This window comes from Nonomuraea sp. NPDC050153, from assembly GCF_044460125.1.
Classification (GTDB): domain Bacteria; phylum Actinomycetota; class Actinomycetes; order Streptosporangiales; family Streptosporangiaceae; genus Nonomuraea.
Map to the genome: position 1 here is coordinate 1 of NZ_JBITJQ010000048.1, position 57,671 is coordinate 57,671.

Sequence of the window (57,671 nt, forward strand, 5' to 3'; positions counted from 1 at the left end):
ATGACGGGCCGGGGCCTGCTACCGGGCGCTCCGATGCTTACCCGGACGGGACTTTCACCCGCAGGCCTGGACCAGCTTCCAGGACGCAACATGCCCACCAGCCTAGCTCCAAGCTTGGAGTTCTCACAACTTCAGATCACTTTTAGCTTGGAGTAATGTTTGTGCTAGCTTCACTCCAAGGTTGGAGTTAACTCTGGGCCGGGAGCAGGCTGTGAACGTGGCGTTGTGGGCTATCGCGGGCGCGCTCGCCGCGGTGTTCCTCCTGGCAGGAGGCATGAAACTCCTCCAGCCGAAGGAGACCACCATCGAATTGATCCGGCCGGCGCCGGCCGGGATCGCGCCGGTGCCGGTGCTGCTGATGACCGGCGCGGTGATCAGCCACGCCGCCGCAAGGAGGCGCAGATGATCCGGGTCAACGTGGTTCTCTGGGGCCGGTTCGGCCCGTACGCGTTCCCCGCGTAGACGCCTCCATGCCCACGACGGCCCGTGCCCGAGCAGGACGTACAGGTTCACGGAAGGAAGTGCGATGAGCAGGTCACAGACCAGGCTTCAGGTGGTGTTCGGCGATCTCCGTCACGCCGTTGACGACGTCATCCTCAAACATCAGGTCACCATCGAGGAGCTGTTCACGGTGATCGGGTGGTTCGAGCAGATCGTCGATGCCGATGAGCTGAGGCCGGCGGGCATCTTGTTCTTCAAGACGGTGCTGAAGGCCACCGAGGGCGCCGCCTACGCCCATCCGGAAAAAGACGGCGCGAGCCATTGGGAGATGGAGGGACCGGCGTACATCGCCGGCGCCCCGCTGCTGGAAAGCCCCGCTGTGCTGCCCATGCGCCCGGATGAGCCGGGTGAGCCGCTGATCGTCTCGGGAACGGTGCGATCCACCTCGGGTGAGGTGCTGCCCGGCGCCGTCCTCGACGTGTGGCAGATCGACGCGAACTGCATCTATTCCGGCATGATGACCGGAGACTTCGGGCCGCTCGACATCCCCAACGACTCCACCGGCATCCCGACGTTCAACCTGCGCGGGCGGGTCATCGCCGACCATGAGGGACACTACGAGTTCCGGACCGTGATGCCCGGCCTGGAGACGCTCGGCTTCAAGCAGGACCACAGCCCGCTGACCGCGCTGACCCAGGCGCTGGAGCTGCCCGGCATGCGCCCCCTGCACATTCACGCCATCGTCTCGGCCGACGGTTTCCTGCCACTGACCACCCAGATCTACTTCGACGGCGACCCGCTGGTCAGTGGCACCATCGAAGGCCCGGTCCCCGCAGCCGCGGTCAAGACCACCGAGCTGCACGATGCCCCGGCCGACTACCAGGCCCGCGGCCTCAGCGGCCCGTACCGCACCCTCACCTACGACTACGTCCTACGGCCGGTGATCTCTCCGGCACCCGCACGCACGGCGGCCTGAAGGCCGTGGCATCCATTCTCATCAGCGGCGGCAACGGCGGTATCGGCCTGCAGATGGCGCGAGACCTCGTGGCCCGAGGTCACCGGGTCGTCCTGCTCGGCCGCGATCCCCGTAAAGGGCAGCAGGCGCTCGCCTCGTTCGGATATGCGGGCGGGAGCGCCTCGTTCATCCCCGTGGACCTGTCCGCCCACGCCGGCCTCCGCCAGGCCGCCCAACGCGTCCTCGCGGAGAACGAATACCTCGACGCGCTCCTGCACACCGCCGAAGTGATGACCCTCAATGAGACATCTTCCGCGCGCAGCCCTGGTACGTCCGCGCGCTGGCGGCGGCGAGATCCTGGCCGGCGTGCCCAGGCTGCCGGCGGTGACCGTGGCCACCGAGTCGTGGCCGCCCACCCTGGCTCGCCAGGGCCGCCGGCCGTTCGGTTGCCGGTCTCACCGCCCCGTGGCGGAGTTCGTACAGCGGGCGTTATCTGCCGGAAGGAACCGCGGTGGTGCCGTGCTCCCCCGCGAAGCCGTGGCGAGCTGCTGGTGATCTCGCGTTTGGCAGTCAGGATGGCTGGACTTGGTCGAAGAGGGCGAGGGCTTCTGTGGGGTCCGGGCTCACGAGGCGTTCCAGACCGGCCGTCGTGATCTGCGCCCACTTGCCGGCCCGTGCCCACATCTGTTCCTCGAAGACGCGGACGGCATCGTCCAGATCGTCAGAGCCGGGGGCGGCGGCGATGGACTCGGCGAGTTCGGCGCCTTCCAGCATCGCGAGGTTCGCGCCCGCCCCCAATGGGGGCATCAGGTGGGCGGCGTCGCCCAGTAGCGTCACCCTGGGGACGTGGGTCCAGGTGTGGGAAACGGGCAGGACGTAGAGGGGGCGGTGGACGAAAGCGGTGCCGCGGCGGAAGAGGTCGAGGACGGGAGCGGCCCAGCCGTCGAACAGAGCCGGCAGGCTCGATCGCACGGCCTCGGCGTCGGCCAGGTCCAGGTTCGTGTGCCAGTCCAGCGGCGCGCGGAAGCGGGCGTACACCTTGACGTGGCCGCCGCTGTTGCGCTGGGCGACCAGAGCGCGGTTCGCGCCGTACACAGCCACGGAACCGTCGCCGATCAGCCGGGCGAGGTCGGGATGGCGGGTGTCGACGTCGTCCAGGGAGGTCTCGACCGAGGTGACGCCGGTGTAGTGCGGCGTCACCGACGAGACTGCCGGGCGGACCCGGGACCAGGCGCCGTCCGCGCCGACTACAAGGTCGAACGTCTCCTGTCGCCCGTCCGCGAAATGGACCAGCACGCCATCCCGGGCCTCCGGCACTACCTCCTTCACGCCCCGCCCCCACTGAACGTCCAGGGGGCCGAGCAGCAGGTCACGAAGTTGCCTCCGATCGATCTCGGGATTGGCCCGGTCATCTGGACGGGGTCGCCAGTCGCGCAGGACGGTCCCGTCCGCGTCCAGGATGCGCATGGCCTGCCCCTCGGGACGGGACAGCGCCTGGAACTCCGCCAGCAGCCCCGCCTTGTCCAGCGCGAGCTGGCCCAACCCTTCGTGCAGGTCCAGCGTCCCGCCCGGCGGGCGGGCGTCGGGGGCGGGATCGCGTTCGAGGACAGCGACGGGGTAGCCATGGCGGTGCAGGACACGGGCGAAGGTAAGGCCGCCAGGGCCGCTCCCGACCACGGCGATACGATGTCTCATGTCGATACACTGTATTTCACCATTACGGTGCATTGCAACAGTACGGTGTAACCATGACTGTGTGGTGGGACCGGCCGGAGCCGCCGACTCGGCCCAGAGCTCCTATAGCTGCGGCGAGCCGCCACTGGGGTAGGGGGCGGAGCCATCCTCTGCGTGGCGCACGCCGGCGAACGGGTCGTCATCGGTAGGCGGCGGCAGCTCACCACCTTTGGTGAACTCGCGGATCATCTCCAGTGCCTCGCGCATCCCCGCGACCGACTCGACCAGGTCGCGCTGCAGGGCTCGGTCCGAGGCCAGCTTGGTGTGCCGGAATGCCGCCTCGACGGCCTTGTCGTATTGGCGCCTGGCCTGGCCTGGCCTGCCTTGGGGTCGTGGTGGTGTTCCAGCGTTCCGCACACCGCGGCCCGCAGCGCCATCCGCCTGATGAACCACTGGACGTCGATCGGACTTGGATCGATGAGCTTCAGTCGCACAAGAACGCGGGTGAGCTTGCTCATGTGCCCTGCCTTTCGACCGCGGCCATGGTCACCACGTCGACCGACTGCCTCACCGCCGCCAGCGCGTCGGCCAGGTGCTCACGTTCGTTGGGCTCGAGCGCGGCTTCGCCGAGCTGGTGCGCCAGCAGGTCCAGGTGCGTAGCGAGGCGCCAGCAGGCGTCGGCCGCGATGTCGGCCGGGCTACGGGCCGGGGCAGCAGCAGCGGAGGTCGTCACGGGCGTGACGGTAGGCCGAGCCCGGTGTGTGCGCAGTGTCAATAGCGAAACGGCCTGGCCATCGGCCGTCGCCGAGACTGTGACCTGCGGTGGCAGGCAACACCGTGGCGGCCGCGGAGGCCTCGCCGGCAGCGAGTTCGGCGCCAACGCCATGCCGTTGAGCTGCGGTATCGCTTATTGACACGGCACCGGCCCGTTTTCGGGACGGTGCTCAAGGCGCGGGCCCGACGCCTATGTCTTGTAGACGATCATTCCGTCGTCGCCGGTCTGGAAGCATGCCGCCTGGACCCGGAGCAGGTGTTCGGGATGGAGTTCCTCATACCGCGCTTTCTGATAGCGGCGTGCCCGAAAGGCCTTGACCGCCACCTCGTCCTCATCCAGCCCGCACTCCAGTGCCAGCTCGGCGCCGGCCTTCAACGCTGCCTTCTGCGAGGCGTAGAGCCAGATGTCGAGCCGTCCGCCTCCGGAGTACCCCTTATGAGCCAGCGTCCAGACGGCGGGCGCCTCCACAACCGTGTGCGTGCCGTCAGGATGCCAGGTTTCCGAGGCGATGACGCGCGCCACGTAGGAGTCCGGGTCCCTGCCAAGGAGGTCCACGGGTCTCACGCTACCGAGCGATCTCATGAGGTGACTGGCCTCGCCGTACAGAAGTCGCAGTGCGCTCCGGGCCTGGAATCTGCGCACGGAAAGAGGTCGTTGGCCGCTGCCTGGCGGGCGGCGGCCGGGACCGGCCGAAGAGCCGCACGCCCGGCCGTCGATCCGCCAGGCAGCGCCCCGGCGCGCACCGCGCCGGGGAGTCGTTCACGCCGCGAACCATCCCGGATCCGGGCGTTAACGTCGCGCGACCTCTCCCCCGGCTGGTACTCCGGACGTACGCTGCCAACATGAGTCGCGAACGCGTGCAGGGCAGAGGGCCCTGAATCTTGGTTTCACCCTTGCTGCGATAGTCCTAGCTCTGCCAATCCTGCTGCGCTTGCTGCTCGCGGCGTGGGCTTTCCGCATCGCCTTGCGGAACTGCCGCTCGCAAGAGCAACGCCGAGCCATAGCTCAGTCAGCGATCCTCATCTTTCTGAACAGGAGAGATGAGAACTCGTCCCCTTCTGCGGGCGAGTTGCCCTCTGGTGACACAGAGGGCGAGGCAGAGACCTAGATCGTGGCGCGGGCGGATGAGCCCGGCAGGACTATGCCCAAAATCTGCTCACACCCGCCCCTCAAACACCCTGCGACGCAAGAACCTCACGCGGCTATCGTTCCCGGCCATGGCAACCCGCATCAACCGCGGCCTCTCCAAGAAGGTGGCCGCCATGGTGGCCCGCCGCGTCGACCAGGTGGCTGACGACGTCGCCCAGGGCGCCCGCGACAACGTTCCCGCCGCGAAGACGTTTGGGGAAGCCAACGCACTATCTTGCTCCGTCGACCCCGCTGGGTTCAGTACCAGTGAAGGTCTCTACGAGGGAACCCACCGGTCTTCGGCAACTCCTGATCGGTATCGCGTTCGGTTCGCCCCAACCGCTGCTCTCGGCGATCTGAAGGGGCTGCTATCGGTTGCAGTTGTACCTGTCGGTGTTCGGGTTGAGTTGTCTCTCGGGTCGAGGCCGGGTCCATCGCTGTGGGCGGCAGGCTGTGTCGCTGCTCGCCCACGGTTTCCGTTCGAGATTGGATCCGGGCAGGATGGGCGGCATGCATGACTGGATGCTTGATTTCGCCGGGTACCTCCGAGAGCTGTTACCTGAGGAACTCGCCGAGCCGTTCATTGCCCTGGCTCGTCCGGCCATCCGGTTGTCGATGGCCGAGGAGGGCGAGACCGTTGTCGGCCGGCTGGGCGGCCTGCCCCGGCTGCCTGAGGGGGTGCCGTGGCCGGGCACGGATGGTGGTTCGGCGATGCAGTTTCTCGCCGAACTGGACTGCGAGGCGCTCGCGGCGTACAAGTCGGACATCGGCCTGCCCGCCGAGGGCACGCTGTTGTTCTTCACCACCTGGGACAATGCGGCCGCACAGGTGATCCTGCTGCCTCCCGGCGCCATACGTGTACCCGAGCGCGAAGTGCCCGGCAGCGGAGAAGCGCGGGTGTTCCCCGAGGCCCCGCTCGCCGCCGAGACCGTGGCCACCTGGCCGACCCGTGGCCATGACGAACTGGTCAAGCTGGGCGATGAGTTCTGGGACCGTCTCGTGGGGGAGGAACCTTGGGAGGTGTTCGGCGACATGCTCGCGGATTTCGCTGACGCGGAGGGTGGCCGTGATCACCAGGTCGGTGGCTACTCCGACGCCCTACAGTCACCGATCGAAGTCGCGGCCGCGTACGAGGCTGGGCTGACCCCGAAGGATCCCGGCTTTGCGGCGGAGGCTTCCCAGTGGGTCACCCTGCTCCAGCTCGACGAGAACAACGGGATGCTCTTCGGAGACGGAGGTAGGTTGATCTTCGGCATCCGCCGGGACCGGCTTGCCGCCCGCGACTTCAGCCAGGTCTTTCCCTACGTCCAAGGGCACTGACATCTATCACCCGCTGCGGGCCTCGCCGTCCCGGCGGACCGGGGCGCCGGACGCGCCGCCGCTGGGACGCTGACCGCCCCGAGCTTCGCCGACGCACCGGGACTAGCCGGTACAGCGTGAATGTAGGTCTTCACGGCGGAACCCGTCTGTAAGTTCCGGCGATAAATGGCCGAGAAACCCACGGAGTTATCTGGCCGGATGGTGGCCGCCTTGATCAGCCCGGAACGTCAGACTGAACTCTCAGAGTCCAGCAGGCAGGCGTCAAGCAACTCGGGTACGGACCCTATTTGACGCTGTTCGCGGCGGCTGCGGGTGTGGTGTTGGGATCTACCCCAACTGGACGGTCCGGCCAGATAGCGCCGAAGATCCCGGCCATCCATCAAGCGCCGAACGTCACAGTCTTCGCGGTAGTCCTCGCCTCGGGCCGTGACCGCCCAGGCGATGCGGATCAGGGAGTGGGCGACGGCGACGGCGGCCTTTCTTGGCGTGCTGCCTGCCGAAGCGGCGGACCAGGCGGCGTAGCCGGGCGCCGATCCTGGACCAGGTCCGGCCGGTGCTCCAGGCCGCCTCGACCATCGCGGCCTTGAGGTGCTCGTTGCCCTTGCGTTTACCGGCGCGCCGGCGTTTGCCGGCCGATTCGCGGTTGCCCGGGGCCAGCCCGGCCCAGGCGGTCAGTCGCTCGGGGGTGGGAAAGCGGGCTATGTCCCCGCCCGTCTCGGCGACGATCACCTCGGCGGTGCGCCGGATCGATATCGGCCGTGTGGAGGAACGGAAACGTACGCAAAGCCCGTTCGCCCAGCTCACCGTCGGTGTGTGATCGCAATTCAGTCAAGGTGCCTGACGTACGTTTCCGTGTGCTCGGCGCGGTGTCCACCGGTTTCACCCGGCTGCCGGCGCCCCAGGACGGCTGGGGCGCCGGCCCGCCTACGACGGCATCCTGCGTTGGAGCTTCGCGGACTCTGTCATCTCCGGCTGCTGCCAGATGTTGGTGGGAACGAGGTACCACTCGTACAGGTCACCGCGGTCCGCGGGGAAGGTGTCGAGCGGGGCGATCGTGCGGGGTGGGCCGAAGTTCCAGTCCCATGGCCAGTGCCTGCGCTGGTTCTCCGTCACGTTGTACTCGTAGATCTTGTATCCGACGTCGAGCCCGACATGGTCCCAGTTGAGCTCCGTCCAGCCCCACACGCCGGGGAGCACCGTTCCGGTGAATCCGGTGGGCGCGGGGATGTAGGGGCAGCCCTCGTGCTTGTTGTCCTTGTCGACCTGGCGGTGGTAGGCCCAGGAGTTGTAGTAGCTCCGGTCCTCGGCCAACCGGGGCTCTACGGTGGCCGCTGCCCTGGCCGCCGACAGCGGCGGCATGATGATGCCGCGCCCTGCCCTGCCGTCGGCGCCGAGGACGGCGGAGGCCGGCGTCGCGGCCCTGGTCACGGCGGGAGTCGTCGCGGCGCTCTCGTCGAACGTGACCGCGGGAATGGTGACGAAACGCGCCCGGTAGATCTGCGGCTCATAGTCGTTCACGCCGCGGCAGCCGAGCGTCACGCCGGTGGTGTTGACGTTGTACGAGATGACCACCGCGCTGGCGTCGGCCGACAACCGGTCCTGCAGGTGCAGGTCGTAGACAAGTTTGAAGTCCGGGCTCTTCTGGATTGCCTCCGGCACGGTGTAGAGGGACACCCGCCTCGTGGTGAATGCGTAGCGGGTCGTCGACGGGTAGGCCACCACCTCGTGCGTCGCCGGGTCGAGGGTGACCAGCCAGTGATGGCCGTTCAGGGTGACGACGCTGAACATCGGGTCGGTGAACGCGGTCCCGAGAGGCCGTGCCTCCTGCTGTCCGGTTCCCCCGCCGGAGGAGGACCAGGCGCCGCCGCCCTTGTAGAAGCGCCAGGCGTCGAAGTCCGCCAGGTCGGCCGGCGGGACCCGGGCGAGGAACGGCTGCTTGTTGTGATACTTGTCCACCACTCCCCATCCGTAGACGTAGGTGTATCCGTCGGGGTCGTCCACGATGCTCGAACCCCACACGAGGGGGGTGTCGAAGCCGCCGTAGTGGTACGCGGGCAGATCGGTCGGGGTCGCGTGCAACGTGCTGGACGTTTCCAGGGTGCTCACGGGCATGACCGCGATGCTGGTGTTCTTGAAGGCGAGCCCTGAGCCCTTCAGATAGAAGTAGACGACGTTCCCGCCCACGACCTTTCCGGTGCCGCTCCAGTGATACTCGCCGCCGATGTCCGCGCCCGTGCTGTTGGTCCGCACCGGTGACCACGCGTACCGGTCGGCGAGCGGGATGGACGTGTCGCGCTCGCGGCAGGTGTTGCCGCCGGTGACCGTTCGCAGCGTGGCGGTCGACAGGTCGGTCCCCTCCTGCACGACGATGGAATTGCGCAGCATGCTCTTGTCGAACGTCGGCCGCAGCGCCGTGTCGCCCAGATAGGTGTCGGAGAAGAACCAGGCCCGCCGCCCGCTGGGCAGCACCACCGACTGGGTGCCGTCGCCGCCGCTCCAGTTGCCGCACATCGCGGCGTAGCCGGTGCGGTCGGCGCTGCGCTGCCAGAAGGAGTTGAGCGCGGTGTGCGGTTGCGCGCTCAACGCGACGGTGGCGGTGGGGCTGAGGTAGGGGCCGGTGGCGGGCGGACTCGTCTGGCGGCCCGCGACCTGCACGGTCACGTTCCCCCGGCCCTCGGTGATCTGGCTCCAGACGTTCGCGGCAGGGGTGTAGGACTGCGCGGAGCCCACCGGGACGGCTCGGATGAGGGCGCCCGTGGCCGACTCCACGAACTGCACCTCGAAGTCGTTGTTGCGGTGCGTAGAGGATCCGCCAGGCCGGCCTCCGGCCGCGTACCCCCAGTCGATCGTGGGCGGCGAGCTGCCGGTCACCGTGATCTTGGGACCTATGACGTGGGCTGCGAGGATCTTCTGGCCCTCCTTGCGCTCGGCCCAGCTCCGGCCCGTGCTCAGGGCCTGGTACGCGGCCGACAGCGACGAGGGGCGGGCGCTGACCATCGTGCTGATCACGTCGGTCGTCGTGCCCCACTGTGCCTTCTCCCCGGAGTCGGCGTCGGCGGCGGAGTCGTACAGGTCCCACAGCACCCGCTGGACCTCCATCTCGCTGTCCTCGCCCTCCGGCGCGCAGGTGAGGGAGCCTGGACCGGTGGCTGCGCTCGCCGTTTCGATGTCGTAGAAGAACCGGTCCGTGGACGCGTTCGGGGGCGTGAACGGGCCGTCGAAGTATCTCGTCGGATCGTAGTTCGGGATCCCCGCCGGCACTCCTTCCTCGAGAAGCGCCCGCTGCCCGTAGAAGGTGGCCCAGCCTTCGCTGAACGCCAGCCCCAGGCTGTCCTGTTTCGACCTGCTGCTGTCCCAGGCACCGTCGCATACGCCGTGCGGGCCGCCGGGACTCGCGGCGAAGCCCCCCTCCGAGGCGACCACGTGCCCTGCCTCGTGCGCGAGCACGGTCCAGTCGAAGGCGTCCTCGTTGCAGTACGTCGGACCCGGCTCGCAGATCACAGAGCTGCCGCGCATCTCGATCAGCCCGAGGCCCGACTGCGACTTGGCTCCCGGGTAGGCCACGGCCAGCCGGGTCTTCCAGCCCGATCGCCGGATCCCCTGGTAGTGGTTGCCGACCGTGCGCAGGGCATCCAGTAGCGCGAACGCCCGTCCGGTGTCGGTCGTGCGCGTGGCGATGTCGTAGTTGACGTTCGCGTAGGAGTTGCCCGGCGTCCACGTGTACGGTCCCGAGGCCACGTAGTAGGGAGTGAGATCTCCCGGGTGCACGAGGCCGACGGCGTTGTCCGCGACGATCTTCAGCAGGTGACTGCCCGCGGTGAAGCCGCTGATGGTGCCGCTGAAATTGCCGGCGTCGGAGGTCCGGCCGAGCTCGTACTCCACTGTGCCGTCGGTCCTGATGACCTTCAGCAGCGCGTTGCGGACAGGGCGCTGGGTGTTCGACAGGTCCCGATAGGTGATCCGGCCGCTGATCGTCACGTCCGCCGCCGCGGTCCGCAGCCTCTCCCCGGTGAACGGCGTCACCGTGACGGCGGAGGGGTCGGCGCCGGGCACCGCGTGCAGGGCGAGCTGCCGCGTGCGGAACTCCTGCTCCGGCAGGCGGCCCAGGTCCCGGCCGCGCCGCAGTTCGGCCTCGGGCAGCGCCTCGAAGCTCCGCGCCGCCACGACGCCGTACGGACCGCGGCGCACCGCCAGGAACCCCGGGTCGGCCTGCCGCGAACCGGCGTGGAGCCGGACCAGGATCGCGCTGTCCCCCTCGGGTACGGACGGCAGCCTCACTGACCGCCGAACGGACTGCCCGGCGGCGAGCCGCCCGAGGGATAACGTGCCCAAAGTGTCGGCGCGGCCGTCACGATAGGCCTGCACCCGGACCGACGCGTCGGGTATCGCGCCCAGGGGGGTGACGCCTACCGTCACCGCACGCCCTTCCTCACTCAGCTCGAGCGTCAGGTCGGCGAGATGCGGCTCCCCGGGCGGCACCCGCCCGGAATCAGACGCCCGCCCCGGGCCGGACACCCGCGCGGCACGCGCCGCCAGCGCGGCCGAGCCCCCATTGTCGCGTTGCGTCACCGGCTGGGCCGTGACCGGCGCCGCGCCGGCGACTCCCAGGACGGGAAGCTGCAGACCGCAGGCGCTCAGCGCCACCGCCACCAGAACCGCCGTTCGTTTCCACTGTCGTGCCATCGCCGCTCCCATGGTGATCAATCACGTACGTGCCAGCTTCGGGGTGCTCGGCAGCGGCTACAAGAAGTGCGCTCCGTCCCGGACACGGGGGAGCCGAGCCGCTGGTCGAAGGCTTGTCCGGGAAGAGGTCTACCGGCCCGGACAGGACGCCGGGCGGGTGGTTGACGCCGATGGGCGCACCCAAGATCATGATGGGAATGACCGCGGCAACCGATGACCCGCGCCGGGCGCGCGACGTGGCCGATTTCGTCGCCTTGCTGCGCCGGCTCAAGCAACGATCCGGGTGCACGTACCGAGAGCTGGAGGAGCGGGCGGCGAGCCGGGGCGAGGTGCTGGCCCGCAGCACCATCGCCGATACGCTGCGCCGGCAGGCACTTCCCCGGGCGGAGACTCTCGTCGCGTTCCTGCGCGCCTGCGCGCCGGAACAGGACGTGGAGGCGTGGACCGAGGCCCGAGATCGGCTCGCGAGGCAGGCCGCCGCGGCTCGGCGCCGAACGGCCGACACACCTCCGGCCGCCGCGGCCGGCGACGCGTCCGCGACGCCGCAGGTGATTCCCCGCCAGCTTCCCGCTCCGCCTGCGCTGTTCGCCGGACGCGCCGACGAGCTGGCCCGTCTGGACGCCGCCGCACGGGACGCGGATTCGCCGGGTACCACCATGGTGATCTCGGCCATCGGTGGTGCCGGCGGCATCGGAAAGACGGCGCTGACCCTGCGATGGGCCCACACGCGTCTCGACCGTTTTCCCGGCGGGCAACTGTATGCCGACCTTCGCGGTTTCGGCCCGGATCCGGCCCCGGTACGGCCTGAGGCGCCGTTACGCGCTTTCCTTCAGGCCCTGGGTGTCCCGCTGGCGTCCATGCCGCGCGAGGTCGAGGCGCAGGCGGCGCTCTACCGCAGCCTCGTCGCCGGCCGGCGGATGCTGGTTGTGCTGGACAACGCTCGCGACGCCGCCCAAATCGTTCCGCTCCTGCCTGGCAGCCCAAGTTGTACGGTGATGGTGACCAGCCGCCACCAGCTGCGTGGGCTCAGCGCCACGCACGGCGCTCACCTGATGGCGCTGGATCTCCTTTCGGACGCCGAGGCGCGGGAACTGCTGATCGGGCGTCTGGGCGGGCGACGCGTGGCCGACCAGCAGGAGGCGCTCGACGCGCTGATCCGGCACTGCGGCGGCCTGCCCCTGGCTTTGGCCATCGTCGCCGCCCGCGCCGCGGCCCATCCCCACCATCCACTCGACGCCCTGGCCCAGGAGTTGCAGGACGCCTCGGCGCGGCTCAACGCGTTGAACGCCGGAGAGAGCAGAACCGACCTCCGCGCGGTGTTCTCCTGGTCCTACCGAGCCTTGCCGGCACCGGCCGGCACGGTCTTCGACCTGCTCGGCCTGGCCCCCACCGTGGATCTCGGACTGCCCGCCATAGCCAGCCTGACCGCGATCCCCGTGGCCAGGTGCCGGGAACTGCTCCAGCAACTGCAGGACACGTCGTTGCTGCAGCAACCGGTGCCAGGCCGGTACCGTATGCATGACCTGGTCCACCTGTACAGCACGGAGAAGACGAACCCACGGCCGGCACGATCGCAGCGCACGAGCCATGTCGCGGCTCTGCGCCGCCTCGTCGACTTCTACCTGCACACCGCCTACGCCGCCGACCGGCTGCTGGATCCCCGCCGCCCCCCGGTCGCCCTGGAGGAACCCGCGCCAGGATGTGTCATTCACCCGTTGAGCCAGGCCACCGAGGCGATGACCTGGTTCGACCTCGAACACGACCGGCTTATCGAGATGCAGCAGGTCGCCATGCGACGACGGTGGTATCCGCAGGTCTGGCAGCTGGCCCGGGCCCTGATCACCTTCCACGCCCGTCGCAGGCGAAGCCGGGATCAGCTGACGGTCTGGTATGCAGCCCTTGCCGCGGCACGCCAGTCACAAGACCTGGCGGCGCAGGCGCTCGGGCACCGCTATCTCGGTCAGGCCTACACCGCGGAAGGCCAGGACAATGATGCCTTCGACCACCTGCATCAGGCCCTGTCATGCGCTCAGCGAGGCAAAGAGATCGGCGAGGAAGCGCGCACCCGATACGCCTTGGCTGTGGGCTGGGACCGGCACGGCGACCCCGGCCAGGCGCTCGTCCACGCGCACGAGGCACTGACCCTCTTCCGGGACCTCGCCAGCCCGGTGGAGGAGGCCCGCGCGTTGAACGCGATCGGCTGGCTCTACGCCAAGCTGCACCGTTACGACGAAGCGGAGTTGAGCTGCCAACGCGCTCTCGGCTTGTTCCGACAGCACGGGCACCCGGACGGTGAAGCCGACACATTGCACAGCCTCGGTCTCGTGGCACACGACAACGAGAAGTACACCGAGGCGTTGACGCATTACCAGCAGGCATTGGCGGTCTACCGCGAAGTCGGCAACACCAGAGGAGAGGCGGAATCCCTGGACAGCCTGGGTCAGGTGTACCTTGCGCTCGGCCGCTCCGCCGACGCCTACGAGGCCTGGCAGCGGACGCTGGACCTGCTGAACGCTCAACGCCGCGCCAAGGAGGCTCATCTCCTCACAGAGCGCATGATGACGATGTGACCGGGATGAGAGCCATCCGAACGAGACCTCGGGCTGTGCGCGAGGGTGCCTGTGGATCTTCACGGCTGCGCGATCACGGTATCGACTGGGGTCCTGCGAGGACGGTACCCCACCTAAGCGAAGCAGCCGACGCGCTGGCCACCCACCACGGCGTCCGCACATCAGGCAGTCGCCTCCGTCAGCACGGCCCCAGCGTTTGGGGTTGCGACGGTCCGAACGGCGTCTCCGTTGGGGCGGTGATCGGCTCACCTGTGGCAACGCAAATAACGAACCGGGCATCAGCCCGCAAAACGCCCTCTGACGCCGGGAAACGGGTGGCAGGAAGGAAACGTCACCTCGTCGTGGACACGTTCGGCCTGCTCATGGCGGTGATGGTCACGCCGGCTGGACAGCCCGACCGCGACGCCGCCCGGGAACTGCTGGCCCGGCTTCGGATGCTGCACCCGCAGCTCACCCTCATCTGGGGAGACAGCGCCTACGCCGGGACGCTGGTGGAGTGGGCCCGCCGCTTCCTGCGGCTGACCTTAAAGATCGTGACGAAACGGCCTGGTCAGACCGGGTTCAAGGTGTTCGCGCGACGGTGGATCGTCGAGAGATCCTTGGCTTGGCTGATGAATGCCCGCCGCAACGTGGTCGACTTCGAACGCAAGCCAGCGCACAGCGAGGCTCATCTGACCGTGGCCGCGATCACGCTCATGACCAGGCGGCTGACCAGGAAAAGGCCGCCCGCATGGACGCGAAAGCCAACCTCCGCGCCGCAGGGCCGCCTGATCAAAGCTCCGACGGCACAAGGTTGCGTCAAAGCATCACCTGGCAATCCAGATACTGCTTATGCTTGAACGCCTATGGGCAGGAAGACGCAGCCTTGAACGACCTCGGAAGACGTCAGGCCCAGTTGCCTGAGCTGTTAAGCAGTCCCTCACTGCATTAACAGCGCGATGACGCCCCGCCCGCGGTCGCTGGCCTCGGTCAGCCATCGCTTCTGGCACATCATCGCGATTTCGAACGTCTCGTACTCATCGAGGTCATCACCGTCAGCGGTCTTTTCCGCACTGTCGCGAAGGGCGGCCCAGTCGACGTCCGCTTCATGTCGAACGGCTTGACGTACGGTGGCCGGGCGAAGCCCGTAGACCACTGGGCTTGTCAACGGCATCGAAGTATCCACACTGAAATCATCGCCCCCCGCAGGCGCTCCGACGGATTCTGGATACAACAGCGCCACGAGCGCGTCGATCGGCTGCCGCATCGCATCCGGCAGGCCGTCGCGGAAGCGCCGGTAGAACCACCCCGCTTCAACGAGCGGCATCCCTGGCCCGGGCATGCGACGAATGTCCACACATGGAATACCTGCGAGCTTGAGATCGCTCGACCCACCGGACTTTCGCGGCTTGGCCCAGATCTCGCCCCGCTCGTCGTACTGCAGAACGCGTCGGTTTCGTGCCCGCACCCACAACACGCCACCTTCGTCCCAATAGAAGGCGCAGGTCGTGCCAGCGAACGTCGCGTCAATCAGCCTTCGTATCCGCCACGGCTGAACGTCGAGGTTGTTGCTGCCTAGATTCCGGTAGCCGAACCGCATGCTCCCTGCGGAGGCACAAGCAGCTACAACCGGCTCCCAGTCCACGATCAGCCCAACCGCATCCGCTCCCACGGCCGAGATTGTAGGCGTGGTATATCGCGCTCGCTGCACAATCTCCGCTCCGTTCGCCTGGAGGGGAGGGGGTTCGTTGACGCCCCACTTACCCAAGATCGCTAAAGCGATACCGAGGTGTTCAAAGACACCTTCTTAGCGGCCAGGAACGGCAGCGCCGTTGGCAGAATGTCGGTCGATCTGTCCCAGCAGCCCTTGTGATCTGCGTCGGAGATGGACAAGAAGTGGACGCCTGAGCGCTCAGCGAAGGCCTGCATCGGCTCGTGCCAAGGGTCGGCCGTGCCCGCGTACAGCAGCATCGGCACGCCGGAGTCGGCGAGTTCCCGATGGAGTCCAGGCTCGCGAGAGAACGCCTCATAATTGGCGCGGAAACCGGCAGGATCACCTGCCTCGATCAGGGCGGCCTGATAGGGATCGGCAGCGGCGCCTTGCTTCATCAGCTGGTACGCGTCGGTGTCGGCGGGCAGGTCGAGCAGGCGCAGCGTAGGGCCGACCGCAGAGCGGAAACCATCGAGAGGATCAAAACCGCCGGCCACCAGGCAGGTCAGCCGGCCGGGCGCATGCGCGGCGACCGCGTAACCGGTCATGGCTCCGAGCGAGTATCCCCAGAACGCGGCCCTTTCGACGCCTACCTCGTCCAGCACCGCCATGACGGAGTCCATCCGCCGTTCCAGCGAATAGTCCTCGGCCTGGTGCGGGGCGTCGCTGGCGCCCAGGCCGAGCGGGTCGATGGCTATCACGGTGTAGGTGGACGTGAGTGCGGACGTGTAGCCGCTGTGCGCCCAATGTGCTCCGTCCTGGAACATGCCCGGGTGAAGCACCACCGCAGGGCCATCGCCGGAGACCTCGTAGAAAATCTTGAAACCATTGCTGCGTGCGATGGGCACGTGTTGTTTCCTCATCTGTTCACGATGATCCTGCCTGCACGCAGGACCGTTACGATTGATAACGGGATCAATCGTGACGCATGCTTAGAGAGCTTCGGAAGAAGGCACTTTCTTGTCGCAACGGAACACCGCAGTAACAAACCAGCTCACGCCCGCGACGACGGCACCCGCCCCTGACGATTGCCCGCTGCCCGAGGTCCTGAACTTGATCGGCGGCAAGTGGAGCGCTCAGGTACTGGTCGAATTAGGCAAAGGTCCACGCCGCTTCACCCAGCTGGAGCGCGCGATCACGGGCATCAGCCGTCGCATGCTGACCGTGAGCTTGCGCGATCTCGAACGCAACGGGCTCATCACCCGAACCGTGTACCCGGATTCCCCACCGCGAGTCGAGTACGCCACTACTCCATTGATCGAATGCATACGCGAGCCCCTCGAAGCGCTCACGGACTGGGCCCGTCTCGCGGCCCCTGCCATCACCGCCGCCCGCCGAGCCTACGACGGTTCAGCCGGTTCACATCTGTGATGCGCTGTCATTTCTCACCGACATTACTGGCGGGTACCGGAATCTAGCGCTGTCAGAACTGACCGACAAACGCTGCTACTCGTCACCGACGAAACCATGCTGGCGTTCATCAAGTCCGCGCCAGGCAACGTGAGCCTGGAGTCGATGATGACCGAGATGCGCAAGCTGGCGGCAGTCCGGGCGATCGAGCTGCCGCCTGGGTTGTTCACCGACGTGGCGCCCAAGGTGCTGGCGTCCTGGCGGGCCGGGCGGCGGTGGCTGATGCCAGTTGGCGGGAAACCATGGCCAGGCTGGAGGCGGCCGACAAACCGACGCCGGCACGCCGCTTCGTCCATCTGAAGGATGCGTCCTTCATCCACGGGAATCGCACGATCCCTGTGCCGCTCTGGCGTGGGCGGATGGAATGCGTCGACGGCTGGTTCGTAGGACGTTTCTCTGACTGACCACCGGTCGGAGGCCAGCCCGTCCTGGCCCGGAACTCCTATAGCTCCGGCGAGCCGCCACTCAGTTGATCACTGGGTACGGCGGCGGGGTGCCAGGACCTCGGTGACCTTGGCGATGGCCTCAGGTCCGGGCTTGACGTAGCGCATGGCGGTGCGGGGGTTCTTGTGGCGGGTCTTGCCCATGATGAGCTGCAGCGGGACTTCGGCGTCGCCGAGGTGGGTGGCGGCGGAGTGGCGCAGTTGGTGCAGGTCGAGGCCGGCGTGCTTGTCGAGCAGGACGCGGGCGCGGTCGTAGCCGAGGCGGGCGCGGCCGGTGTGCGGGCAGATGTCGGCGGCCGCCGGGCGGCGGGCAGGGACCGGGCGGCGTTCGGACAGGAACAGCGGACCGTGCGTGCGGGTGCTGCCGTCCGGGAGCCGGGGCAGCCGGGGCAGGAGGTGGGCGGTGCCGCTGTCCCAGTAGACCCACTCGACGGCGCCGCCCTTGGAGCGGACAGGGGCGCGGCGGGTGCTCCAGGTCGAGGTCTTCGACGTTCAGCGCCAGGATTTCGGCTGCTCTGGCCGCCGTTTCGTAGAGCATCCGCCACAGTGTTTTCTCGCGCAGCGGGATGTCGCGGCGTGACAGCAGTCGGTGGATGGTGGTCTTGGCCACGGCGCGGGTCTCGTCGGCGCTCTCCTTACGGCGTTCGGCGTCGGCTGGGACCGACGGGGCGGCCCAGTGCTTCTTGGTCTGGAACCAGGACAGCCAGGAGGTGACGGCGGCGCGGTTGCGGTTCCAGGTCGCTGGCGTACTCGCTCCCCACAGCTCAGCGAGTGCGGTGCCAATCTCGGCGTCGGCCACCTTCGCCAGCGGCCGATCGCGGCCCAGCCGGTCGATGACGCGGTCAATGGCCGAGGCATAGGCGCGGGCCTGGCCGGACTGGCGGCCGCGTTGCAGCCGGAATCGGCGGCGGCCATCCACTCGCGGCGGTGGCGTTGCCGAGCATGACGTCGTTGATCTCGGCGGTCTCGAAGGGTCGCGTTGCGGCATATCCGATGCGGGGGCGACCCGATGGCTCCCGCCCGGCCCGCACCTGCCGTGACCTGCGGCTTTCACGGTGACTCGAAGCCGTATCAGAGCGATGTCAGGTCCGTGTAGGGACGCGGGGCCACGATTCTCGACATGGACACAGCAATGCAGCCCCCCGCCGACACCCGAAGCGCCCAGCCGAAAGGCTTCGTCGCCAAACTGCTCGCCGGCCGCCACTCCGTCCCCTTCTCCATCGCCCTGCACCTGGTGCCCGGCGCGGCCATCGTCGCCGTGTACGCCTTCATCGCCGCCCCCCTGGTCCGCGCGATCAACTTCCCGATCTTCCTGGCCTGGGCCATCGCCCTCGCGGTCGTGCTCTTCCCACTCCAGCTCTTCCTGCTGTGGCTGGGCAAGAAACAGACCGGCCGCTACACCATGAAGGGCATCGTCCACTACCGCGACAAACCGCTCTCACGCCGCAAGGTCTTCTGGCTCGGCGCCGCGTGCCTCGTCTGGATGACCGTGGTCTCGCTCTCGCTGACCCCGCTGGACAACCTCGTCTACGACTGGTTCTTCACCTGGGTGAACTACCAGGGCGCCGGCCCCGACGGCACCGCCTACCTCCAGGGCTACCCGTCCGAGCTCGTCCTCACCACGCTGCTCATCTGCGCACCCTTCACCGGCTTCACCCTGCCCCTGCTCGAGGAGTACTACTTCCGTGGCTTCCTGCTGCCCCGCCTCCCCCAGCTCGGCAAGTGGGCCCCCCTCTTCAACACCTTCTTCTTCTCCGTGTACCACTTCTGGGCCCCCTGGACGGTCCTGTCCAAGCTCGTCTTCCTCTACCCGGGCATCTGGCTCGCCTGGAAGAAGCAGGACATCCGCATCTCCATTGCCATGCACCCCGGCTCGGCGCTGCTGATGACCGTGGTCGGCGTCATCGCCCTCGCCTCCGGCGCCACCTCCATGTAAGAGCGCCCGAAAACCAGGGGTGCCGTCCGCCGACCGAGGGCCGGATGCCTCCCCTCCGGACCGGCTCCGGCCTGAGCTGCGGGCCATGCCGCCTGCACCATGAAAGCCGCGGCATCGACGTGCAGGTCGCACACCCCGACGAGCTGACCGGCATGGTCGGCCCGGATGCGAACTGGATTGCCGGTCCGCACTCATCTCTGCCGATCTCGACCGGCACCAGCAGCTGCGAGGTCACCTCCTGCGGGCGGCGGTCTCGATCGGCGGTGAGCAGGACAGGATCGTCTGTCGTGGTCTGGTCATGGCCCCGATCGCCGCACTGTGGATTTGTCAAGCGGCTCCACAGTGCGGCATGTCACCCATCTCGGATCAGCGGGTCTTGCAGGTGATCCATCCTGCGAGTCGGGTGTCGGCGGACGAGGAGCCGATGTAGATCGGGACTCTGCCGCACGGCGTTCGCCAGGCGTGGTGTTTCTCGTCGAAGTAGGACAACGATCGCGTGCTGATCGGGATGCTGATCTGCCGGTTCTCCCCAGGCTTGAGCCGGAGCGTGGCCACACCGGCGAGTTGCCTGGCGGGAGTGTCCACCGTGGTGCGCAGGTGGCCGACGTAGACCTGGACGGTCGTCGAGCCCGCGCGGGGGCCGGTGTTGGTCACGTTCACCTTCGCCTGGCCGGCGATCGCATCAAGGGCGGTGGTGGTGTCGCTGAAGGAGCCGGACACGTCGCTGTCGTAGCGGAAGGTGCTGTAGGACAGGCCGTGACCGAAGGGGAACAGCGGCTTTTGGCCGGTCTTGTCGTACCAGCGGTAGCCGACGTAGATGCCTTCGGCGTAGCTCTGGGCGTTGGTGGTGGAGTCGATCACGCCGGGATAGGTTCGCGCTCCGCCCGCCGCGGCGGGTCCCTGGCCGTCGGTGGCGGGGAAGGTGACGGGGAGCCTGCCTCCGGGATCGGTGTCGCCGAACAGGACCGCGGCCAGGGCGGTGCCGAACTGCTGGCCCGGGTACCACGCCTGGATGACCGCGTCCACCTTGTCCAGCCACGGCATGAGGACCGGGCCGCCGGTGTTGAGCACCACCACGGTGCGTCGGTTGACCTTGGCCACCGCCTCGATCAACTCGTTCTGGTCGCCCTGCAACGACAGCGAGGAGTGATCCATGCCCTCGCCGGCCGCGGAGTTGGCGAAAACCACCGCGACGTCGGCCGTGCGGGCGGCCTCCACGGCGGCGGGGATCTGCGTCTGGGAGGGGGTCTGCCAGGCCAGGCTCAGCCCGGGACGGCCGAGGTTCGCGGCGTAGTCGACCCGGAGGTCGATGGGCTTGCCCGCTGTGAGACGGATCGTGCCCTGGATGGGGTACTGCGGTCCGGCGAGGAAGGAGGCGCCCTCGCGGTAGCCGGTGGCGATGCGCTTGCCGCCGAGGTAGAGGGAGGCGATGCCGCGGCCGAGCATGGTGATCCGGTAGAGGCCGGTCTCGGGTGGGGTGAGTGTCCCGGTCCACCGCGCGGAGTACGGCGAGGTCACGCCGGCCGGGGTGCCGTTGACACCGGGGCTCGCATCGGTCCTGGTCAGCGCCGGGTTGCCGGTGAAGTCAGGGTTGTTCCAGTAAGTTGCGGTGACGCCGGCGACCCGGGCGCCGGAGCTGTCGGTCGTGGTCAGGACATCGCCGGGGATGGGCGTGACGGCTGGGACGTCGCCGGCGGAGCCCTGGGCGGCGGTCACGGTGACGCCGGCGCGGGCGCGGATCCCGGCGAGCGGGGTGACGTCGCCGCCGACGGTCGTGGGCACGGCGGCCGATCCGCCGTTGGTGTAGAGAGCGTCGCTGCCGGAGGGGCCGATGACCGCGATCGAGCGGGGGTGGTCGAGCGGGAGCGTGCGGGCGCGGTTCTTGAGCAGGACCGTGCTGTCGGTGGCGACCTTGGTGGCGAGTTCGCGGTGTTCGGGGGTGCTCACCACGTCGGCGCCTGGGCCGACCGGGTTGTCGTAGACGCCGGAGTTGAAGATGGCGAACAGGGTGCGGCGGACGATGTCGTCGAGCCGTGCCTGCGGCACCGCGCCGGAGGTGAAGATGTCCTTGGTACGCCCGCCGCTGCCCTGGTCGTACTGGGGCAGGTCGACGCCGGCGTTGGCGGCGGCGGCCTGGTCGCGGACGGCCTGGCCGAAGTCGGGGGTGACGATGCCGCCGAACTGCTTCTTGAGGTCGTCGAGGAGTTTCTTGTTCTGGCACGCCTGCAGGCCGTTGACCTGGTTGTAGGAGCACATCACGGCGTCGGCGCCGCCGCGCGTGACGATGGGTGTGAACGGTCGTTCGTAGATCTCCTTGAGCGCGCGCTCGGAGACGACGGTGTTGATGCCGCCGGTGCGCCCGGCGGGCGTGATGACGCCGGTGCGGTAGTACTCCTGGTTGTTGCCGGTGTAGTGCTTGGCGGTGACGATGACGTGCTCGGCCTTGGCGGCGGCGCTCTCGGCCGCGGCCAGCTCGCCGGCGAGGTACGGGTCCTCGCCCAGGTTCTCGGGCTGGCGGCCGGCGAGCGGGGTGCGGGCGATGTCAACGGCAGGGCCGAGCCAGACGTTGCGGCCCTTGCCGCGCAGCTCCCGGGCGATGGCCGCGCCGACGGCGGTGGCGTCGCCGGTGTCGAACGTGGCCGCCAGGGCCTGCGAGGAAGGGAACGCCGTGGTGCCGGGGAGGCCGATCCCGCTGGGCCCGTCCTTGGAGTTCAGCAGCGGGACGCCGTGCCTGGCCAGCGGTGCGAGGTCGCCGACGGCGGCGGCCAGCTTCTCGTCCTGGGTGAGCACGGCGAGCAGGGCATCGGCGCGGGCCGGGGCCGGTTTTCCCGGGTCGCGCCACGGCTCGCCGGGGTCGGCGGCCGCGGGGCGGGTCAGGGGTACGAGGGCCAGCGCGCCGGTGGCGACCAGGGCCGCGAAGGCCCGTAATGCTCGGGACATGGGAGGCATGGTGATCTCCTTTGCCGTAGGGGGTTATTTGCCGAAACCGGCGGTCAGGCCGCTGACGAGCTGGCGGCGGCCGACGATGTAGAGGGCGAGGACGGGCAGCGTGGACAGCAGGATGGCGGCCAGGATCGCCGGCACGTTGACGGTGAACTGGCCTTGGAAGGTCCACAGGGCCAGCGGCAGGACGCGCTGGTCCGGGCTCTGCGTGAGGATCAGCGGGAAGAGGAAGCCGTTCCACACGTTCAGAGCGTCGTAGATCATGACGGTGGTGAGCGCCGGGCGGGCCAGCGGCAGCGCGAGGCTCCACAACATCCGCCAGTCGCCCGCCCCGTCGGCCCGCATGGAGTCGAACAGCTCGGCGGGGATGTCGCGCAGGAAGTTCACCAGGATGATCACGGTGAGTGGGACGGCGAAGGCGGCCGACGGCAGGATGATCGCGGCGAGGGTGTCGTACAGGTGGGCCTGGGCGATCAGGTAGTAGACGGGGATGATCGTCGCCTGCAGGGGAATGGCCAGGCCGAGCAGGAAGAGCCGGAAGGTCAGGCGCAGGGAGCGGCGCTCGCTCCGGACGATCGCGTAGGCGGCCGTGAACGACACAGCGAGGGTCAGCGTGGTCGCGGTGACGGTGACGATGACACTGTTGAGGAAGTAGAGCGCGAAGTCGTTGCCGAGTACCAGCGCGTAGTTGTCCAGTGTCGGCGCATCCGGCGGGAGCAGCGGGTTGGCGGTGAAGAAGCCCTCCTGCCCGCGCAGGCTGGCGAGCACGGCCCAGTAGATCGGCACGATGACGACGACCAGCCACACGATCCCGCCGAGGGCGCCGAGCACGTTGCGGCGCTTGCCGTGGGCTGTCCTGGTCATGCGCCCTCCTGCTGGCTGCGCATCCGGGAGAACCCGGACAGGCGGACGATGCCCAGCGACAGCAGCAGCCCCGCCGCGACCAGGACCACGGACACCGCGCTGGCCAGCCCCATCTCGTTGGCCTGGAAGCCGGTCAGATACATGTCGAGCGGCAGCATGCGCGTGGCGTAGCCCGGCCCGCCGCCGGTCAGGACGAAGACCAGGTCGAAGTAGGTGAGCGAGCCGACCAGCATGAGCGTCGAGGAGGTGACGATGGTGTAGCGCAGCTGCGGCAGGGTGATGGACCAGAACTGGGCGAGCCGGCCGGCTCCGTCGATCGCCGCGGCCTCGTACAAAGATGCCGGGATCTGCCGCACGCCGGCCTGGTAGAGCAGCGTGTGGAAGGGCACGAACTGCCAGGCGATGACGAAGACGACGGTGGCGAAGGCCAGGCCGGGGTCGCCGAGCCAGTTCTGACTGAGCAGCGTGACCCCCAGGGCCGCGCCCAGGCCGAAGTTGGGGTCGAGCAGGTTCTTGAAGATGATGGCCACGGCCGCCGAGGAAACGAGCAGTGGCACGACGTAGACAACCGCGAGGACCGCCCGATAGCGCTGCTTGCCCGCGACGAAGACACCCAGGAGCAGGCTGACCGGCGTCTGCACGAGCCAGGAGACGGCCATGAACTTCACCGTCAGCCACACCGCCTGGCGGGTGACGTCGCTGGTGACCGCCTCGCGCCAGTTGTCCAGGCCGATCCAGGCAGGGGTGGACAACCCGTCCCACGAGGTGAGGCTCAGATAGACCACGATCGCCATGGGCGCGAGGGCGAACAGCGCGAACAGGATCAGCGCGGGAGCGGCCATGAGGAAGGAGGGACCGGCGCGGCGGACGCTCACTTGCCTGCCTTTTCCATGGCGGCGCAGAACTGCTCGGGGGTGATCTGCCCGAGGAAGAGCTGATCGAGGTTGGTGAGCAGCGCGGCGCCGAGCGCAGGGCTGAGCGCCTGGTCCCAGGAGAGCTGGAAGCTCTTGGCGTTCTTGGTCATGGAGTAGACGGCGCCGAGCCAGTCGGCGTTCTCCGAGGCGGTCAGCTTGCCGTCCAGCCCGTTGACCGGCGGGACCTCGCCGGCCTTGATCAGCGCGTCGATGTAGGAGTCATTGAGCATGCCCTTCTTCAGGTAGGCGATGGCGGCCTGCTTGTCCTTGTCGCTCGCCTGGGCGGACAGGGAGTAGAAGTTGGCCGGGTTGCCGACGATGTTGCTCGGGTCGCCCTGGCCTCCGGCGACGGCGGGGAAGGTCGCCCAGCCGAGCTTGCCGCCCTTGACGAAGGCGGGGGCGTTGGTGAGCATGACCGGATACGCCCAGGAGCCCATGAGGTCCATGGCGGCCTTGCCGGTGTAGAGCTGGGCTTCGGGCTGGTTGGTGTCGGCCGTGACGGACTCGAAGCCCTTGGCGAACCCGCCGGCGTCGACGAGCTGCCGGATCATGGTGGCGGCCTTGAGCACCGCCGGGTCGGACCAGGCGCCGGGTTTGCCCGCGGCGATGGCCTCGAAGACGCCCGGGCCGCCGATGCGGTCGGTGAGGTATTCCAGCCACATCAGGTCGGGCCACTTGGAGGCGCCACCCATGGCGATGGGCGCGATTCCGGCGTCCTTGAACCGCTTGACCAGCGCCATCAGGTCGTCCCACGTCTTCGGGGGCTGCGCGCCGATCTTCGCGAAGAGGTCCTTGTTGTAGTAGAGGACCACGGGCTGCACGCCGTTGAGCGGAAGGCCGTAGTTCTTGCCGTCGACCGTGGCGGCCTGCAGCACCGAGGGGAAGAACCGGTCTTTCCACGCGGCGTCCTTGGCGAGCTCGGGAGTGAGGTCGGCGACCTTGCCGGCGTCCACGTAGTCCTTGAGGCCGCCTCCGCCCCAGTTCTCGAACAGGACGGGACCGTTGCCGGCGCCCACGGCGGTGCGCAGCTTCTGCTTGTACGGATCGTTCTGGAAGAACTGGACATTGAGCGTGCTGTCCGCGTTGGCGCTGTTCCATGCCTTGACGGAGGACTCGATGGTGGTCTGGGTGCCGCCGGTCAACGCCCAGATGAGCGCTCCGCCGCCGGAGCCGCCGCCCTGCGGGGTGCGGCCGCCGGAGCCGCATCCGGTGGCCGCCAGTGCCAGAGCCGTCACGCCCGTCATGATCAGCGCGCGGCGGGTCGTTGTCCGGGCCATCATGACCTCCCTTGCTCACGCTTCGAAAAGTTTTCGAAACATTCCTGTTGTGTGGCCGACAAATTAGGCGCGATAACAGGGGAGGTCAAGACACGAATAGGTCTCACTTGCGGCTGGACCGGGTCGAAAAGTTACGCTAGCTTGCTGCCACCAGATCGAAAGGATTGCCATGCCTCAGGTGCCCGGACGCCCCAGCCGGGCGACGCTCACCGCCATCGCCGACCTTGCCGGAGTGTCTGTCGCCACGGTCTCCAAGGTCGTCAACGGACGCTCTGACGTCGCCGCCGCGACCCGCGCCCGCGTCGAGCAACTGCTCGTCGCGCACGGCTACATCGCCCGGGGTCAGGGGCGCGATGCCCGTGGCCCGGTGCGGGCGGTCGAGCTGACCTTCGACGCGCTGGTGAACCCCAACGACCTGATGATCACCGACGGCGTGGTGCAGGCCGCGGCGGAGGCGGGCGTGGACGTCGTCATGACGATCACGCCGCGCGACCCGCTCGGCGCCGCCTGGTCGCGCCGCGTCACTCAGGCCGGGCGGGCCGGGGTGATCCTGGTGACATCGGAGTTCACTCAGCAGCAGCACGCCCACTTCGCGGGCGCGGGCATACCGGTTGTCCTGATCGATCCGATGAACACGCCGGACGAGGAGGTGCCGAGCATCGGCGCCACCAACTTCCCGGGAGGCATGGCGGCCACCGAGCATCTGGTGAAACTCGGTCATCGGCGCATCGCCGTGATCGCCGGGCCGCCGGAGGCGACCTGCAGCGCGGCGCGGCTGCACGGCTACCAGGCCGCGCTCGGCCGTGCCGGCATCACGCCCGACCCTGTGCTCATCCGCACCGGTTCCTTCACCTTCAAGACGGGTTACCAGCAGGCGCAGGAGCTGTTCGCCCTGCCGGAGCCGCCCACCGCCGTGGTCGCCGGCAACGACGGTCAGGCGTTCGGCGTCATCGAGGCGGCCAGGGTCAGGGGCCTGCGGGTCCCACAGGATGTCAGCGTGGTCGGCTTCGACGACACCGACGCGGCCGGCACCTCGGCGCCGCCGCTGACCACCGTGCGCCAGCCCTTCGCCGCCATTGGCCGCGCGGCCCTGCACACCCTGCTGCAACTCGCCGACGGCGAGCAGCTGACCAGCCATCGGGTGGAGCTGGCGACCCAGCTCGTCGTCCGCGAGTCCACCGCTCCGCCGCCCGGGCTCTGATCTCCCCCAACCCAAGGAACCATCGCATGACTCGTACGTGGAACAATCCGTCCCGCCCCAGGCAGGAGCGCATCGAGGCCCTCCTGGCCGAGATGACGCTGGAGGAGAAGCTCGCGCAGCTCGGCAGCGCGTGGGTGGGGGTGGAGCGGATCAGCGGGAACGTCGCCCCCATGCAGGACGTCTTCGCGCGCCACGCCACCGACTACGCCCAGGCGAGCAAGAACGGGCTCGGCCACCTCACCCGCCCGTTCGGCACCCGGCCGGTGGAGCCCGCCGACGGCCTGCGCCACCTGCACGACCTGCAGCGCTCCCTGCGCGATGACACCCGGCTGGGCATTCCGGCCATCGCGCACGAGGAGTGCCTGACCGGCTTCACCACCTACCGCGCCACCGTCTACCCCGCCTCCATCGCCTGGGCCGCCACCTTCGACGTCGCCCTGGTCGAACAGATGGCCGCCGCCATCGGGCACGACCTGCGCCGCGTCGGCGTTCACCAGGGTCTGTCCCCGGTGCTGGACGTGGTGCGCGACTACCGCTGGGGGCGGGTGGAGGAGACCCTCGGCGAGGACCCCTACCTGGTCGCGATGCTGGGCACCGCCTACGTGCGCGGGCTGGAGGGCGCGGGCGTCATCGCCACGCTCAAGCACTTCGCCGGCTACTCCGCCTCTCGCGCCGCCCGCAACCACGCGCCCGTGCCCATGGGGCCACGCGAGTTCGCCGACGTCATCCTTCCGCCCTTCGAGATGGCCATCCGCGACGGCGGCGCCCGCTCGGTGATGAACTCCTACGCCGACGTCGACGGCGTCCCCGCTGCGGCCGACGCCTCCCTGCTGACCGGCCTGCTCCGCGAGCAGTGGGGCTTCGACGGGACCGTGGTCTCCGACTACTGGTCGGTCGCCTTCCTGCGCACCATGCACCGGGTGGCCGCGACCGAGGGCCAGGCCGGGGCCGTCGCGCTGCGTGCCGGGGTGGACGTCGAGTTGCCCGACACCTTCTGCTACGGCGAATCCCTGGCCGACCTGGTGCGCAGTGGTGAGGTGCCTGAGGAGACCGTGAATCGGGCCGTCCGCCGCGTGCTGCGGCAGAAGGCCGACCTCGGGCTGCTCGACGCCGGCTGGGCCCCGCCCGCCGCCGACGGGCCGATCGACCTGGACCCGCCCGGCAACCGGGAGGTCGCCCGCCTGCTCGCCGAGCGCGGCATCGTCCTGCTGGAGAACACCGACGCCGCCCTGCCCCTCGGCCGGCCGGCTTCCATCGCCGTCATCGGCCCCTGCGCCGACGACCCGCACGCCTTCTTCGGCTGCTACGCCTTCCCCAACCACGTCCTGCCGCACCACCCGAAGCTGCTCCGCGACGGTCCCGGCGTGCATGCCCCCTCGTTCCTGCAGGCCCTGGCCGCCGAGCTGCCGGATGTCACGCTGCGCCACGAGCCCGGCTGCCCCGTCCGCGAGCAGGACCGCTCCGGTTTCGCCGCCGCCGTCGCCGCCGCACGAGACGCGGACGTCTGTGTCGCGGTCGTCGGGGACCGGGCCGGCCTGTTCGGGCAGGGCACCTCGGGCGAGGGTTGCGACGTACCCGACCTGTCACTGCCCGGTGTCCAGGGCGAACTCGTCGAGGCCCTGCTGGCCACCGGCACGCCGGTCGTCCTCGTGGTCGTCTCCGGCCGTCCGTACGCCCTGGGCGGCTACACAGGCCGGGTCGCAGCCGCGGTTCAAGCGTTCTTCCCCGGTGAGGAAGGCGGCCCGGCCCTGGCTGGAGTGCTCAGCGGACGCATCACCCCATCGGGCAAACTGCCGGTCCAGATCCCGGCTGCGCCAGGCGGGCAGCCCGGCACGTACCTTCACCCGCCGCTCGGCGGCAACAGCCGCGGCGTCAGCAACCTCGACCCGACCCCCGCCTTCCCCTTCGGCCACGGCCTGTCCTACACCACGTTCACCTACTCGGGCCTCTCGCTCAGCGCCGAAGAGATCCCCACGGACGGTGAGGTGGAGATCTCCTGCCTTGTGCGGAACACCGGTGACCGCCCCGGCGCCGAGGTCGTGCAGCTCTACCTCGACGACCCCGTCGCCCAACTCCCCCGCCCGATCACTCAACTCGCCGGCTTCGCCCGCGTCGAACTTGCCCCGGGCGAGAGTGCGCGCCTGACCTTCAAGGTGCACGCCGATCGCACCGGCTTCACCGGTCTCGAACATCGCCGCATCGTCGAGCCCGGCGACATCAACGTCATGATCGGCGCCTCCAGCGCCGACATCCGGGCACGTGGCATGTTCCGCCTCACCGGCCCCGTCCGGGTCGTCGGGCACGAGCGCGTCATGCGTACACCGGTCCACGCCGAGCTCGTCGGGGCGAAGTGAGGCGTTCACCAGGATGCGCGCGGGATTTCCAGGTGCCGGCCGGACCGGAAAGGAGGGCCTCGGGGAGTGCCGGGATCGCTCGGGGGCGCGGGCCGGGAGACCGAGCTGGTCGCCTCCACCGCTGATCGTCTCCGCCCGAGCTCGAAACGCCGCTCCAGCCTGCGGTCCCCACAGGGCCCGCCCCATGACCGGCCTGTTCCAGCAGGGCGGCCTGCTTGGACCAGCGCACCACGTGGGCGCGGCCGTATGGAACGGGCGCAAGCGTCGGTGCGCGGGTCGCCCGGCCAAGGGCGACGGCGCGAGAGGGCGAACGGGGTGATCAGTCGGGTTTTCCGGATGTGCCGTCTTCGATGAACGACATGCGTACCTCGTCGAGCAGGGCGGACGCCGCGACCGCGCGGTCCCCCAGCCGGGAGGCGACGGCCAGGGCCAGGGCGTCGATGACCGCGATCGACGCCAGCATCTCGCGGGTCGCCCCGGTGGCCGAGAGCGTGGCGAGCAGCGTGGCCACCGCCCGCGGGCCCAGCACCGGGCCGAGCGAGTCGGTGACGAGGACCACCTTGGCCCCGACCGCCTCCGCACGGTCGAGCAGCACCTCCAGCTCGGAGAAGAGCCGGGCGGGCGCGAAGAGCACGATCACGTCGCCGGCTCCTATCGGCACCACCAGGTCGGCGAACCGGAATCCGGTGTCGCTGCTCGATCGCGCCTTCAACCCGAGACGGGTCAGCCGGAGCGCCAGGTAGTCGGCGGCGATCCCCGAGGGGCCCACGCCGTAGGCGATGACCTCGCGGGCCGCGGCCAGGGTCTCCGCGGCCCGGGTGAGCCCGTCGGCGCGCAGCGCCGTGCGGGTCTCGCGCAGCACCTCGACGGCGTCCTCGAAGACCCGGTCGAGCAGCTCCCCGGGGTCGCCGGCGAGGCGCTCGATGCGGGCGCGGAGCCGGTCGGACGGCCGGACCATGGCCGCGACCCGCCGCCCGGCCTCGTGTTTGAGCGCGGCCAGGCCGCTGTAGCCCAGCGCCTTGGCAGTGCGCACGACGGTGGCGTCACTCGTGCCGGTGGCCTCGCCGAGATCGCTCGCCGAGGCGAACGGCACGTCCTCAAGATGATCTCGAAGGTAGGCGGCGACCTTCCGCTCCGCGGGCGCGAGCTTCGCCCACGCCTCCTTCACTCGGTGCTGAAGGGTGAGCTCAAGCGGCGATTCGTTCACTCGGGGGACACCTCTTGACTAGTGCGGTAGCAGTTCCTACGGTGTCCGTAGTCGTTGCGACGACGAACTTGGTAGTGCTCATTACAGCACGACCGTCCCCCGAGAGGAATGCACGAATGGAACTTCTCCGCGGTATCCTGGCCGCCGGTGTCGCGCTGACGGGGCTGGTCGCGGCCACCGCCTGCACGGCCACAGCCGGTCGGCCGGCCGGGAGCCCGACAGGCGACTCCCTGGTGTTCGCCGTCAACGGCGATCCCGGCTCGCTCGACCCCGCCTATGCGGCAGACGGTCTGTCGTGGATCACTCTCGAGCAGATGTACGACACGCTGGTCTCCCCCAAACCGGGCAGCACTGAGATCGGCCCGCGCCTCGCGCTGAGCTGGAAGCCGTCGGGCGACGGCCGGAGCTGGACCTTCGACCTGCGGCGCGACGTGAAGTTCCAGGACGGCACGGCCTTCGACGGCAAGGCCGTGTGCGCCAACTTCGACCGGTGGCACAACTTCTCGGGCCTGCAGCAGAGCCCGTCGGTCTCGACGTGGTGGCAGAACGTCTTCGGCGGCTTCAAGAAGAACGAGAGCGACAAGCTGTCCACCAGCCTCTACAAGTCGTGCTCGGCCCCCGACGACCACACGGCCGTCATCGAGCTGACCCGGCCCTCGGCGTCGTTCATGTCGGCGCTGTCGATGACGCCGTTCTCGATCGCCAGCCCGGCGGCGCTGGAGAAGTACGACGCCGACGCGATCGGCGGCAACGCGGAGCAGCCCGACTTCAACAGCCCGTTCGGCACCCAGCACCCGGTCGGCACCGGCCCCTACACCTTCGTCTCCTGGGAGCACGGCGACCGACTCACGCTCAAGGCCAACCCCTCCTACTGGGGCGGCAAGCCGAAGATCGAGAAGGTCGTCCTGAGGGTGCTCAAGGACCCGACGGCCAAGCTGCAGGAGCTGCAGGCGGGCGGCATCGACGGCTTCTCGTCGGTGCCGGCGTCGATGCTCGGCCAGCTGCGCGGCGACTCCAAGGTCAAGCTGTACGAGAGCAAGCCGTTCGACATCGGGCACGTGAGCTTCAACTCCAGCATCAAGCCGTTCGACGATCCGAAGATCCGCCAGGCGGTGGCCCACGCGATCAACCGGCCCGCGCTGCGCCAGGCCAAGCTGCCCCCGGGCACCGAGGACGCGACCCAGTTCATCCCGTCGAGCCTCGACGGCTACGCCGACGACGCGACCAGCTACGCCTACGACCCCGCCAAGGCCAAGCAGCTGATCAAGGAGTCGGGGGTCGCCAACCCGACGATCGAGTTCTGGTACCCGACCGGCATCAGCCGCCCCTACATGCCCAACCCGCAGGACATCTTCCAGTCCATCCAGGCCGACCTTCAGGCCGCCGGCTTCACCGTGCAGCCCAAGGCCAAGCAGTGGAGCGAGTACGTCAGCGGGCTGCTGGCCGGCAAGGCGCCGATGTTCATGTTCGGCCTCATCGGCACCTATCCGGACTCGTCCTACTTCCTGAACCTCTACACCCAGCAGATCACGATGGGCGACTTCAAGGGCGAGCTGAAGAAGCTCCTGGCCAAGGCGGACGAGACCGTCGACCCGGCCGCCCGGGCGGCCCGCTATCAGGACATCAATCGCAAGATGATGGAGTTCGTCCCTGGTGTGCCCTACGGCAACGTGCCGTCCTACGCGGTCTTCTCCAGCCGCGTGCGCGGCTTCACGCCCAGCCCGCTCGACCACTACGACTTCTCCACGGTGGAGCTCGCGAGCTGATGGCGCGCCTCATCGTCCGCAGGGTCCTCCTGCTCGTTCCCGTCCTGCTGGGGCTGTCGGTGCTGCTGTTCGCGTGGGTGCGAGCGCTGCCCGGCTCCCCGGCGGACGCCCTGCTCGGAGACCGGGCCACGCCCGAGGCGCGCGCCGAGTTCGACCGGATCTACGGGCTCGACCAGCCGCTGCCCGCCCAATACCTGTCCTGGCTGGCCAGGGCCGTGCGGCTGGACTTCGGCAACTCGCTGGAGACCCACCGCAGCGTGCTGACGGAGTTCCTGGCCCGCTTCCCGGCCACGGTCGAACTGGCGGGCGCGGCGCTGGTGTTCGCCATCGGCGTGGGCGTGCCGCTCGGCTACTTCGCGGCCACCCGCGCCGGAGGCTGGCTGGACACCGCCTCGACCGTGTCCTCGCTGGCCGGCATCACCGTGCCGGTGTTCTTCCTGGCCTTCCTGCTGAAATACCTCTTCGCCGTGGCCGTGCCGCTGTTCCCGCCGAGCGGACGGCTGAGCCCCTGGCTCGACGGCACGCCGCATCCCACCGGCTTCTACCTGCTCGACGGCCTGATCGGCGGCGATCCGCTGGCCACCTGGGACGCCGTGCAGCACCTCGTGCTCCCCGGCATCGCGCTGGGCTCCATCCCGCTGGCGGTGATCACCCGCATCACCCGCGCCTCCGTGGCCGAGGTCCTCGGTGAGGACTACGTCCGCACAGCGGTCGCCAAGGGGCTGTCCCCGCGTACGCTGCGGCTGCGGCATGTGCTCAGGAACGCGCTGCTGCCCGTGACGACGTCGATCGGCCTCATGGCCGGGCTCCTGCTGTCGGGAGCGGTGCTCACCGAGACGGTCTTCGCCTACCCGGGCATCGGCCGGTTCCTCTACGACGCGATCAACAATCGCGACTATGCCGTCATCCAGGGCTTCACACTGCTCACGGCCGTGGTCTACACGATGATCAACGCGCTCGTGGACATCTCCTACGGCGTCATCGACCCGAGAGTGAGGGTGTCATGACCGCCACGCTCGTCCCGCCGGTCGCCGCCGCGCCGCGCACGGGCGTGTGGCGGCGGCTGCGGCACAGCCCTGGGGCGATGGCCGGCCTGGTGATCGTCGTGGTGTTCGTGGCGGTCGCCCTGGCGGCTCCGCTGCTGGCCCCGTACAGCCCGGTGGCCTCCCCCGACCTGGCGCAGATCAGGCCCGACCACATCCCCGGCTTCAGTGCCGGGCACCCGCTCGGCCTCGACCAGAACGGCAGGGACGAGCTGTCCCGCCTCATCTACGGCGCCAGGTCCTCGCTGCTCATCGGGCTGGTCTCGACGCTGGCGGGCGCGCTGATCGGCGTGGTGCTCGGCGGGCTGGCCGGCGCGTTCGGCGGCTGGGTCGACGCGGTCGTGATGCGGCTGGTCGACATCATGCTCGCACTGCCCGGCCTGCTGTTCGCGATCGGGATCGCGGCCGTGCTCGGCAAGACGACGTTCTCCATCATGATCGCCATCGCGGTGGTCACGGTGCCCGCCTTCACCCGGCTGCTGCGCGGGGCGATGCTGGCCGAGCGCGAGCGCGACTACGTGCTCGCGGCCACCTCGCTCGGCCTGCGCAGGTCGGCGGTGGTCCTGCGCCATGTCCTGCCCAACTCGCTGTCGCCCGTGCTCGTGCAGGCGACGCTGACCCTGGCGACGGCCATCATCGACGCCGCCGCACTCGCCTTCCTCGGCCTCGGCGGCGACGATCCGAGCACGCCGGAGTGGGGCCGCATGCTCGCCGACGCCCAGGACACGCTGACGGTCGCGCCGCGGCTGGCGTTCCTGCCGTGCGTCGCGATCATCCTGGTCGCGCTCGGGTTCACGCTGCTCGGCGAGTCGTTGCGCGAGGCCCTCGACCCGAAAGGCCGCAGGTGACCACCCCATGAACGCTGAAGCGTTGCTGAGCGTCGAGGACCTGCGGGTGACGTTCTCCGGAAAGGGCCGGCCCGACGCCGTCGCCGTGGACGGCGTGTCGTTCACGGTCGGCGCGGGCGAGTCGGTGGCGCTGGTGGGCGAGTCCGGCTGCGGCAAGTCGGTGACGTCGCTGGCCGTCATGGGCCTGCTGCCGCCGCGCGGCGCCCGCGTCGAGGGCCGGGTGCTCTTCGACGGCCGTGACCTGCTGCGGATGCCGGAGTCGCAGCGCCGCTCCGTACGCGGAAACCAGCTCGCCATGGTGTTCCAGGATCCGATGACGGCGCTCAACCCGCTGGTGCCCGTCGGCGTGCAGATCGCCGAGGTGCTGGAGCGGCACCGCGGCCTGCGCGCGCGGGCCGCCAGGGTCGAGGCCGCGGGGCTGCTCGCAGAGGTCGGCATCCCCGACGCCGCCGGCCGGGCCAAGGCATACCCGCACCAACTGTCCGGCGGCATGCGGCAGCGGGTGCTGATCGCGATCGCCCTGGCCTGCCGCCCGCGCCTGCTCATCGCCGACGAGCCGACCACGGCCCTCGACGTCACCGTGCAGGCCCAGATCCTGGAGTTGCTGAAAGAACGGGTGCAGGACACCGGCACCGCCCTGGTGATGATCAGTCACGACCTCGGCGTCGTCGCCGGGCTCTGCGACGTCGTCCACGTCATGTACGCCGGGCGCGTCGTGGAGTCGGGGCGCTGCCGCGAGGTCTTCCACGAGCCCCGCCACCACTACACGGCCGGGCTGCTCGCCTCGATTCCCCGGCTCGACTCCGACCGCTCCCAGCCCCTGCGGCCCATCCCCGGCACGGCGTCCAACGTCCTGCCCTGGGTCTCCGGCTGCGCGTTCGCCCCCCGCTGCCCGGACAAGATCGACACCTGCCTGTCCGGCCCGCCTCCCGTCGAACCCACCGGCGGGGACCACACGGCCGCCCACGGCGGCACACCTCCAGGACCGGAGCACGGGGGTCACCGCTTCCGTTGTGTCAACCCGCGGCCGGTGCCCGCCACCACGTCGGGAGGACGTCCATGAACGACACCGCGCTCCTGCGCGCCACCGGGGTCCAGGTCCACTTCCCGATCAGGCGAGGACTGCTCATCGACCGCACGGTCGGGCACGTCAAGGCCGTGGACGGCGTGGACGTCGAGGTGCGGCGCGGCGAGACGCTCGGCGTCGTCGGCGAGTCCGGATGCGGCAAGAGCACGCTCGGCCGCGCGCTGCTGAGGCTGGTCGAGCCGACGGCCGGACGCGTCGAGTTCGACGGGACCGACGTGACCGCGCTCGACGGGCGCGGGCTGCGGCGGCTGCGCCCGCGCATGCAGATGGTCTTCCAGGACCCGATGGCCAGCCTCGACCCCCGGCAGAGCGTCGGCGCGGCCCTGACCGAGCCGATCCGGGCCCATGGCCTGGCCGACGGCCGCGCCGGGCGGGAACGGCGGGTGCGCGAGCTGCTCGACGCCGTGGGCCTGCCGGGCTCGGCGGCCGGCAGGTTCCCGCACGAGTTCTCCGGCGGGCAGCGCCAGCGGGTGGGCATCGCCAGGGCCCTGGCGCTCTCGCCGGACCTGGTGATCGCCGACGAACCCGTCTCCGCCCTCGACGTCTCGGTGCAGGCCCAGGTCGTCAACCTTCTCGTCGAGCTCCAGCGAGAGCTCGGCCTGACCTACGTCGTGATCGCCCACGACCTGGCCGTCGTGCGGCACATGAGCGACCGCATCGCCGTGATGTACCTCGGCGGCGTGGTCGAGCAGGGGCCCTCGGAGGAGCTGTGCCGCGAGCCGCTCCACCCGTACACCAAGGCCCTGCTGTCGGCCGTGCCGGTGGCCGATCCCGACGTGGAGACGGTCCGTGAGCGCATCATCCTGCGCGGTGACCTGCCCTCGCCGGCCGACCCGCCGAAGGGCTGCCGTTTCCACACGCGCTGCCCGTTCGCCCGGCCCGAGGTCTGCGCCACCGAACGTCCCGCCCTGCGCGAGGTGGCGCCGGGCCGCACCGTCGCCTGTCACTTCACAGAAACCATCAACGGGGAGTAACCACACAATGATCACCCTTGTCGACGTCTCCGGCACTCCACGAGAACGCGGCCGGCAGTACGGCGAGCAGGCCCGTACCCAGATCGCGGCGTCGATCGGCTACTACCAGGAGGCGTTCGCCGCGTCGTGCGGACTGAACTGGCAGGAGGTGTGCGAGCGCGCCCGCATGTGGCTCCCCCTGGTGAGCGATTTCGCGCCGGACCTGCTGGAGGAGGTCGAGGGCATCGCCGAGGGCGCCGGCCGCGAGCTCCTGGAGATCATGGCGCTCAACGCCCGGGGTGAGATCGTCTACGACTCCACCTTCGCCGACCTGCGCGAGGACAGCGACGGATGCTCGTCCTTCGCCCTCCTCCCCGAGGCCAGCGGCGACGGCCACGTCTACGCCGGACAGAACTGGGACTGGCGGGAGCGGGCCGCCGACTCGGTGATCATGCTGCGGATCTCCGCCCCGGCCAAGCCGACGATCATCATGCAGATCGAGGCGGGCCAGGTCGGCCGGCACGGGGCCAACTCGGCGGGGCTGGCGCTGCAGGCCAACGGACTCGGCGGGCGCTTCGCCAACCAGGTCGGGGTGCCGCAGCCGTTCATCAGGCGGCGCGTGCTGGAGTCGGCCGACATGTACACCGCGCTCAACGTGCTCTTCTCGGTACGCCCCCAGATCGCCAACAACTACCTGTTCGTCCACCGTGACGGGTTCGCCATCGACGTCGAGGCCACTCCCGACCGGCACGGCTGGATGTACCCCACCGACGGCGTGCTCGTGCACGGCAACCACTACCAGGCGTTCATGCCCGAGCAGGTGAAGGCCGGTTACCGGCCGATGGCGGTCGACTCGCTCTACCGGGTGCCCCGCATCGAGCAGGCGCTGAAGGGGTGCCGCACGGCCTCGGGCTCCGACGAGACCCACAAGATCATCAGCGGTGCGCTCTCCGACCACTTCGGCCACCCCCACGGCGTCTGCGCGCACCCCGACGAGCGCATGGACCCTGTGCTGCGCTGGCAGACCCTCACCTCCAGCGTCGTCGACCTCACCACGGGCGAATACCGCGTGGCCGTCGGCACGCCGTGCGAGTCCGCGTACGAGACCCTGCCCTGGGAGCTGTACTGACGTGATCGAAGACTGGAACACCGTCCCCGCCTGGCCCGGCGGCGCCCGCTGCGCCGTCATGCTCAGCTTCGACGTCGACGGCCCCACGCTGTGGGCCGACGACCCGCACGAGCTGTACGACTCCCCCAAGCGGTTCGCGATCGGCGCGTACGGTCCCGCGCGCGGCACCCGCCGCATCCTGGACCTGCTGGACGACCATCGCATCCCGGCCACGTTCTTCGTCCCCGGCTGGGTCGCCGAGTGGTGGCCCGACACCATCCGCGAGATCGCCGAACGCGACCACGAGCTGGGCCATCACGGCTACATGCACGAGCTCTACTACTCCAAGTCGGTCGAGGAGCAGCGCGAGCTCATCCTGCGCAGCCAGGACGCCTTCGACAAGGTCGCCGGCCGGACCGCGACCGGGTTCCGCACGCCCTCAGGAGACTTCCGGGCCGACAGCCCGCGGCTGCTGCGGGAACTGGGATTCTCCTACTCCAGCTCGATGCGCGGCGACGACCGGCCGTACCGGTGGATCATCGACGGCGAGCCGACCGACCTGATCGAGATCCCCGCGCAGTGGGAGCTCGACGACTATCCGCAGTTCTCCTACAACGACGCCCCGCCCGTCCCGAGCGGCCAGGACCGCCTCGCGGGGACGGAGGCGACGCTCGACAACTGGCGCCGCGAGTTCGACGGATACCACCGCTACGGGCTGTGTTACGTGCTCATGGCGCATCCGCAGGTGATGGGCCGTCCCAGCCGGGTCCGGCTGCTGGAGCGGCTCATCGAGCACATCAAGGGCCACGACGACGTGTGGTTCGCCACCGGCGCCCAGATCGCGGAGTGGTGGAGGGACAACCGATGACCCGACTGCAGTGGCCCGGCGGTGCGCGGTGCGCGGTGGTCGTCACCGCCAACCTCGACGCCGAGCACTTCTGGCTGCAACTCGACGAGTCCTGCCGCGAGCGGCCCAAGACGCTGTCCATGGGCGAGTACGGCCCGCGCCGCGGCGTGCCACGGGTGCTCGACGCCCTGGACGCGGCCGGGGTCACGGCGAGCTGGCTCACGCTGGGAGCGGTCGCCCGGCGTTATCCGGACGTGCTGGCGGAGATCGCGCGGCGCGGGCACGAGGTCGGCTGCCGCGGGTTCGGCGCCGAAGACCTGACGGGCCACGACGCGGCCGGCCAGCGGGAGCTCCTGGCCCGCGCGGGCGACGCGATCGGGCAGGCGACCGGGCGGCGTCCCGCCGGGTTTCGGCCGCTGTCGCGGGAGGTCACCAACGACACGGCCGCTGTCCTCGAGGAGCTCGGCTACACCTGGACGTCGATGGCGCGGGGCGACGACCGGCCGTACTACCTGCACACACCGTCGCGGCAGACGAACGTCGTCGAGATCCCGGCGTCGTGGGAGCTGGACGATTTCAGCAGGTTCATGTTCAACTACGGCCCGCCGTTCCCGAAGGGCAACAGCCGGATCGCCGGCTACGCGCAGGTCCTGGACGACTGGCGGCTGGAGTTCGACGCCTACCGCCACTACGGACTGTGTGCCGTGCTCACCATCGAGCCGTCGTGCATCGGCAAGCCCGGCCGGATCGGCCTGCTCGAAGAGCTGCTGGCGTACATGCGCGAGCCGGGCGACGTGTGGTTCGCCACCGGCGCGGAGGTCGCCGAGTGGTGGCGCAGCCGCGCCACCGCCAACGACATCGGCGATCCGGAGACCTCCCGCCTGCGGTTGTGATCACGGGATGGGGCGGCCGCCGCGCGGCCGCCCCACGATCCTGCAGCAGCACCGCACCGGCCCCGACCGAGCCGCCCCGGCCGACCGTCCGTCAGGTCACCGCCTTGCTGACCGGCCACCCCGACCGACTCACCCAGGACGACAAGCTCCGCGGACTGCGGCGAATCCTGGCCTGGTCGTGCTGTTGTCACTGAGCGGCCTCCCAAGCCGTCCACAACCCGGCGTACACACCACTGGCATCAACCAGCTCTCCGTGGGTGCCGGTCTCGATGATCCGGCCGTGCTCCATCACCATGATCCGGTCGCAGGTTGCTGCTTGAGAGAGACGGTGCGCGACTACGACTGCGGTGCGCCCGGCGAGGACAGCATCAGCAGCGCGGTCGAGCTGTCCTGCGTAGGTGGAGCCGGCCTCGGCGGTCGCTTCGTCGAGGATCACCAGATCAGCGTCGGTGAGCAGCAGGCGGGCGAGGGCGAGCTGCTGCGCCTGTGCGTCGGTGAGCGGGTGTCCGCCGACACCTAGCAGGGTGTCCAACCGGTCGGGGAGAACATCGAGGATCGATGCAGCGCCGGTGGCTTCCAGCGCTGCATGGAGGTCGCGGTCGGTGGCCCCGGGGGTGGCGAGGGTGAGGTTGTCGCGCAGGGTGCCCGCGAAGACGTGGACCTCCTGGGTGATCATCGCGGTACGGCTGGGGCGAGTCACCCTCCCGGCCTCAGGTAGGTGGGTGCCGGCGACCACGCCGGCGAGCGTGGTCTTGCCTGCCCCGGACACGCCGACGACGGCCACGCGCTGACCGGACGGGATGTCGAGGGTGATGTCGTCGAGCACCCGTGGCCCCTCGCCGTAACGGAACGAAACCTCGTCGAGCTGTACGGCGGTGCTCGCGGCCTGCGCTGGGACATCCGACGAGCTGAACGGAATCGTGACGACCCCGATCATGCGGTTCAGCGATGCGAGGGCGGACTGGAGGGTGTCGATGACCAGCAGCAGCTGGTTGACCGGTCCGAGCAGGCGTAGCACGAGCAGCATGGCGGTGGTGGCGCCGCCGACGGTCGATGCGTTGTGGTCGATGAGGACGAAGCCGACGACGAGTACGGCGGCCAGGCTCAGGCACTCCCCGAGGTTGAGCCGGGCATTGAGCATGCTCAGCACGGTGCGTGCGCGTAGCGACTGCCCCGCGACGCGCCAGGAGTCCGTCATCACAGCCCGGTGTCGTTGCTCGGCGAGCCCGAAGCCGAGCACGGTGGCGTAGCCGCGCTGGGACTCGAGGATCTGCTGGGCACGCGCGCTCATCGCCGTGCGCTCGGCGCGGTAGACCCCTGGTCCGATGCGCAGGTACCACCGCACGGCCAGCACGTAAACCGGCAGCACGACGGCGAAGGCGGCCGCGTAGGGCCATTCCAGTGCCGCGAGCCCGCCCAGCGACACGACGATGGTGAAGGCGGTGACGGTGAGCACCGGGATCACGGCGGGGGCGGCGTCGGCGACCGCGGTGACGTCGTCGCTGGACCGCGAGATCAGGTCTCCGGTGCCGGCGCGCTCGACGAGGTGCTGTGGGAGCGTCATCGCGTGGCCCACGAGCTGCTCGCGCAGCGCGGCGAGGATGGAGTGGTAGACGCGGGTGGCTAGCACGATCGTCAGCGCGGTGCCCGCAGCGCCGAGGACTGCCGAGAGCGCCATGAAGACCGTGACCGTCAGCACTGTGGCGAGGTCCGCGGTGCCGGCCTGCACGCGGTCGACGAGGAATCCGATCGCCCCGGGAACGATCAGGTCGACGCCGGTGCTGACGATCCCCAGCACCCCGGTCGCGGCGAGCCGGAGCCGGTACCCGTGGCTGAGCCGCCACACCTCCCTGACCGTCTCGCGGCCGCTCGCGACCGGCAGCCCGGGCAGCCCGGCATCGGAAGCCGCGGTCTCGGGCACGGCGGAGGTGCCGCTCACTGCGCCGTCCTTGAGGGCGCGGGTACGTCGTCAGGCAGCTCGACGACGCGGTCGCAGGCAGCGAGCAGCGCCGGGGTCGAGGCGATCAGCAGCGTCGAGCGGCCTGCCCGGACACCGCACAGCCGGCCTGCGATCATGTGCTCGGTGACCGAGTCGACCGCGGTGGTCGGGTCGTGCAGCACGAGCACCGGCGCGTCGCTCGCCAGAGCGCGGGCGAGCGCGACCCGCTGGCGCTGGCCGCCCGAGAGCCGGTTGCCCCCCTCACCGACCGGGACGTCGAGGTCGGCCGCGAAGTCGTCGCAAGCGGCGGCTCGCACCGCGGCGTCCACCCGCTCGGGCGCGCCGGCGATCACGGCGACGTTGTCGCGGAGGGTGCCGCTGAACAGCGTGGCGCGGTGCGGCGCGACGGTGACCCGGGAGCGGTACTCGACCGGGGACAGCTCCCGCGCCGCGATCCCGTCCAGCCGCGCCTCGACCCCTCCCTCGGCCTGCGGGTCCAGCAGCGCCTCGACGACACGGGCGGCGGTCCGGTCGTCGGCGCGCACGCCCACGAGCTCGCCGGGCTCGACCCGGATCGTCACGCCGGGCCCGGAGATGCTCGGCACGACCACGTTCAGCTCCGGCAGCGCGGTGACCTCCCGCCGGGTCACGTCATCGGGCCCAGCCGTCGACGTGGCGTTGTCCCGCAGCACGTCGAGGATACGCGCGGACGCGGCGCGGGCTCCGGCGAGGTTGGGGACGGACGTGTTCGCGATCGCCTGGATCTGCGGCAGCAGTGCCTGGGTGAGGCCGACGGCGGTGATCAGCCCGCCGATGCTGAGCTGTCCGTCCACGGCGAACCAGCCCGCCAGCCCCAGCACCGCGGCGACGAACGTGCCGCTGACCACGCCCGAGCCCACCAGGAACCTCCCCAGCAGGCCCGCGTTGCGCCTGGCGCCGACAAGGGTCTCCTGGCTCGCCCGCCGGTACCGGCTGGTCGCCTCGGCCTCGGCACGCACCCCCTTGATCACCCGGTAGCCGGCGACCAGGTCCGTGGCCTGTCCGACCGTGGAGGCCAGCAGCTCCTGGTACTCGCGGGTGTCCCGGGAGAGCCGCTCGCTGAGCACGCCCATCGACCAGACCGCGACCGGCGCCCCGAACAGCACCACGAGTCCGAGCAGCCAGTGCGTCGCCAGCAGCGATGCCGCGATGAATCCGATGGCCGCGATCCTCGAGACCGCGATGATCGTCAGGATCACCCCGTTGGAAAGGCGCGCGACGTCGTTCGTCATCACCGAGACCACGCCGCCGTCCGGCGCGCGGGCGGTGCCGCCGACCGGGTGCAGCACGCCAGTGGAGAGGGTGCCGCGGAGTCGGTGCTGCAGTACCTGCACCGCGTAGGCGGTCAGCCGCAGCGAGAGCCTCGCCGCCGACGTCAGCGCGACGTAGAGGGCCACCAGCGCGCCGAGCCACAGGACCAGTTGTCCCTCATCCCCGGTCGCCAGGGCCCGGTCGATCGCGAGTCCCATCACCACCGGGACCGCGGACTCGCCCACCTGCCACACGATCGCCAGCAGCGTCGCGGGAACGCTGACCCGCCGCACCGAGAAGATCACGCGCAGCAGGAACCGGTCAGGGGTGATCCCCGGCCCGGACTCGAACGGCCGAGCACCGAGCGGCTCGGCGGGATCGAGCAGGAGCACTGGCAGCCGGCGGGTCAGCGGCCCTCGCCCCAGTCCTGCGGTGTCGGCGCCCGAGAAGCGCGAGGAGTTCCTCACGCCTGGCTCCGATCCCTGTTCCTGAGCGGGAAGCACCAGAGCAGGGCATCGGCGAAGATCCCTCGCCACCACGCGTAGTCGTGTCCGCCGGCGAACTCTCGGTAGAGGGTGTCGTAGCCCTTCCCGGTGAGCACGTGGTCCAACCAGCGACTGTGGGTGTTCGAGCTCTCCAGCTCACCGACGTCGTGGAAGACGCGGATCGGTACCGTTTCCGCGGCCAGGTAGTCGGCGATCAGCGTCGGTACGGGGGTGCGGCGCAGCAGCTCACCTGACCCGGTGCCCCACGTGAGGTCAGGGTGGTACCCGCACGACGGGGACTGGAGGATGGCGTTGCCGAACGTCGTCGGGTGGTGGAGCGCCGTCCAGCCGGCGCACAGACCGCCGAAGCTCTCGCCGGCCAGCGCGACGTCACCGGGGTCCCGCGAGAGCGGATACCGGTGGTGGAGCCACGGCAGCAGTTCCTGGACCAGCATCCGGGAGAACGCCGGGTCGCAGCACAGCTCCTTGGCGCGCTGCGGTGCGGGCTGGCCGACGAGGACCACCACGCAGGGGCGGACCAGTCCCGCCCGGACCAGGGCGTCACGAACGCTCGGCGCGCTGTGGTCCGGCGTCCCGTCCAGGTGGATCACGAAGGGCAGTGCGCTCTCGTCCGAGAACTCTCCCGGGGGCATCGAGACCCAGACGCGGCGTTCGCCTCCCAGGAGCTCGCTCGCCAGCACTGCGGTTTCCACGGCGGGGGCCGGCCCCGCTTCGGCCTGATCGAGCCAGGGCAACGGCACAGCGTCGGGCAGCACCGCCACCGAGGCCCCGGAGAACCGCTCCACCGAGCACTCCGAGAACCTCGGTGGCGGGTTGAACGGGTCAGGAACCTGTTCGCCCTCACCGGTCGGCCCACGTCGTGCGAACACGTACGAGAAGCGCAGGTCGGAACGCATCCGCAGGGTGAGAACGCGGAACGGCGTCCCCGCCACCGGGGCGAACTCCGTGTCGATCGGGTTGAAGCCGATCCTGGGGCCGATCACCACCGAGAGGGTGACCGTCGTGTCGTCTCCGGGCTCGTCGACGAACGTCACCTCCACCTCGTCCGCGCGGACCCGCTCGACAAGCGGTGCACCCGTCTCCTCGAGGTGTCGTCTGAACCTTTCCGGGCTCCACTCACCGGTCGACAGCTTCTCGACAAACGGATCAGCCATTTCTCGCGCTCTCCACGTGGGTTTTGTCAGCGGACCTCTGTCGGGTTCGTTCGCGGCCGAGCGGCACCACCTGGGGGCTGCCGGCCACCGGATCGGGCACCACCAGGCAGCGCAGACCGAACACCTCCTCGACCAGCTCGGCAGTGACGATCTCGTCCGGAGTGCCCTCGGCGACCACGGCGCCGTCCTTCATGGCGATCAGGTGGGTGCCGTAGCGGGCGGCGTGGTTCAGGTCGTGCAGTACGGCGACCAGGGTGTGGCCGACGTGGTGCAGGTCGGTGAACAGCTCCATCAGCTCGATCTGGTGGGTGATGTCGAGGAAGGTGGTCGGTTCGTCGAGCAGCATGATGCCGGTGTGCTGCGCGAGCGCCATCGCCACCCACACGCGCTGGCGCTGCCCGCCCGACAGCTCGTCCACCAGGCGCCCGGACAGGTCGGTGACCAAGGTCTGGTGCATCGCCCTGAGCACGGCCTGCTCGTCGTCCTCGGTCCACTGCCGGATGAACCCCTGGTAGGGGTACCGTCCCCGGGCCACCAGGTCGGCGACGGTGATCCCGTCCGGGGCGATCGAGGTCTGCGGCAGCAGTCCGACCCGACGCGCCACCTCTTTGGTCTTGTAGGAGTTGATGTCGGCACCGTCGAGGACGACCTGCCCGGCCGACGGCTTCAGCAGTCGGGACAGGCCGCGCAGCAGGGTGGACTTGCCGCACGCGTTCGGGCCGACGATGACCGTGAACGACTCGTCGGGGATCGCCACCGAGAGGTGCTCGGAGATGATCCGCTTGTCGTAGCCGATCGTCGCCGACTCCACCCGGAGGCGCGGGGCGTCAGGCGGGGGCGCGCTCACAGGCGTCTCCTGGCTTCGGTGAACAGCAGGTATCCGAGGTAGCCGCCGCCGAGCACGACGGTGATGATGCCGACCGGCAGCGGGGTGGGGGCGATGTGCTGGGCGAGGTAGTCCGACGCCAGGCACAGCAGCGCCCCGACGAAGGCGGCGGGAGCGAGGGTGATCCCGGCGGTGCGGGCGAGTCGGCGTCCGATCTGCGGGGCGACCAAGGAGATGAACGCGATCGGCCCCGACGCGGCCGTGACCGTCGCCGTCAGCGCCACTCCCACCAGGATCAGGCCCAGGCGTGCGGGCGAGACCCGTACCCCTTGCGAGGCGGCCACGTCGTCGCCCAGCTCCATCTGCCGCAGCGGCCGGCTCAACATCCCGGCCAGCAGCAGGAGTACGGCGATGCAGGCGCCGCCGATGACGACCCGGTCCCAGGACACGCCGTTGAGCGACCCGGCACCCCACGCGGCCGCGGACATCGCCTGGTCCAGGTCGGCCTTGAGGATCAGCCAGGTGTTGAGCGACCCGAGCATCGCCGAGACGCCGATGCCGACGACGATCAGCCGGAACCCCTGCACCCCTCGTCGGTAGGCGAGCACGTACACGGCCACGGCGGTGGCCATCCCGCCCAGCAACGCCCCGCTGACCAGCTGCACGTAGGTGCCGTTGACGACCAGGATCACGATCAGCGCACCGGTGTAGGAGCCTTGGGAGAACCCGATGATGCCGGGGTCGGCGAGAGGGTTGCGCAACAGTGACTGGAAGACCGCCCCGCTCACGCCCAGAGCCGCGCCGAACACCAGCGCCGCGGCCACCCGGGGCAGCCGCCACTCGACCACGATGTCGTGGACGATGCCGGTCTCCCGGCCGGTCAGTGCGGAGAGCACCTGCCCGGGACTCAGCGAGTACGAGCCGGTCATCAGCGCGAGCACCGCCGTACCGGCGACCGCGACCGCGAGCACCGCGCAGACGACGACCGAGCGCCACTGGAGCCGTACCGCGATCCGCCGGCGCCGCAGCACCAGCACCCGCCGCCCGAAGTCCACCCGCGGAATGTGCGTGCTCATAGTCCGCTCGCCTTCTTCCGCCGCACCAGCGCGACGAGAACGGGAGCGCCGACGAAGGCGGTGACGATACCCACGGGGATCTCGCCGGGTCTCATCACGACGCGGCCGAGGACGTCGGATACCAGCAGCAGGCTCGGGGCGAGGAGGATGCTGTAGGCGAAGATCCAGCGTTGGTGCGGGCCGACGATCCAGCGGGCCACGTGCGGCACCATGAGTCCGACGAATCCGATGGGTCCGGCGATCGCGGTGGCGCCACCGGCAAGGAGGGTGAGTGCGATCACCGCGAGCACACGGGTGCGTACCACCCGGACCCCTTGGGCGACCGCCAGCTCGTCACCCAGAGCCAGAGCGCTGAGCGGGCCCGACACCGCGAAGGCCAGGATGAGTGCCACCGCGAAGAACGGCAGAATCGGCCACACGACCTCGAGCGGGCGACCCGCGATCGACCCGGCGTTCCAGTACCGCATCGCGTCGAAGGCGTCCGGGTTGGTCAACTGGAGCGCCTCCCTGGCGCCGCCGAGCACGGCGCCGACGCAGACCCCGGCGAGCACCATGACCACCGGCGAGGAGCCCTGCCGTGTCGACCCGAGGGCGAGCACCAGGAGCGTGACGATCAGTGCCCCCGCGAACGCGAACCACATGTAGCCCTGCAATTCGCGGACGCCGAGCAGGCCCACGGCGACCGTCACCGAGAAGGACGCACCGGCGTGGACGCCGAGGATGCCCGGATCGGCCAGGGGATTGCGGGTGAGCGCCTGGATCAACGCGCCCGACAGACCGAGTGCGACGCCGACGACCAGCCCCACGATCGTGCGCGGCAGCCGGAAGTCGCGGATCGCGAACTGATCAGGGTTGGAAGACGGGTTGAACAGTGCATCCCAGATCGCCGAGACCGGTATCGCTTTGGAGCCGACCATGACGCTGAGCACCATCAGCACGATCAACACGGCGAGGGCTGCGACCAGCCCGATGACACGGCGTCGTCGATGCGAGACCGGGGCGGCGGCTGTCCCTTGGAGAGTCGCCGCTTCCGTTGCGTCCACGAGCGTCATCCGGCCTCGGGCAGCGTTGCGAGCGCCTCCTTGAGCGACTCAAGCGTCGGGACCTTGCTCGCATAGGTCATGGTCCGATTGCACCGAATGCCGAGGGCGCGGCCATCCTTGACCTGCGGCAGTGACTTCCAGATGTTGGTCTTCAGCACCGGCGCGAACTCGGGTTTCACGCTCCCGTCAGCCTCGAGCGGGTAGAGGATCACATCCGCGTCCGCCACGGTGTCACTGAGCTGCTCCATGGACAGTTCCAGGTCGAGGTCTCCGTTGGCTGGAGCGTCAGGGATGATGTCCAGCCCGGCATCTATGGCATAACTCGTGCAGTAGGAGCCGGGGTATTCCATATTGAGCGTTCCGGCCTCGGGCGTGAAATCCCCTCCCCAACGCTGCAGGACCTTGAAGGTCGTGGAGCTGAGAAGGTCGGCGTGCTCGTCCTTGATCTCGGAGATGAGCGCGTCGTACTCGACCTTGCCTGCCTCGAAGGTGTCAACTGCGTTGAGCACATCGGCGAGGCGCCCGACCTGGGTCTTCCAGGCGTCGTTGTTGAGCTCGATGTAGACGGTCGGGGCGATCGACTGGAGTCTCTCCTCGTTGTACGAGCCTCCCGCCAGCGCGTGTTCGGGCTCATGGACGACGATGAGATCCGGGTCGAGGCCCGCGACCTTCTCATAGTCGACGTCGTCGCCGACCTCGACGACCGAGTCGTTGACCTGCGCCGCCTCCGTGGGGAGCCATGCGAGGTTGAGCTCCGTAGCCTTCTCTCCGAAGGCGATGGGCTTCACGCCGAGGGCCAGATAGGTCTGTGGCGAGCCGAGTGCGACGATCCGCTGCGGGTCAGTGGGGATCTCGATCGTGCCGTTGTCGGCCTTGAAGCTGCGCGTCTCGCTCGCGGCGCCCGTCTTGCCGGTCGATGTCTTCTCGGGGCTGCCGCTGCACGCGGTGAGGACGAGCGCGGCGGCAAGGGCCGTGCCGCGCCGTCTCAGGGGTGTCAAGGTCATCGCCTCGCTCTTCTTCCTTCGGTGTTGCGGGTGAGGGTCAGTTGGTGTCGTCGGGTACGAGTCCGTGGATGGTGGTGCCCGGCCGACGGTGTGCGTCGGCCGCTCGGCGCAGAGCGTGGGCCGCGTCGGCGTCGGGCAGGGCCTTGAACGCGCGGCTGTTGAACACGGCCTCCCTGCCGAGCTGGGCTCGAACACAGGCGCCCGCACTGCTATGTCAGTTGCTGATGCTTTTACTTCGTGGAGAGCGTCGCCAGAGCACGGTCGAGCGAGTCCAGGTACTGCAGGACGGGCCCGTAGGAGTTGTTGCCGGGGCAGAAGACTCCCAGAGCGCGACCGGAACTCACGGCAGGCAGCGCCTTCCAGGTGTTGGTCTCGACCACCGGAACGAAGGGCTCGGTCGGCCGGCCTTCGGCGTCGACGGGGTAGGTGATCACGTCGTACTTGGACAGCTCACCTATCTGCTCGAACGGCAGGGACTCGTAGGCCAGGGGGTCCTTGCCCTCGGCCGCCTCGGGCAGGTCAAGGCCGATGTCGTCCCGGGCGATCTCGGAGCATCCGATGTCCGCGATGTAGAACGTTCCGGGATCGCTCCAGTCTCCGCGGGAGACGTCGACGAACGAGGTGTCGTCGATGGTCTTGCGGTAGGTCTCCTGGATCTTGGCGACCTTTTCCTTGAACTCCGCCGTCTGCCGGCTGAGCGCATCCGTGACGTTGCCGGCCTCCGCGATCTCGCCGGCGAAGGCCTTCCACTCGGTGTCGAGCCCCCAGAACACGGTCGGGGCGATTGCCTCGAGTCGCTTGCCGACCTTGTCCCAGTCATTCGAGTGGAACTGGACCAGGATGAGGTCCGGCTTGAGGCCGGCGAGCTTCTCCAGGTCTACTTCACCCCCGTTGCTGCCGACGACCTCGGCTGCCTCGTACGCGGTCTTCTGTTCTTCGGGCAGCACGTCGAGTTCGGAGTCGGGAACCTCGGTGACGCCCACCGGCTTGCCACCCAGATCGATGAAGGGGAGGTTCGTGTTGCCGATCGTGACGATCCGCTGGGGGTCGGTGGGAATCTCGATGGTGCCGTTCTCGGCCTTGACACTGCGGGTCTGAGCGGCGGCCTTGTCGCCGGTGGTGTCGCCGGTGTTGTCGCCGTCACCGCCGCAGGCGGTGAGGAAGAGCGACGCGCTCATCAGCGTGGCGGCAAGGGCCGTGCCGCGCCTCGTCAGAGGGGTGCTGCTCATGATGGTTTTCTTTCTCTTCTTGCCCGGGTGGAGGGGTTTGTCCGGGTGGAGGGGGATCAGTCAGAGGTGGAGCGGACGAGTTCGTGGACGGTGACGCCCAGGCCGACAGTCCGCGCCGACCTGCACGTGAGGCCGGCCCGGGCGATGACGGCATCCAGCTCCGCTGCGGTACGGAGGCCGGAGCCGTGGCAGACCAGGCCGATCAGGTCTTCCTCGCCGTCGTGCTCGTCGAGGTCGTCGGTGTCGAAGACCTCCTCGATCAGCAGCACTCGTCCACCGAGGGTGAGGTTCTCGGCTGCCCGGCGCAGTGCGTGAGCGGCGTCAGCGTCGGGCAGGGTCTTGAAGGCGCGGCTGATGAGCACGGCGTCGGCTGCCGGGCTGGGCTCGAAGACGGACTGCTCCAGCACGTCGACCCGCGTGCGTTGCAGCTCGTCGGGAATCGTGGCGGGCAGGTCGCGGCGCAGCCAGTCGGCCTGGGCGGGCAGGGCGCAGATCGTCACGCGCAGGCTCTCGTGGACCGCGACGTACTCACGGGCGTGCGCGCCGGCGCCACCGGAGTGGATCACCAGGTGCCGGACTCCGGCGAGCAGGCCGGACGTGGCGATCGGTCCGGCCAGTGCGGGCTGGAACTTCGCCAGGCGCTCCAGGTGACGGTCCTCGTAGTCCTGCTCGGCCCGTACGTCGGCGAAGGTCTGGCCGGTGACCGAGGCGTAGGCGGGCCGGCCGGTGCGGACCGACTCCGTGAGTCCGTGGATTCCGAGCATCTCGCGACCGACCACCCCGGCGGAGTGGAGCCCGTCGGCGATGAATTCGAGAGTGAGGACATCGCCGACCGGCGTCAGGGCGTAGTGCCACGGTTCCGTCTCGGTCACCACGTCCAGGGTGTGCAGGTAGCGCAGCAGCTTGCCCAGAGCGCGCTCGTTGGCGCCGGTCTTGGCGGCCAGTTCGGTCACGCTGGTCACGCCGCGGGAGATCAGATCGGGAACGCCCAGTTCGACGGCGGTGCGGATCGCGATCGGCGCGACGAGCTCGGTCAGGTCGTGGAGCTTCTTGAACGGGGTGACCGTCCTCTCCGGGTCGGGTACCGCCCCGTCGGTCTCCAGGGCGACGACCGAGGAGCGACGCCAGTACCCGGCGAAGTCGATGTCCTCCTTGGGCACGCCGCGGTCCTCGACCAGGTGCCGGCGGATGTCCCGGACGGCCGTGTGCTCGCCGGCCAGCCACACGAACGCCTGGCCCGGCCACCACTGCGTACCGCGGACGGCCTCGGTGAGCGGCGACACGGTCCCGACCGTTGCGCCGGGGCGGACGAGCCACGTCACCTCCACCCCTGGCAGCTCGCGCAGCTCCTGGCGGTGGGAGTCCTCGGCGATCTCGATGAACACCTGCGCCCGGGCGTCGGACGGGAGCTCGTCGAGCAGGCGGCCGATCGCGGGGAGTGCGGTGTCGTCGCCTGCCACGAGCAACCAGTCGGCGCCGGCCGGGAACGCCTTGGACGTGCTCGGGCCGCTGAGGTGGATCCGGTCACCCGGCTGGGTGCGAAAGGCCCACGTCGTTCCCGCGCCCACCCCGTGCTTGACGAAGTCCACGTCCAGCTCGCCGGCCTCGGGGTCCCACCGGCGAACCGTGTAGGACCTCGACAGCGGTCGAGGATCCTTGGGCACGATCAACTTGGCCTCGCCCTGGACCGGGAGCACCGGATCGCGCTGACCTGGGTACGGAAAGTAGAACCCGAGGTCGTCGTCGAAGCCCGAGGACTCGAAGGCCGGCCGCACGAAGCCGTCCGCAGTCGTGAACGCACGCAACTGTTCGCCGCTCAGCGTGACCCGCCGCATCCCCGGGGTGATGTCGACAGTCCGGACCACCTCGACCTCACGCAGGGTCGGCGGGTGCACGGTGAGCTGGCGCGAGGTCTTGGGCATGCGAGGAACCGAACTTTCCGGTCGTTTCGAGGGCAGAAGCCGCGCACCAGCATCGGGAGGGCACGCACTGGTAAGGTTAGGCAAACCTCACCTGCAATGGTGTGCGCAGACTGCCGTATGGTTAGGACGTGGTGGTGCCCTCGTCGTTCGCCGCGGGCGCCAGCGACCCGCCGCCGATTCCGGGCGCGCGGTTGGGTTCGGTAGATGCGCCCGTTCGACCGCTGTTGCTCTGGGTTCGCACTGGCGCGGCGCACGTGCGCCTCGACGGCGGGCCGGTGCTCCACCTCAAGGCCGGCGAAGGCGCCTGGATTCCCGCAGATGGCTGGGCAGAGCGGGCGATCACCACTGAGCCAGGCACTGTCGCCTTCCCGCTGTGGCCCCACGCCGGCGTCGGCGCTTGGGGGTTGTCGGAACTGACGCGGTTCGACGTTCCCAGTGGCTGGCAGGACTGGTTGATCCAGCTCTTCAACCTGCAGGTCACTCCGTTCAGCGGCCGCGGGTACTTCCCCGAGGCGATCGAGGAGCTCCTTCGGCGTCCTGGCTCGCGCTCGCCGGCGCCCGTCGAGGTCGGGCGAAATCCGAGCTCAGAGGGATTGGCCTCGCCGACGATGCCGCGAGCCCGCGGCGCCAGAGCAGTCGCCGAGGAACTGATTCGCGACCCCGCGCTTGACCTCACGGTCGAGCAATGGGCGTCGAGGGTGCTCTCCAGCGCGCGCACCCTTCGCCGTGACTTCCTCGCCGACACCGGGCGCACGTTCGAGCAGTGGCGGCTGCTCTGCCGACTCGGCGCTGCCGTGAAGCTCCTCGCTGCCGGTTACGACATGGATCAGGTGGCCGCTCGAGTGGGCTTCGCCAGCCGCAACGGCCTCACGCGGGCCTTCAAGGGACGGTTCGGACTGACCCCCCACGAGTTCGGACGGGAGCTCTCCGCCCGACCTGGCGCCGGTGGGCTGACGCAACGGGCAGCGGCGGCACGGCAAACCGACGACCTGATCCGGATGATGCGCAAGATGGACACTCCCGCTGCGCCTGAGATGCTGCCCGCGGCCAGCACGCCGTCGCACGCCAACGACATCCACGTCCTCAGCTGGATGTATCGAGGCAGCGGGTACCTGGACATCGGCGACCAACGCTACGAGCGGGAGCGAGGGGTAGCGACCTGGATCCCTGCAGAAATGGACCATGTCACCGGCCTCCGCGAGAACTCCGTCTCCCTGCCGCTGGGCAACGCGAGTACCGGCGACCTCCAACTGACAGTGCCGCTGCAGGTGCGGTTCTCGCCCGCGTGGGACGACTACTTGATGTTCTGCTCGATCAGCGCCCGGTCCGGACTGCGTCCCGACGACCACAACCCCCGCCACATCCTCGACCTGTTCGCGGAACAGGTTGCCGCGCAGCGAGCGCTGTCGGTGCCGATGCCCACCAATCCGCGCGCGCGTGCTGTCGCGATGGAGTGCTTGCGTCGTATCGGCGAGCCTGGCGGGACGCATGATGTTGATGTCCGCGCTGAGATCCACCGTGCCTTCCGCGACGAGACAGGTATGACACTGGGTCGCTGGCGCTATGCCGCCCGCATGAGCATCGCTCGCGACCTGCTCGCCGGGGGCGCCCCGCCCAGCGCCGTCGCGCGCCGGATCGGGTACGCCCACCTACCCACGTTCAGCGCCGCCTTCTCCCGCTTCCACGGACTGTCTCCGCGCGACTACCAGCAGCGCGAGTCTGAGCGGAACCAGTAGCACCGTTGCTGTCCTGCAAAGCGGTCCTATCCGCCGTGATCAGGAGGCCCTCCTGCATACCTGTCGGCTTCTCGGAACTGGTGTGCGCGAGGTCCGAGACTACGCCGACGTGCTGCCCCGGAGGATGCCCTGAGCACCGGCGTACCGGGCAGGGCCGGTCAGCCGGCTTCCTCGGGCTTCGCGTTCCTGCTGTTCGTCGCTCAGCGCGAACGGGTGAACGGGCCAGGTCCCGCTCGATCTGGCCAGCTGCGCCTCGCTCGGCCGGACCGGCTTGACCGGTTCCGACAGGCGCACCAACTTTGCGACGGGCAGGGTGCGTGCGTCCGTGTCCACGATCATCACGGTAGGCCGCCGGCGAACTCCAGCGCGACCTCCAGCGGGAACTGACCTACGACGGACTGCGGGCCGCCGAGGCCAAGGGCAGCAAGGGCGGCCGCCGTCCGGCCATCCCGGCCGGGAAGACAGACGCCGTCCGCGCCGCGTGCCTGGAGGGCCGGACTATCGCCGCCCTCGCCCGCGAACACGACGTCAGCCGCGGCGCCATCCGCACGGCCATCGCCGACCTCATGCCCGACCACACCGCCGCCGACCACGAAGATGTCCCCGCCCCCAAGCTGCCGGTCACCCTCGACATGCCGGGCAAAGTCGCTGACTTCCTCCGCACCGTCGAGTTGGAGCCCGCCGAGCGGGCCGTCCTCGACCACGGCGTGACCGTACGGCGCGGCCAGGGCTACACCCTGCGCGTCACCGCCGCCCCCGCCATGCACCGCCGACTCCTCGCCCGCTGCCAGCCGCTCGACGGTGCCCAGGGCGTCCCTGCGCTCCCGGCCCAGCGCAAGGCCCGCCGCGAGTACGAGAACCGGGTCAGCACAGTCGTGCCGCTCGCACCATGATCGTTCTCATCGACAACCGCTGTACCGATGTTCCCCGAGGCCGGAGATTCCGGATGGATGCCGGGTCCGATGCACTACTCAAGGCGCGGTGATGGCGCGGCCCTTGTTGTCGGTCTTGGCGGGGTCGTTGATGTAGTTGTCCTGCCACTCACCCCAGCCGTAGCTCAGGCTCTTGCGTTCCACGTAGCGTGGACCCCAGCCGGTGCCGGAAAAACGGTTGTCGACAGCTCGCAGATGTTTGCCGTACACGTGTCCGAAGCCCGCTTCCAGGCCGAGCTGATAACCGCCGCCCTCCAGCAGGTTCTGCTCGATGGTGACCTGGTCGATGTCGGCGCCGAGCGTCTGGATGAACAGCGCACCGGTATCGTTTCCCGACGAGCAGTCGATGCGGTTGCCGCGGAAGACAGCTCTACGGTCGGGCGTGCTCGTCGTGACGAAGTCGCGGATGGTGGCTCCGTCGTTGTGCGACTCGCCGTCGGACCGGAGTTTGTGGATGTAGTTGCCTTCCGCGATGGCGTCCAGGCGCTTTCCCGTGTTGTAGAAGCAGATGCCCGAGCCCATGTCGTGCATGCGGTTACGCTGCAGAATGCCGACGCCGAGGAACGCGCACGAGGCCGCGATGGTCTTGGCGCTCAGCTTCGATGCGTCGAAATCGGAGTCACGGATCGTCACCTTTCCGGGAGTCACCGCGCAGCTCTTGTCCGTGCATTCGCCCGTGGTGGTCACCAACGGCTCGGTGGTTCCGAGTTTCTTGGGGCGGATGCATGAGCGTTCGACGATGATGTCGCCGGCCGACAGGTCCAGCCCCGTCTCTATGAGTTTTCCGGAGATCGTCGTTCCCGCGGCGGGCTTGCTGCTGCCCGTATAGACCGGCAGCGAATCGCAGGACATGCCGATCCCGCTGAGGCCGGTATTGGCCGCGGTGAGCTTCCAGCCAGGCAGCCCCTTCGCCGGCGTGGTCGGGGTGGAGGTCGGCGCCGCGGTGGGGGTCGGGGTCGCGGTCGGGCTGTTCGTGGGGCTCGCTGTGGGCGTGGATGTGGGTGTGGGTGCACAGGTGAGGCGCGCCGTGCTCGAGCGCTGCCGGTGCCCGTCCGAGTCGGACCCGATCACGTACACGGAAAGGGTCGTGCAACGCAGGCTGACCGGGACCTCGCCGTTCTTCACGGTACGAGACGTGCTCTTGAGCACCTGGTCTTGACCCGACCGGGACTGCATGATGCGCACATGGACCGTGGCGGAGTTCCTGCAGCCGATCCTGGTGGCCGTTGCGCGGATGACGCCACCCGCACCAAGGGCGGGTGCGGCCGTCACCAGGCGGCACGCGTCATCGGTCGTGCGTGGTGCCATGGCATTGGCTTGACTCCCGAGCGCTAACAGAGCCGTGAGGCACGCTAATACTGTCAGATATCTTCGCAAGGCTTCTCCTGTGGCGTGTCTGCGCAGGATGGCTCCGTCGATCGACGCTTTTGCGGAGGTCGGCGCTCTGCGAACTGCCGAGCCGCTGGATCCGGCGATGGCCGCAACGGATGCGGTCTCGTTCGCGCGCCGACGTCGTGCACATCCTGCGTCGATTTCCGCCTCACGGTATGAGGCGCGGATGAGCCTAGCGACGCGCGGCGGCGGACAATATCCACGGTACGTCTGATCTACTGCGCATTCGGGATAGCTGAAGCACCGCCGGCAATGCTTTGACACGTTCATGCCATCGTGCGCGGTGGGTCGAGCGGTCACGACGAACTCGTCCTCGTCGTGACCCGGCGGCAGGCGCCTCGGTGGAGGGATCGCCAGGCCAGGGTCCGTTACCGCCTGCCCACGAACCGGCCGATCTCCGAGTCGGCACCTGCGGCGGTCTGCATGTCGTCGAAGGGGAACGTGCACTCGCCGATGATCTGGTACGGCTCGGCGCCCTTGCCTGCCAGGAGCAGGACGTCACCGGCTTTTGGCGACGTCCAAGGCTCGTTCGATCGCCTGACGGCGGTCAGTGATCCGCAGGACGTCGGCGCCGGTGGCGTGCACGCCAGGCATAATCTGGTCGATGCCGTCAGGGTTCTCGGTGCGCGGGTTTGTCTTCGCTGGTGACGACCACCAGGTCGGAATGTGCCCCGGCGACCTCGCCCATCGGGGCCCGTTTGCCGGCGTCGCGAATCAGTCGGCCGCCAGTGAAGGTACGGATCGTGGTCAACACCGCCGTAACGGGCCTCCGCCGGCTGGCAAGGTGGGCGATCCTGCCTCCCGGCGAGCAGCCAGAGGGGCACCATGGGTTCTCTCACGCGCCAGCCAAGCGCATCTCGTGGAGGACCGCCGAGCAACGCTCGCGCTCCGCGCACTCGTCACCTGGACATCGTGGAAGTCACGTCACGGGCAAGGGGGCTGGTAGGGGACGTCGGCCACGTGCTTGCGCCACTCCGTCTCGGTGATCACGTCTCCCGACTCCCGGCAGATCCGGGCCGCGACGCGCGCCGGGTCAACCTCCCACAACCGCACGTCGCCTCCCGCGCCTGCCAGCATGCTGCCGTCCCCGCTGAAGGCCAGCTCGGTGTAGCTCTCCCCCGAGCCGTCGAGCTTGATGTGGGCCTGCGGACGCGTGGGCTCCGCGATGTCCCAGAGCCAGATCTGCCCCGCTCCGGTGCCCACCGCCAGGAAGCCGTCGCGCGGGTCGAAGGCCATTGCGAAGATCCGTCCATCCGGTCCGGTCAGGGGCGCACCCACGGGGGTGGGCCGCGTCCTGGGCGTCACCTGCCACAACCGGATGGTCCCTGACGCGTTGCCCGTCGCGAGCAGGGTTCCGTCGTGGCTGAAGGTCACTGATCGCACGTCGTCCCCCATCGCCGTCATGAGCTTCGTGGGCGGCGCCGGACTGCCTGGGCGGGTGACGTCCCACAGAGTCACCGTCCCGCCCTGGGTCGCCGCGGCGAGCCGCCGCCCGTCGGGGCTGAACGCCACGGCGAAGACCTGGCCGGAGCCGGGGCTGAGCGTGCCGAGCGCGGCCCAGGTGCGCGCGTCCCACAGCCGCACCGTGCCGTCCCTGCTTCCCGCCGCCAGCAGCCTGCCGTCGGGGCTGAAGGCCACGCCTTCGACGAGGGCGGCCGGACCGGTCAGGGCCGCACGGCGTGCGGGCCGGCGCGGGTCGGTGATGTCCCAGACGAGTACGGCGTTGCCGAGGCGGGTGCCTCCCGCCAGGGCGCGCCCGTCCGGGCTGATGGCCACCGTGCCGCCCATCCGGTCGAAGGGCGCGGGCGCGGTCAGCGGCGGGCCTACTGCCATGGGACGGCGTCCGGCCACCTCCCAGAGCCTGATGTCGCCCGCGGCGGAGGCCAGCAGAGTGGATCCGGGCCGGAACATCACGTTGTCGATCGGGTGCTCGCCGGCTTCGATCACCGGGCCGGGCAGGTCCCATACCCTGGCGACGCCGTCGGCGCCGTTGGTGATGACGAGGCGGTCGCCGGCCCTGAACTGAACGGTGGTCACGGGCGCCGGGTGCGGGAGGGAGCTCACGACGCGCCCGGTGGCCACGTCCCAGATCCGCGCCGTGTCCGCGCTGCCGACCCCGAGCAGGCGGCCGTCCGAGCTGAAGGAGACCGCGTTGATCCACACGCCGGTCTCGGCCGTGAGCGGCCGTCCGAACGCTCGCGGCCGGCGAGGACGGGTGGTGTCCCAGATCCGTACGGAGCCGTCGTTGCTGCCCACGGCCACCAGCGCGCCGTGGTAGGCGATGGCGTTGATCCGGCTCGGCAGCGGTTGCGGCGGACCGGCGGGCCGGACGCCGGTGAGATCGCTGGTGTCCCACAGTTGCAGCGTCCCTGCCGTGTCCGTGCCGTTGCCCGCGGCCAGCACGCGCCCGTCGGGGCGGAACGCCAGCGCGCGGACCGCGCCGTCCGGGCCGGTGAGCGGGGCCGCGAGCTCGGATGTCCTCATGTCCCAGAGCCGGATCGTGCCGTCGCGGCTGCCGATGGCGAGGATGTGCCCGTCGGGGCTGAAGTCGAGCGCGTACACGGTGTCGGCCGGACCGGTCACCGGCTCGCCCAGTGGCCGCGGCTGGGCCGGATCGGCGACGTTCCACAGCCGTACGCTGCGGTCCTTGCCTCCGGTGGCGAGGATGCGGCCGTCCGGGCTGAGCGCCACCGCGTAGACGGGGCCGGTGTGCCCGGTGAGCGCGGGGCCGACCCGGGAAGGGTGCCGCGGGTCGGTCGTGTCCCACAACAGCACGGTGCTGTCGGTGACGGCGGCGCCCGCGGCGGCCAGCAGCCGTCCGGAAGGGGATACGGCCACCGCCTGGAGCGCCCGGCCCGGGCGGACCATCCGGGTGACCGCGGGCGAGCCGGTGATCTCCACGAGTCCGGACCGCGCCTCCAGGGTCGGTGCGATGCGATAGGCGGCAACCGCCAGCTGGGCGGCGAGCACGGGATCGGTGCCGCGGAGCCGGGCCGCCGTCATCGTCATGGCCCGGGAGATCGCCAGATCCCGGGCCTGGTCGGCCTCGGCGCGTTGCACCTGGGAGTAGACCGCCAGGCCGCTCGCGAGCACGACCAGCGCGGCCAGGGCCGCCAGGAGCTGGAGCAGCCGGCGTTGCCTGCGCCGGTGCTGCTTGCCGCTCACGTGCAGAAACTGCTGCTCCAGCGGGTTCAGCGCGGCGCGGTGGCCGGGGTCGGCGGCCCATTCCCGTGCCGCCTCCAGCCGGCCGCCCCGGTAGAGCATCTCGGAGTCCCGGCCGTTCGCCTGCCAC

General features: G+C 69.6%; 47 protein-coding genes and 1 pseudogene (1 of these 48 running past the window's edge). 21 read left to right on the forward strand and 27 right to left on the reverse strand.

Going from position 1 to position 57,671, the window contains the following annotated elements:
- The first annotated feature begins 211 nt into the window (after positions 1 to 211).
- The 3 genes from ACIBQ1_RS56425 (at position 212) to ACIBQ1_RS56435 (ending at position 2,049) form a co-directional block, all read left to right on the forward strand.
- Entirely contained in the window at positions 212 to 406 is a 195-nt protein-coding gene (locus ACIBQ1_RS56425) for a hypothetical protein (RefSeq protein WP_397291320.1), read from the forward strand.
- A gap of 120 nt (positions 407 to 526) precedes the next feature.
- Complete coding sequence (locus tag ACIBQ1_RS56430; protein WP_397291322.1) at positions 527 to 1,417, forward strand: hypothetical protein; 891 nt, start codon at positions 527 to 529, stop codon at positions 1,415 to 1,417.
- 53 nt (positions 1,418 to 1,470) lie between these two features.
- Positions 1,471 to 2,049 (forward strand): SDR family NAD(P)-dependent oxidoreductase, encoded by a 579-nt coding sequence (locus tag ACIBQ1_RS56435; protein WP_397291443.1) that lies wholly within the window; start codon positions 1,471 to 1,473, stop codon positions 2,047 to 2,049.
- Here ACIBQ1_RS56435 and ACIBQ1_RS56440 read toward each other — a convergent pair.
- From ACIBQ1_RS56440 to ACIBQ1_RS56455, 4 genes are all read right to left on the reverse strand, one after another.
- Complete coding sequence (locus tag ACIBQ1_RS56440) at positions 1,967 to 3,091, reverse strand: FAD-dependent oxidoreductase (protein ID WP_397291324.1); 1,125 nt, start codon at positions 3,089 to 3,091, stop codon at positions 1,967 to 1,969. The genes ACIBQ1_RS56435 and ACIBQ1_RS56440 overlap by 83 nt on opposite strands.
- 102 nt (positions 3,092 to 3,193) lie before the next feature.
- Positions 3,194 to 3,487, reverse strand: a complete 294-nt coding sequence (locus ACIBQ1_RS56445) for a hypothetical protein (RefSeq protein ID WP_397291326.1) — start codon at positions 3,485 to 3,487, stop codon at positions 3,194 to 3,196.
- A 97-nt stretch (positions 3,488 to 3,584) separates the two neighbouring features.
- Positions 3,585 to 3,803, reverse strand: coding sequence for a hypothetical protein (locus ACIBQ1_RS56450; protein WP_397291328.1), 219 nt, complete (start codon positions 3,801 to 3,803; stop codon positions 3,585 to 3,587).
- Between the two features lie 231 nt (positions 3,804 to 4,034).
- Positions 4,035 to 4,400, reverse strand: coding sequence for a hypothetical protein (locus ACIBQ1_RS56455; RefSeq protein ID WP_397291330.1), 366 nt, complete (start codon positions 4,398 to 4,400; stop codon positions 4,035 to 4,037).
- Positions 4,401 to 5,483: 1,083 nt separating this feature from the next.
- Between ACIBQ1_RS56455 and ACIBQ1_RS56460 the strand changes: the two genes are divergently transcribed.
- Entirely contained in the window at positions 5,484 to 6,293 is an 810-nt protein-coding gene (locus tag ACIBQ1_RS56460; RefSeq protein WP_397291332.1) for a YwqG family protein, read from the forward strand.
- 393 nt (positions 6,294 to 6,686) lie between these two features.
- On the opposite strand, the gene ACIBQ1_RS56465 is transcribed toward ACIBQ1_RS56460, so the two are convergent.
- The gene (locus tag ACIBQ1_RS56465; protein WP_397291334.1) at positions 6,687 to 7,022 is read right to left on the reverse strand and encodes a transposase; all 336 of its coding nucleotides are present in this window, start codon (positions 7,020 to 7,022) and stop codon (positions 6,687 to 6,689) included.
- Between the two features lie 195 nt (positions 7,023 to 7,217).
- Entirely contained in the window at positions 7,218 to 10,976 is a 3,759-nt protein-coding gene (locus tag ACIBQ1_RS56470; protein ID WP_397291336.1) for a hypothetical protein, read from the reverse strand.
- Positions 10,977 to 11,146: 170 nt separating this feature from the next.
- Between ACIBQ1_RS56470 and ACIBQ1_RS56475 the strand changes: the two genes are divergently transcribed.
- Entirely contained in the window at positions 11,147 to 13,546 is a 2,400-nt protein-coding gene (locus ACIBQ1_RS56475) for a tetratricopeptide repeat protein (protein ID WP_397291338.1), read from the forward strand.
- A gap of 5 nt (positions 13,547 to 13,551) precedes the next feature.
- Positions 13,552 to 14,385, forward strand: a complete 834-nt coding sequence (locus ACIBQ1_RS56480; protein WP_397291340.1) for a transposase — start codon at positions 13,552 to 13,554, stop codon at positions 14,383 to 14,385.
- Between the two features lie 80 nt (positions 14,386 to 14,465).
- On the opposite strand, the gene ACIBQ1_RS56485 is transcribed toward ACIBQ1_RS56480, so the two are convergent.
- Positions 14,466 to 15,125 (reverse strand): hypothetical protein, encoded by a 660-nt coding sequence (locus tag ACIBQ1_RS56485; RefSeq protein ID WP_397291342.1) that lies wholly within the window; start codon positions 15,123 to 15,125, stop codon positions 14,466 to 14,468.
- 173 nt (positions 15,126 to 15,298) lie between these two features.
- Positions 15,299 to 16,084 carry an alpha/beta fold hydrolase gene (locus tag ACIBQ1_RS56490; RefSeq protein ID WP_397291344.1) on the reverse strand — a complete coding sequence of 262 codons (786 nt, stop codon included), beginning with the start codon at positions 16,082 to 16,084 and terminating at the stop codon, positions 15,299 to 15,301.
- Between the two features lie 112 nt (positions 16,085 to 16,196).
- Here ACIBQ1_RS56490 and ACIBQ1_RS56495 point away from each other — a divergent pair, with 112 nt between their 5' ends.
- Together ACIBQ1_RS56495 and ACIBQ1_RS56500 are read left to right on the forward strand one after the other, a co-directional pair.
- The gene (locus ACIBQ1_RS56495; protein WP_397291346.1) at positions 16,197 to 16,607 is read left to right on the forward strand and encodes a winged helix-turn-helix transcriptional regulator; all 411 of its coding nucleotides are present in this window, start codon (positions 16,197 to 16,199) and stop codon (positions 16,605 to 16,607) included.
- Between the two features lie 96 nt (positions 16,608 to 16,703).
- The gene (locus tag ACIBQ1_RS56500; protein WP_397291348.1) at positions 16,704 to 16,946 is read left to right on the forward strand and encodes a hypothetical protein; all 243 of its coding nucleotides are present in this window, start codon (positions 16,704 to 16,706) and stop codon (positions 16,944 to 16,946) included.
- Positions 16,947 to 17,242: 296 nt separating this feature from the next.
- On the opposite strand, the pseudogene ACIBQ1_RS56505 reads toward ACIBQ1_RS56500, so the two are convergent.
- Positions 17,243 to 17,482, reverse strand: a pseudogene (locus ACIBQ1_RS56505) (site-specific integrase); the annotation flags it as partial.
- Positions 17,483 to 18,209: 727 nt separating this feature from the next.
- On the opposite strand from ACIBQ1_RS56505, the gene ACIBQ1_RS56510 reads away from it, so the two are divergent.
- On the forward strand, positions 18,210 to 19,025 hold the full coding sequence (locus tag ACIBQ1_RS56510; protein WP_397291350.1) for a type II CAAX prenyl endopeptidase Rce1 family protein: 816 nt from the start codon (positions 18,210 to 18,212) through the stop codon (positions 19,023 to 19,025).
- Positions 19,026 to 19,391: 366 nt separating this feature from the next.
- On the opposite strand, the gene ACIBQ1_RS56515 is transcribed toward ACIBQ1_RS56510, so the two are convergent.
- Genes ACIBQ1_RS56515 through ACIBQ1_RS56530 form a run of 4 tightly spaced genes read right to left on the reverse strand, consistent with a single transcriptional unit; the run spans position 19,392 to position 25,026 of the window.
- Positions 19,392 to 21,965 (reverse strand): glycoside hydrolase family 3 protein, encoded by a 2,574-nt coding sequence (locus ACIBQ1_RS56515; RefSeq protein WP_397291352.1) that lies wholly within the window; start codon positions 21,963 to 21,965, stop codon positions 19,392 to 19,394.
- A 33-nt stretch (positions 21,966 to 21,998) separates the two neighbouring features.
- The gene (locus ACIBQ1_RS56520) at positions 21,999 to 22,832 is read right to left on the reverse strand and encodes a carbohydrate ABC transporter permease (protein ID WP_397291354.1); all 834 of its coding nucleotides are present in this window, start codon (positions 22,830 to 22,832) and stop codon (positions 21,999 to 22,001) included.
- Positions 22,829 to 23,674, reverse strand: a complete 846-nt coding sequence (locus tag ACIBQ1_RS56525) for a carbohydrate ABC transporter permease (protein ID WP_397291445.1) — start codon at positions 23,672 to 23,674, stop codon at positions 22,829 to 22,831. The genes ACIBQ1_RS56520 and ACIBQ1_RS56525 overlap by 4 nt, the downstream gene beginning before the upstream one ends.
- Before the next feature lie 29 nt (positions 23,675 to 23,703).
- Positions 23,704 to 25,026 carry an extracellular solute-binding protein gene (locus tag ACIBQ1_RS56530; protein WP_397291356.1) on the reverse strand — a complete coding sequence of 441 codons (1,323 nt, stop codon included), beginning with the start codon at positions 25,024 to 25,026 and terminating at the stop codon, positions 23,704 to 23,706.
- Between the two features lie 166 nt (positions 25,027 to 25,192).
- On the opposite strand from ACIBQ1_RS56530, the gene ACIBQ1_RS56535 reads away from it, so the two are divergent.
- A complete protein-coding gene (locus tag ACIBQ1_RS56535; RefSeq protein WP_397291357.1) occupies positions 25,193 to 26,224 on the forward strand; it encodes a LacI family DNA-binding transcriptional regulator in 1,032 nt (343 codons plus the stop codon).
- Between the two features lie 26 nt (positions 26,225 to 26,250).
- Positions 26,251 to 28,578 carry a glycoside hydrolase family 3 N-terminal domain-containing protein gene (locus ACIBQ1_RS56540; RefSeq protein WP_397291359.1) on the forward strand — a complete coding sequence of 776 codons (2,328 nt, stop codon included), beginning with the start codon at positions 26,251 to 26,253 and terminating at the stop codon, positions 28,576 to 28,578.
- A 319-nt stretch (positions 28,579 to 28,897) separates the two neighbouring features.
- Here the strand turns inward: ACIBQ1_RS56540 and ACIBQ1_RS56545 are convergent, their stop codons facing one another.
- Positions 28,898 to 29,785, reverse strand: a complete 888-nt coding sequence (locus ACIBQ1_RS56545) for a MurR/RpiR family transcriptional regulator (RefSeq protein ID WP_397291360.1) — start codon at positions 29,783 to 29,785, stop codon at positions 28,898 to 28,900.
- A 116-nt stretch (positions 29,786 to 29,901) separates the two neighbouring features.
- On the opposite strand from ACIBQ1_RS56545, the gene ACIBQ1_RS56550 reads away from it, so the two are divergent.
- From ACIBQ1_RS56550 to ACIBQ1_RS56585, 8 genes are read left to right on the forward strand one after another with little or no spacing between them, the layout of a single operon-like run.
- Positions 29,902 to 31,551, forward strand: coding sequence for an ABC transporter substrate-binding protein (locus ACIBQ1_RS56550; protein ID WP_397291362.1), 1,650 nt, complete (start codon positions 29,902 to 29,904; stop codon positions 31,549 to 31,551).
- Entirely contained in the window at positions 31,551 to 32,558 is a 1,008-nt protein-coding gene (locus ACIBQ1_RS56555; protein WP_397291364.1) for an ABC transporter permease, read from the forward strand. The genes ACIBQ1_RS56550 and ACIBQ1_RS56555 overlap by 1 nt, the downstream gene beginning before the upstream one ends.
- On the forward strand, positions 32,555 to 33,442 hold the full coding sequence (locus ACIBQ1_RS56560; protein ID WP_397291366.1) for an ABC transporter permease: 888 nt from the start codon (positions 32,555 to 32,557) through the stop codon (positions 33,440 to 33,442). The genes ACIBQ1_RS56555 and ACIBQ1_RS56560 overlap by 4 nt, the downstream gene beginning before the upstream one ends.
- A gap of 7 nt (positions 33,443 to 33,449) precedes the next feature.
- Positions 33,450 to 34,505 (forward strand): ABC transporter ATP-binding protein, encoded by a 1,056-nt coding sequence (locus ACIBQ1_RS56565; protein WP_397291368.1) that lies wholly within the window; start codon positions 33,450 to 33,452, stop codon positions 34,503 to 34,505.
- Positions 34,502 to 35,503 (forward strand): ABC transporter ATP-binding protein, encoded by a 1,002-nt coding sequence (locus tag ACIBQ1_RS56570; RefSeq protein WP_397291370.1) that lies wholly within the window; start codon positions 34,502 to 34,504, stop codon positions 35,501 to 35,503. The genes ACIBQ1_RS56565 and ACIBQ1_RS56570 overlap by 4 nt, the downstream gene beginning before the upstream one ends.
- 7 nt (positions 35,504 to 35,510) lie before the next feature.
- A complete protein-coding gene (locus ACIBQ1_RS56575; RefSeq protein WP_397291372.1) occupies positions 35,511 to 36,611 on the forward strand; it encodes a C45 family autoproteolytic acyltransferase/hydolase in 1,101 nt (366 codons plus the stop codon).
- A 1-nt stretch (position 36,612) separates the two neighbouring features.
- The gene (locus tag ACIBQ1_RS56580; RefSeq protein ID WP_397291374.1) at positions 36,613 to 37,458 is read left to right on the forward strand and encodes a polysaccharide deacetylase; all 846 of its coding nucleotides are present in this window, start codon (positions 36,613 to 36,615) and stop codon (positions 37,456 to 37,458) included.
- Positions 37,455 to 38,330 (forward strand): polysaccharide deacetylase, encoded by an 876-nt coding sequence (locus ACIBQ1_RS56585; RefSeq protein WP_397291376.1) that lies wholly within the window; start codon positions 37,455 to 37,457, stop codon positions 38,328 to 38,330. The genes ACIBQ1_RS56580 and ACIBQ1_RS56585 overlap by 4 nt, the downstream gene beginning before the upstream one ends.
- A 187-nt stretch (positions 38,331 to 38,517) precedes the next feature.
- Here ACIBQ1_RS56585 and ACIBQ1_RS56590 read toward each other — a convergent pair whose 3' ends face one another.
- The 10 genes from ACIBQ1_RS56590 to ACIBQ1_RS56635 all read right to left on the reverse strand — a co-directional run bounded on the left by ACIBQ1_RS56590 (position 38,518) and on the right by ACIBQ1_RS56635 (position 50,319).
- Complete coding sequence (locus ACIBQ1_RS56590; protein ID WP_397291378.1) at positions 38,518 to 40,269, reverse strand: ABC transporter ATP-binding protein; 1,752 nt, start codon at positions 40,267 to 40,269, stop codon at positions 38,518 to 38,520.
- On the reverse strand, positions 40,266 to 42,026 hold the full coding sequence (locus ACIBQ1_RS56595; protein ID WP_397291380.1) for an ABC transporter transmembrane domain-containing protein: 1,761 nt from the start codon (positions 42,024 to 42,026) through the stop codon (positions 40,266 to 40,268). The genes ACIBQ1_RS56590 and ACIBQ1_RS56595 overlap by 4 nt, the downstream gene beginning before the upstream one ends.
- The gene (locus ACIBQ1_RS56600) at positions 42,023 to 43,219 is read right to left on the reverse strand and encodes an alpha/beta hydrolase (RefSeq protein WP_397291382.1); all 1,197 of its coding nucleotides are present in this window, start codon (positions 43,217 to 43,219) and stop codon (positions 42,023 to 42,025) included. The genes ACIBQ1_RS56595 and ACIBQ1_RS56600 overlap by 4 nt, the downstream gene beginning before the upstream one ends.
- Positions 43,212 to 44,066: an ABC transporter ATP-binding protein gene (locus tag ACIBQ1_RS56605; protein WP_397291384.1), complete on the reverse strand. Its 855-nt coding sequence runs from the start codon at positions 44,064 to 44,066 to the stop codon at positions 43,212 to 43,214. The genes ACIBQ1_RS56600 and ACIBQ1_RS56605 overlap by 8 nt, the downstream gene beginning before the upstream one ends.
- Positions 44,063 to 45,121 carry a FecCD family ABC transporter permease gene (locus ACIBQ1_RS56610; RefSeq protein WP_397291386.1) on the reverse strand — a complete coding sequence of 353 codons (1,059 nt, stop codon included), beginning with the start codon at positions 45,119 to 45,121 and terminating at the stop codon, positions 44,063 to 44,065. The genes ACIBQ1_RS56605 and ACIBQ1_RS56610 overlap by 4 nt, the downstream gene beginning before the upstream one ends.
- Entirely contained in the window at positions 45,118 to 46,068 is a 951-nt protein-coding gene (locus ACIBQ1_RS56615) for a FecCD family ABC transporter permease (RefSeq protein ID WP_397291388.1), read from the reverse strand. Before ACIBQ1_RS56615 ends, ACIBQ1_RS56610 begins: the two co-directional genes overlap by 4 nt.
- 101 nt (positions 46,069 to 46,169) lie before the next feature.
- Positions 46,170 to 47,168, reverse strand: a complete 999-nt coding sequence (locus ACIBQ1_RS56620; RefSeq protein WP_397291390.1) for an ABC transporter substrate-binding protein — start codon at positions 47,166 to 47,168, stop codon at positions 46,170 to 46,172.
- 37 nt (positions 47,169 to 47,205) lie between these two features.
- On the reverse strand, positions 47,206 to 47,334 hold the full coding sequence (locus ACIBQ1_RS56625; protein ID WP_397291392.1) for a hypothetical protein: 129 nt from the start codon (positions 47,332 to 47,334) through the stop codon (positions 47,206 to 47,208).
- A 64-nt stretch (positions 47,335 to 47,398) separates the two neighbouring features.
- Positions 47,399 to 48,397, reverse strand: a complete 999-nt coding sequence (locus ACIBQ1_RS56630; protein WP_397291394.1) for an ABC transporter substrate-binding protein — start codon at positions 48,395 to 48,397, stop codon at positions 47,399 to 47,401.
- A gap of 56 nt (positions 48,398 to 48,453) precedes the next feature.
- A complete protein-coding gene (locus ACIBQ1_RS56635) occupies positions 48,454 to 50,319 on the reverse strand; it encodes an SIP domain-containing protein (RefSeq protein WP_397291396.1) in 1,866 nt (621 codons plus the stop codon).
- Positions 50,320 to 50,447: 128 nt separating this feature from the next.
- Here ACIBQ1_RS56635 and ACIBQ1_RS56640 point away from each other — a divergent pair, with 128 nt between their 5' ends.
- Positions 50,448 to 52,055, forward strand: coding sequence for a helix-turn-helix domain-containing protein (locus ACIBQ1_RS56640; protein ID WP_397291398.1), 1,608 nt, complete (start codon positions 50,448 to 50,450; stop codon positions 52,053 to 52,055).
- Positions 52,056 to 52,154: 99 nt separating this feature from the next.
- Here the strand turns inward: ACIBQ1_RS56640 and ACIBQ1_RS56645 are convergent, their stop codons facing one another.
- Positions 52,155 to 52,388, reverse strand: a complete 234-nt coding sequence (locus ACIBQ1_RS56645; RefSeq protein WP_397291400.1) for a hypothetical protein — start codon at positions 52,386 to 52,388, stop codon at positions 52,155 to 52,157.
- A gap of 233 nt (positions 52,389 to 52,621) precedes the next feature.
- Between ACIBQ1_RS56645 and ACIBQ1_RS56650 the strand changes: the two genes are divergently transcribed.
- Entirely contained in the window at positions 52,622 to 52,948 is a 327-nt protein-coding gene (locus ACIBQ1_RS56650) for a hypothetical protein (RefSeq protein WP_397291402.1), read from the forward strand.
- Between the two features lie 78 nt (positions 52,949 to 53,026).
- Here ACIBQ1_RS56650 and ACIBQ1_RS56655 read toward each other — a convergent pair whose 3' ends face one another.
- Together ACIBQ1_RS56655 and ACIBQ1_RS56660 are read right to left on the reverse strand one after the other, a co-directional pair.
- Positions 53,027 to 54,295, reverse strand: a complete 1,269-nt coding sequence (locus ACIBQ1_RS56655; RefSeq protein WP_397291403.1) for a hypothetical protein — start codon at positions 54,293 to 54,295, stop codon at positions 53,027 to 53,029.
- Positions 54,296 to 55,303: 1,008 nt separating this feature from the next.
- Positions 55,304 to 57,671, reverse strand: partial view of a hypothetical protein gene (locus ACIBQ1_RS56660; protein ID WP_397291405.1) — the 3' portion only. It continues 1,310 nt past the right edge of the window; 2,368 of the gene's 3,678 nt are visible here — the last part of the coding sequence; its start codon lies beyond the right edge, outside the window — the gene reads right to left on this strand; the stop codon is at positions 55,304 to 55,306.

Coding starts and splice junctions, on each gene's coding strand:
- ACIBQ1_RS56540 (WP_397291359.1), top strand. CDS start 26,251: ATGACTCGTACGTGGAACAATCCGTCCCGCCCCAGGCAGGAGCGCATC.
- ACIBQ1_RS56500 (WP_397291348.1), top strand. CDS start 16,704: ATGCTGGCGTTCATCAAGTCCGCGCCAGGCAACGTGAGCCTGGAGTCG.
- ACIBQ1_RS56560 (WP_397291366.1), top strand. CDS start 32,555: ATGACCGCCACGCTCGTCCCGCCGGTCGCCGCCGCGCCGCGCACGGGC.
- ACIBQ1_RS56485 (WP_397291342.1), bottom strand. CDS start 15,125: ATGCGGTTCGGCTACCGGAATCTAGGCAGCAACAACCTCGACGTTCAG.
- ACIBQ1_RS56655 (WP_397291403.1), bottom strand. CDS start 54,295: ATGGCACCACGCACGACCGATGACGCGTGCCGCCTGGTGACGGCCGCA.
- ACIBQ1_RS56460 (WP_397291332.1), top strand. CDS start 5,484: ATGCATGACTGGATGCTTGATTTCGCCGGGTACCTCCGAGAGCTGTTA.
- ACIBQ1_RS56475 (WP_397291338.1), top strand. CDS start 11,147: ATGGGCGCACCCAAGATCATGATGGGAATGACCGCGGCAACCGATGAC.
- ACIBQ1_RS56535 (WP_397291357.1), top strand. CDS start 25,193: ATGCCTCAGGTGCCCGGACGCCCCAGCCGGGCGACGCTCACCGCCATC.
- ACIBQ1_RS56650 (WP_397291402.1), top strand. CDS start 52,622: ATGCCCGACCACACCGCCGCCGACCACGAAGATGTCCCCGCCCCCAAG.
- ACIBQ1_RS56570 (WP_397291370.1), top strand. CDS start 34,502: ATGAACGACACCGCGCTCCTGCGCGCCACCGGGGTCCAGGTCCACTTC.
- ACIBQ1_RS56480 (WP_397291340.1), top strand. CDS start 13,552: ATGAGAGCCATCCGAACGAGACCTCGGGCTGTGCGCGAGGGTGCCTGT.
- ACIBQ1_RS56610 (WP_397291386.1), bottom strand. CDS start 45,121: ATGAGCACGCACATTCCGCGGGTGGACTTCGGGCGGCGGGTGCTGGTG.
- ACIBQ1_RS56565 (WP_397291368.1), top strand. CDS start 33,450: ATGAACGCTGAAGCGTTGCTGAGCGTCGAGGACCTGCGGGTGACGTTC.
- ACIBQ1_RS56430 (WP_397291322.1), top strand. CDS start 527: ATGAGCAGGTCACAGACCAGGCTTCAGGTGGTGTTCGGCGATCTCCGT.
- ACIBQ1_RS56600 (WP_397291382.1), bottom strand. CDS start 43,219: ATGGCTGATCCGTTTGTCGAGAAGCTGTCGACCGGTGAGTGGAGCCCG.
- ACIBQ1_RS56630 (WP_397291394.1), bottom strand. CDS start 48,397: ATGAGCAGCACCCCTCTGACGAGGCGCGGCACGGCCCTTGCCGCCACG.
- ACIBQ1_RS56530 (WP_397291356.1), bottom strand. CDS start 25,026: ATGATGGCCCGGACAACGACCCGCCGCGCGCTGATCATGACGGGCGTG.
- ACIBQ1_RS56520 (WP_397291354.1), bottom strand. CDS start 22,832: ATGACCAGGACAGCCCACGGCAAGCGCCGCAACGTGCTCGGCGCCCTC.
- ACIBQ1_RS56635 (WP_397291396.1), bottom strand. CDS start 50,319: ATGCCCAAGACCTCGCGCCAGCTCACCGTGCACCCGCCGACCCTGCGT.
- ACIBQ1_RS56510 (WP_397291350.1), top strand. CDS start 18,210: ATGGACACAGCAATGCAGCCCCCCGCCGACACCCGAAGCGCCCAGCCG.
- ACIBQ1_RS56470 (WP_397291336.1), bottom strand. CDS start 10,976: ATGGCACGACAGTGGAAACGAACGGCGGTTCTGGTGGCGGTGGCGCTG.
- ACIBQ1_RS56435 (WP_397291443.1), top strand. CDS start 1,471: ATGGCGCGAGACCTCGTGGCCCGAGGTCACCGGGTCGTCCTGCTCGGC.
- ACIBQ1_RS56575 (WP_397291372.1), top strand. CDS start 35,511: ATGATCACCCTTGTCGACGTCTCCGGCACTCCACGAGAACGCGGCCGG.
- ACIBQ1_RS56620 (WP_397291390.1), bottom strand. CDS start 47,168: ATGACCTTGACACCCCTGAGACGGCGCGGCACGGCCCTTGCCGCCGCG.
- ACIBQ1_RS56525 (WP_397291445.1), bottom strand. CDS start 23,674: ATGGCCGCTCCCGCGCTGATCCTGTTCGCGCTGTTCGCCCTCGCGCCC.
- ACIBQ1_RS56555 (WP_397291364.1), top strand. CDS start 31,551: ATGGCGCGCCTCATCGTCCGCAGGGTCCTCCTGCTCGTTCCCGTCCTG.
- ACIBQ1_RS56585 (WP_397291376.1), top strand. CDS start 37,455: ATGACCCGACTGCAGTGGCCCGGCGGTGCGCGGTGCGCGGTGGTCGTC.
- ACIBQ1_RS56440 (WP_397291324.1), bottom strand. CDS start 3,091: ATGAGACATCGTATCGCCGTGGTCGGGAGCGGCCCTGGCGGCCTTACC.
- ACIBQ1_RS56515 (WP_397291352.1), bottom strand. CDS start 21,965: ATGTCCCGAGCATTACGGGCCTTCGCGGCCCTGGTCGCCACCGGCGCG.
- ACIBQ1_RS56550 (WP_397291362.1), top strand. CDS start 29,902: ATGGAACTTCTCCGCGGTATCCTGGCCGCCGGTGTCGCGCTGACGGGG.